The following is a 57,671-nucleotide window of genomic DNA, read 5'->3' as shown; positions in this document are numbered from 1 at the left end:
TCAAACTGGCTTTCAATATTTTTAAGATTTTCTTTAATTCCATGAACGAGTTCCGCGTTTGTAAGAAATGCCTTCATCGATTCATACATTTCGTCAATCTCATAGCTGATAAGAACGCCTGTCTCTTTGTCTCTGATCATCATTCCTATGTCTCCTACATTCGTTGCTATAATAGGTTTCTGAAGAACCAATGCTTCAGCAATAACCAGCGGCCATGCTTCAGACTCAGATGGCAGAATAAAATAATCTGCGTTTTTGATGTAAGGATAAGGATTCATCTGATTTCCGACTAAAATAAAAGTTTTCTCTACATTATTTTTAATTGCCTGGTTGGTTAGGTTATTCATTTCCCCTCCATCGCCTACGATAATAATGGTGTGATGAAATCCTTCATCGATGAGTCTTTTATGTGCCTCAATGAGTTTATGGTATCCTTTTCTGGTATGAAGGCGGCCAATGGAAACAAAAACTTTTCCTTCCGGGAAGTTTTCCAGCTTTTCTGCAGCTTTTTTCTTGATTTCCTCAATGGGAATAGGATTGATAATCACACTTTCAGGTGGATATTTCAGGTCCGGATAGTATTGGTGCATCATATCCTTTATTTTGTGTGAACAGTACACCATATGGTCGAATTGTGGAAAGCTTTTTAAAATTCCCGGAACCAGAGGCTGAAATTCGGGAACATTCACTTCTGAGTGATACCAGCCTATTTTTTTTGAATTCTTGTTCGTTGAATGCAAAATGGCATCATAATCTCTATAATCCATCCCGATTTCTACATCAAAAGTATCATCGATCATACGATCTGCAATAGCCGGATTATTTTTTAATTTTTTCAGACGTATCCTTCGTGCGACGAGTTGCAGTTTTTGTAGGAAAGGATTGGTGGAAAAATCTTCTTTTCCATCGGTAAGGTATAGGGTTCTAACGTGTTGAGGGATTTCGTTGCGCAGTTTACCTTGATTGAGTGTTAAACACACCGTCATTTCAAATTTATTAGGATCGAGATTGTTAAGAAGTCCCAGAAGAACTTTTTCTACGCCTCCCATTTCCATAGAACGGTGTCGGAACAAAATTTTTATTTTTTTTTCTAACATTATCCGAAGATTGATTGTAAAGTAATTTTTATTTTTTTCTTGATCCTGAAGGGTATTTCATTTTGGTAATTCAATAAACTAAATATCTCCTGAGAATCTGTATAATTTTCAGGGATCTTTTTGCCGTTTATCATATTCAGGCCTCTTCGTTTCATTGTGTTAAAGATCACCTGAGCAAAATACTCATGGGATCTTTTTTTATTTTCGTTTTGGGAGATTCCTCCCTGATGTGTTCTGTAAAGGTAATTGGTTTCATTAATGAACTGTACTTTCCCTTTTTCATACATTTTTAAATATAAATCCTGATCTTCCCCTATTCGCAGAGTAGAGTTCATCTTTTCAGTTTGCTCATAAATATCCTTTCTAAAGGCAACAAAATGGGCAATCTGAATAGGATAATTAAAAAAATAAGGGTCATTATTGGGAACCTGTCTTGCTGAGGCAAATGGTGAAATAGACTTAAGGTGTTGGTCACAGGTCATGAATCTTGAATAAGTAAGAACAACCTCGCTTTTTGAGTGAAAAATATCCATGCACTTTTGAACGGCGGTAGGAGTAATAGCATCATCAGGATCTAAAAAGCCGCATACTTCTCCTGTTGCCAGTTCAATGAGCTTACTTTTAGTTACTCCCACACCGGAATTTTTTTCATTCTCAAAAAATTTGAATCTTTTATCGGTTGAAATGATTTCTTGTATGATCTTTTTTTCGTCTGTTGACGATGCATCATCTAAAATGATAGCTTCCCAGTCTGTGTATGTTTGCTTCAGTATGCTTTCAAAACAGTCCTTGAAAAAAAGCGCATTATTATAATGGGCAATAAGGATGGAAAACTTCATTTATTGTTCTTTAAAAATTAATTCTTGTTTGTTGACTACTCTGGTATTTGCGGGAACATCTTTATAAATACAGCATCCTGCCCCTATGATGCAGTTATCACCTATAGTTACGCCTTTTAAAACGGTAACATTACTTCCGAGCCAGCAGTTCTTTCCAATCTTTATGGGAGCAGTTGTAAAATCAGAGGGAAATAATTTGTATTCCGGCGATGTTTGGTAGGTGTGGTTATGATCATATAATTTTACATTCTCCCCAAATAACGTATTATCGCCTATTGAAATATGGTCAAGGCAATTGATAGAACAGAAATTATTCATGAAAAAATTATTTCCCAGCTCCAAACTGGCATTCTTTTGCACAAGAATATGTACAAAATTCCGGAAGCTGACAGAATCACCAATACTTATTTTTTTTAAATGGTCGTGTAAGATGAAATAGTTGTTATTGCCCAATTTTATTTCCTTGAAGAAAACATTAGGATGTTGCTTGAGAAGGGAAATTTGGCTCTTTCTCTGGAGTTTTGCAAAAATTTCATAAAACATATTTACTTTTTTTCACATTTGTAGTTCGCAAAGATAATTTGTTTTACAGAATTATAATAATTAAATCTTACTTTTGTGCCTTAAAATTAACACTTTAAACAAAATATGACTGTCGTGAAATCATACCGGAGTTGCTTGAAAAACTCAGAAAAGATAAATGTTGTAAATTTTGCGCGGGTATTTTTAATAAAGTAAAGAACTATTTCTGGGAAGATAAGCCACATCACATTTAAAACCGCTGAGGAATCTTTTAGGAAAAGATGAGATTTCCAAAAAAAGTAATTTCAGGAAGAAACTTTAAAAAAGATCTTTCCTGAAATTGATATTATATAGTCCTGAACGTATACTTCGGTAATCTGTAAACAGATATTTTGTGATCATTCCCCATTTCCGTAAAAGAGGAGCATTAGCGATCTCAAAACTTCGGTATACTCTTTTTATATGGACCTTAATTTCTTTAGGAAGTGTGGCTTCGTGCTCTGCCCAATGGTTTACTTCTTTCCAAAGTACGACTCTTGTCGTAGCGGGTTTTACTTCTCCGGAATCTACTTTGGTGATTCTGTTGTTCTCGTGTACACCTCTGATAGCAACTGCTTTATCCAGAACTCCGGGATATAAGTTGAGGTAATAAGATAACCGGAATAAAAATTCGGTATCCTGATGAAGTTTCAGATGAGTTTTAAAGAAAAATTCCATCTTTTTTAAAGCGCTTTTTCTTATGGTTAGGGCATCAATACTGAAAAGGCCAAAAGTTCCTCTCATATTAAGCTGTCCCGGGAAAACATCTTTAGGTTCATGCTTTTTATAAACGGTAGTTAGGCGGTCTCCAAATACTCTGTAATACTGTTCCTTTGCTTTTTCGGAATAGTAATGAACTCCTATGGCGCCGTAAACTCCTTCAACCGCTTCATTTTTAAAAAGTTCTTTTTCTGCATCGAACCGATTGGGAAGATAATAGTCATCAGCATCCAGAAATGCAATGAAATCTCCTGTTGCATTTTGTATCCCTAAATTTCTGCTGGCTCCGGCTCCATGGTTGGCTTTGTCGGGATGTTGATAGAGCTTTACCCTGCTGTGTTTTTCTGCGAGTTCCTGGCAAACCAGCAATGCATTGTCCGGAGATTTATCCTCGACTAGAATCACCTCATAGACTTCTTCAAATTGGAGAGCTGATTCTACCGCCTGAGAGACAAATTTTTCAGCGTTGTAAACGGGAACTATTATGGAAATTTTCATTGGTGTCAAGCTGTGCTTTTAATTGTCAATAATTGGCTATTTTTTCTCTTAATTTCTGTAGAATGTTAAGCCTTATGTTCTGATGAGCCTATTTCTTAAATATTTTTTTTGCAATAAGGTTCAATACAAAAGGAATTCTGCCAATATTATGCTGAAGTGTTTTGAAACTGTCTATTGTAAACCTTGTTTCTTCAGTCATTCCATATTCTGAAAAGTCTACTGTAGATATTGCTTTATGTTTAAACGATTTATTCATTAAATTAAATTGATGAACAATCTGAATATACATCTCTTTGCTGTCTTCTACAGAGAAATTCTCATAATCACGGTAGCTGTTGTGGGCTCTTTCTTTGAGCATGGTTTTAAACCTATCAGTGCTTTCTGCCAAGCTCACAAATGGATTGGCGACAGCATTATAAGCCTTTACCAAAGCTTTGTGTTCCGGTAAAATGGTAAGCTGATATCCTCTTCTTAAATCGATGACAAGATCATGGATAGGTTTAAAGTGCTCCTGTACCGTCTTTACATAATCCTTATGGAGCATATCATCGTTATCAAGTTCAGCGGTAATGACGAATTTTGTATCCGGAGTAAAGAACTGTGGAATCACTTCTACAGCCTTAACTTTCATATCGTCGAAATCCTGTACAAAAACAGGTTTGAATGTCGGATATTCTTCCGCTATCTCGGTTATAATTTTTCTGAATTTATCAGAAGTATTGATATCAAAAAAAGGAAGCCAGATAAAGTTCTGATTAGTCTGGTTTTTATAAGAAGGAAGAACATACGTTCTGAATAGTTTGAACCGGTCGTCCAGCCATTCTTCCGTGAGAGGTTTGAATCCTGAACGGGTCTCGTCCCAACCTTTTGTTGGAACATTGAATCTTGTCATTATGATATGTACGAACTGACTCATCTAAACAAATTTATTAAAAAGTTATATATTCTGTATGGTTTGCTGCTGTATATCCTCTCCAGTTTTTGTTCATAGAAATTCTTTCTATTTAAGAGCGCAATATAGCTTGGGAAAAATTCATGAAAGAGCTTCTTGTGTTTTTCATAAACCGCGTGGTAAATGATCTCTTTTTTGTCGTTATTTCCAACGATCTCTTTGATCATAGATGTTTCGGGATGTGATCTGTAGTTGAAAACAGTATAATCTATTTTGGTAATAGGTTTTTCTCTGTTAGCATCTATCAGCTGGATCCAGAATTCCCAGTCTTCAAAGCCATGTCTTAATTTTTCATCAAAGATGATTCCTGCATCAAAATATTTTTTGGGAAACATAGACGTACAGTATAATTTATTCCCTAAAAGAAGTTCTTTAAGGGTGAATTTTTCCTGTAAATTAGACTTTTTGTTGGTGCTTCCGAAAGTTACTGTATCCGAGAAAACGATTAATGTTTCCGGAGTCTGATTAAAAACCGCGATCATTTTTTCTAAGGCAAGCGGATTCAGTGTATCATCAGCATCCAAAGGCAGAATATAATCTCCTGAAGCATTTCTGATCCCTGTATTTCTTGCTCCGGGCAAGCCTTTGTTTTCTTGATATATATATCGTACTTTTTCGTTTTCGAGCTTGCGGGATACCGTTTCAGTATCGTCCGTAGAACCATCATTCACGATGATGCATTCCCAGTTGGTATACGATTGGTTATTAATGGATTGAATGCATTCTTCCAGATATTTTGCATGATTAAAGCACGGAACAATGATGGATACTTTATTTGCCATTACCTATTTTTTTTATTCTAAAAAAGATCATTACAATAGTTTTAAAAACGTTGATATCCGTATGTAGTAGCTGCGAAAGCAGTATGTTTTTGATGGAAAGAAAAAATCTCCATCCGTTTTTTGTAATCATTTTCAGGAAGGGGAATCCTGATTAAGGTGGTTTCGAACATTTGTATAATTTTTATTGAGGGATATAAAAAGTGAATGTACATAAGCTGTTATTCTGATGCAGAATTCACGGTCGTAAAGTTACAATTTTTCTTGTAGTAAACAGGGAACACTGATTTTCAAGAAAAGACCTGTTTGATTTATTTTTTATTATAAATAAGCTGAATATAATTTTTTTAAATAGTTTTCTGATGATATTCCGGTAAAGAATTCTTTTGTCAGCGGGCTGAATTCAATCGTATAAAAAGAACCTTCATCGGTATTTTCGTACACTGCATTTTTGTCAAGGTGTTTTTCCAGTTGAGACAGAATTTCTGAAAGCGAATACTGGTAAGGGAAGGCCAGATTCACAATTTCATTGGTAAGGCTGTTAAGATAACGATCTGCAAATAAGGCAATATCATGTATGCCGATCAGGATTCTTCCTGCATTGCTGTGAAGGGTGAATGGCGTTTCCGATACAATTGCGTTTTTGAGAAAGTTGATTAATGTATTAGGGTTTCCTCCTTTTCCTACAGCATTTCCCACCCTGAAAATCACAAAATCGGTACAGTTTTTAACGATGAAATTTTCAATATTTAATTTATGGATAACGTAGGGACTGTTTGTTTTTGTGGGATCATAAATACTGCATGTTGAAAAATAGACCAGCTTTTTATCAGGATATTTTTCAACGTTAGTTTTTAAAAGAGTAAGCTCTCTTTCAAATTCAGAAGGATTTTCTTCCAGGGAATTTGATACTCCGGAAGCAAAACAAAGAATGTTATCTCTGTCGTAATTCCTTAAAGCATTTGCTAATAAACCATTTCCAATAATCATCAATAAATTTTTTTCTAATTAAGCCATTTTATCATGACTTATATTTGTCTGTTTAAGTTTTTGAGCATCATTTTCTGAACAACATTATAAAGCCTCATAAGCTTGATATGTAATCATTCATGGGAATATTTGATTTTCAAAAGGGGATTATAAGTATTTAAAAATTTTAAATAATCCAAGTCTGTTTCCTAGTTTTGCCCATCTTGAATTTTTTACACGGCCTAATGTATTGGTGACGTGCTCATACTTTCTTTTGGAAACATAATTCTGAACAAAAAGATCTTCTATATTAACATTTCTTCTTTCAGCCATTTTAATCAGGGCTACCCAATGCCAATACAAAGCCTTCTCGGTATTTTTATTGGTGGAAATTCCGTTATTGTGAATTCTGTACAAATACAGATCTTCATCGATATACTTAACAGGCGCGACTTCACACATTTTCATGTACCAGTCTTTATCTTCAGCAATCTTTAAAAACGTATCAATACCGGATGTCTGATTGTATGTCTTCTTTTTAAAAGAGGCAAAATGTGAAATCTCACCATTAAAATTATAGTAAGATTGATCCAGTTCTGTGATTTGTTTTCCTTTATGTACTGATTTTGGGTTTAAATGTTCATCACAAAATATCAAATTCGAGTATACCAGGCCTGCTTCTTTATTTTCTTCATGGGTTTTCAGAACGATTTCCAATGCATGAGAAACCAATGCATCGTCAGGATCCAAAAAACCGCATATTTCAGCTTCTGACAGTTCTATTAATCTTCTTTTGGTATATCCGATTCCCTTATTTCCTTCGTTTTGGTATATTTTACACCGGGAATCATTTTGAGTAATCTGTTTGATGATGCCAAGCGAGTTATCAGTCGATCCATCATCTAAAATAACAGCCTCCCAATCTGTTTCAGTCTGGGAAAGTAAACTCTGATAGCATTTTTCAAAAAAATGACCATTATTATAATTGGCAATAAGTAGGCTGAATTTACTCATTTATATCGTGTTTATGTAACGTTTTTTTCAGGGTTTCCAAATAGGCAAAACCATTTTTTCGGTCAGGCTCCAGGATATTTCCTTCTGCCCACTCATTCCAGGATTTGATGATTAAAAAAGGTTCCGGATATTTTTTATCTTCCAGGTATTCTACGGCTTTTTCTATTTGTTTTTCAAACAGTGCCGGCGAATTATTATCCAGTATAATTCCTCTGTAACCGCTTCTGGGGGTATTATCCCAGTTGGGCAGTATGCAAGGGAATGTAGGAATATTCTGTTCTTCAAATTTCAGATCATTGACGACTAATTCTGCATTCTGCATTCTGACCTGCTGCTGTTTTTTTCGCTTAATTCCAATCAGTCCTTTGATCCTGTTTTTATAATACTTATAGTGTGATATATATTCTTTGGCTTCAATGTAAGGGCCCCATGCTTTTTGAAATGCATTGGAAATCTTGCCGTTATATCCCAGCGATTTATAATCAAGGAGATCATCACGAAGTTTATTGGAAGCCATAATGTACAGGTCATCAAAGCCATTTTTCTTGGCAAGTTCTCTGAATTTCGAAATATAGTAAGGATCACCTTCATGTAAGTGATTGGGATCATAGATAATAAAAACCGGTTTATTATCCACTTTTATATACCTGTCGTCTTTAAAGAAAGGTAAAAGATATTCAAAATGAGCAATCAGGTCCTTTTCATCAGGATACACCTGTTCTGCTAATATTTTTTCCGACAGGCCATGCCATATTCCCGACCATGTTTCATTGGCCCAGCAGAAGCAGAAAGGGAAGTCGGGTTTTCCCGTCTCCAATACGTCTTTTGCGATACGCTCTAATAATTGCTTGCTGTTTCCGAACCAATAGTGATAATAGATAAACCCATGTACCCCATAGTCTTTTGCCATTTGAGCCTGCTGTTCTCTGACTTCCGGGAGACGAAGGTCATAGTATCCCAGATCTGCAGGGTATATCGGCTGATCATGTCCTTCAAACAAAGGTTTTGCTTTTGCGACGTTGGTCCATTCGGTAAAGCCTTTGCCCCACCATTCATCATTTTCCGGAACAGGGTGGTACTGAGGGAGATAAAATGCTAATGGTTTTATTTTTTTCATCATTGATTCAAAAATAGTTTTTTAACGACTTCCAGATATTTTCTTCCAAACTTTTGGTCAGGTTCCAGGTGATTACCTTCTGCCCATTCATTCCAGGCATTGATAAAAATGAAATTCTCTTCCTCAGAATACGGTGTGAAATCAGACTTGATTTTTGAAAGCCAATCCTCAAAATACTGCGGTGTGGAATTTTCAAGGACTAACGTTGGATTTTTACCTCTTCTGGAAGTATTGTCCCATCCGGGTACAACAGATGGAAAGATTTTACAATGAAAATCCTTCTGAGGAGTTAAGTTTCCTCCCATCCATTGATAAGGAACGGAATTGTATGTATTCTCTGTTATTTTTTTACCAAGACGCCCTTTAATTTTATCTATAATCCCTTTTTCAGGTTTCCTGCTTCTTTCCTGAATTTCTTTGAAAACACTTTTTCTGCGTATTCCGAAAGGTTCAAAGTCAATGACAGCATCAAAACCATCTACTAACTGATCCCAGTCTTTCTGATAGGAAAAGCCCATATGGCAGATATACAATTCCAATCCAGTTGCTTTTGCTTTTTCACGCCAGCACTTAATGGTTTCTTGTACATTGGGAAGAATATTAGGCTTGTAAATGACAATAATTGGCTTATTATTTACCTTGATATATCTTGGGTCCTTCATAATAGGAAGCAGAAAATCAATGTGGTCTTCGTCATCCTTAACCGAGTATTTTTGTTCAATGAGAACTTCATGATCGTTGCCATCCCAGCGTCTGGTCCAGTTTTCGTTTGCCCAGCATAGCATGAAAGGTAAATCTTCTTTTGGATTTTTTAATTTTCTGTCAACAGGCTCATTCATTAATCTTTTCCCATTAAACCAGTAGTGATAATAACAAAAACCATAAATTCCATATTCTTTGGCCAGAAGTTCCTGCGCCATTCTTGCCTCCTCCAGTCTTAAGTCGTAAAAGCCTAAGTCGGCGGGAAGATGTGGCTGATAATGGTTGTCAAATAATGGTTTTGCTTTGGTTACGTTCGTCCATTCTGTAAAACCTTTACCCCACCATTCGTCATTTTCCGGGAAAGGGTGGTATTGAGGCAGATGAAGGGCAATAGGCCTTATTTTTTTCATAATCAGTTTTCTAATGTTTTTATTATTTTGGCGGGAATTCCTGCAATGATAGAGTTTTTTGGAAAACTTTTGTTTACTACAGAGTTCGCTCCAATAATAGAATTTTCGCCGATGGTAACCCCCGGAAGAATGCATACTCCTTCGCCAATCCATACATTATCTTCAATAATAACGGGACCTTTGGAATGTAAAGGCCTCATAGCAGGGATGTTTTTAAGATCATCACCGGTTATATTTCCGTGGGTATGGTCCGATATATATATTCTGCTCGCCATAAGTACGTTATTTCCTATGACGATTTTATCTATAGCACCAATATGAACATCAGAATTAAAGATTACATTATCACCAATTACTATTTCAGGCGTGTATTTTTCTCCTCTGAAATTATCCCACGCTTCTAATCTTAAGTTATATAAAGACATTAAATTTTTACCTATCGATATGTATTCAGGACTTTTTATATAAAAGACATCCGGAAGGTTGGAGTTGGCGCCAAATTTTTTAAAATTGTTTCTGGCCCAAGCATTATTTCTTGCCTGCTGCTGGGCTTTATATGTGCTTGAATTCAGCACTTTGCTTAGAAATTTTACAATATATTTTTTTAAAAAATTCATAATTTATTTGTTATATGGTAATACAGCAATTTTATAAACTGAATTTTACTTTCTTTGAACGTTTTTTTATAGTAACGTAATCTGTAATCAGGAAATATTTTAAACTTTTCGCTACTGGATAAAAATTTATTTAAAGTATTATCAAACAACGGATTATAGAAGTTTTCAGATTCTAACATTAAATCATTGAATGTTTTATAAGAATCGTATACTTCCTCTCTCTTTTCAAGAAATTGCATTGGATTTTCATCCATGAAAATCTTTTCTAATCCTGTAGCGAATTCTTCTTCGCTAATCATTAAATCGGTATAAGATACTTCCCTGTCTCCCTTTTTGTGTTCCCTAGAGAATTCATCTACTAATGTATTTAAATTATTAATGTTTTTGAAGGTATCCGATTTATAGAGCAGATCTTTTAAATCATTAAAAAGGCTTTCCGGAGATACGTAGGCAAAGACAGGTATATTGGCTGCTACAGCTGTTTGTGTCATTAATGCTCCCGTAAATGGGAATGTAGAGATATAATAATCTACCCTCTGCATAATTTCATATAAATCATACCGGTCACCAATTAAAAATATTCGGTCGTTTAATTTATTATCATTAATAAATTTAGTGATTGCGGCACCATTGCCACTGCCGGCAAGGACGAAAATCAAATTTTCATCAAGTTGTAATAACTTATGGATTGTTTCGAAAAATTCTAAGCGGTTTCCTAAAACTTTATAATAAGTACTTCCTGAAAATATGATTTTTTTTCCTTCTTTTTCAAAATTGAAACCTTGGAATTCAGACTTCGATAGAATAGGATAGTACGGAAGTATTTTATTTTTACTACTTGGGATATTCCTTAGTTGCTCAGACAGATTTAATCCATAGGAACGGAATTCGATATTCACATCGGTGATGTCCACACCAAGCCAAAAGGTATGGTCTGTTAAATTTATTTGATACCGCTTAACTCCTTTTATTTTATAGAAAACCATATAGGCTATAGTATCCCAAGGAATTAAATGCATTAATATATGTTCTGGTTTTTCAGTTAATAGAATGCTGAATAAGCTTTCGCATAGTTCTATTCTGTTATTACCCTCCAGATAATAAACGGCTTTATTATCATAATTTTCGATTTCAGCTAGAATAGCTTCATTTTTATAATGTCTGTTTTTATTCTCAAATACAAGGACGATTCGTTTATTTAGCCTTTGTAATGCTCTTAAATATTGTTGTGTAAGACCTCTATTGTCAAATCCAAAATAATCATAGAATAAAACGACATCTTGCTTAGGTTGTATGATTTCTGTTTTGAAAATAGAATCAGCAATCTCTTTCAAAGAATCTTCCAATTCTTTGTCGTATAAAGTATCGTGGAAACAATAATTATATTGAAGATTTGAAGATAGTTCCACAAGTCTTAATGCCAAGTCGAAATTCTTTTGACTTAGAGATTGTTTTAAATTCTTTTTCAGAATTTTATCTACTTGAATAAGTTTCTTATTTGAAATCATTTAAGGCTGAGATTATTTGACTTATTTCTGGTTCGCTCATTACGGGAGAGATGGGTAGACTTAATATTTCCTGATGGATTTTCTCACTGATTGGATATGATAATTCATTCCATTCTTTGTAAGCCTCTTGCTTATGTGGTGGAATAGGATAATGGATTAAAGTCTGCACACCGTTTTCTGTAAGATAATTCTGCAGACGATCTCTGTCATGTGTTCTTACTACGAAAACATGCCAGACATGCTCATTTTGGTCAGTTGGGTTTTCAGGAAGGATTATCTTTGGATTTGATATCTCCGAAATATATCTTTTAGCAATGTTTCTTCTTATAGTATTTTCTTCGTCTATGTATTTTAGTTTAATATCCAAAACTGCAGCCTGAATTTCATCTAATCTTGAATTCAGTCCCTGATAAATGTTAACGTATTTTTGATTGGAACCATAATTGGCTAAAGCTCTGATCGTTTTCGCCAATTCATCATCATTGGTTGTAATGGCTCCTGCATCTCCCAAAGCGCCTAAATTTTTCCCAGGATAAAAACTGAAACCGGCAGCATCACCTAAATTTCCTGTCTTTTTATCATTCCATTCTGCACCGATCGCCTGAGCATTATCTTCGATGATTTTTAATTGGTGTTTTTCAGCAAGAGCCTTCAATTCTTCGGAGAAAACAGTTCTTCCATACAGATGCACAATTAAAATGCCTTTCGTTTTTGAAGTTATTTTGTCTTCAATTTTCTTTATATCAATGTTATAATTATCAATATCAGGTTCCGCAAGAACAGGAACCAAATGATTGTCAGAAATAGCAAGAATAGAGGCGATATACGTATTTGAAGGAACTACAATCTCATCACCTGGATTCATGACTCCCATTTCGATATAGGCTCTAAGAATAAGGCGCAGTGCGTCTAATCCGTTGGCAACACCAATGGCATGGGTTGTACCTATATATTCAGAAAGATTTTTTTCAAAAGCGGCAAGGTCATTACCCATTAGATACCAACCGGAACGGAATGTCTGTAATAATCTGTTTTCTATTTCTTCCTGATGTCTTAAATTGATTTTTTGAAGATCTAAGAATTTTATCATTTGCTGTTATTAAGTACTGTAATGTTAAACGTTATATTTAGTATTAGAATTTTTTTTAAAAAAAATTACAACAATTATAAAAGTAAGAATAAATATTAAACCATATATAATTGAATTGGCTGTTGATAGCCACGGACCCTGGAATTGAAAATAGTTTTGTGCGGGAAATTCAAAAAAATGCTTTTGTATTAGGGCTTTATCTAAAAAGCCTTCAGGTGTATTAATCGTGTACCAGAACCTGGACCACAATAATTGAAATGTAAAAATACCGGTTAATTGATAAATAGTAAAACGCACTTTTTTAATCGCATCTAAAAGTATAAAAACGATAAAAGGGAGAAATTGTAAGAATTGTCTTGTTTCAGTTCCTAAGATGAAAAATGCAGAAAATAAAACTATTATAATTTTCAGAAAAGGATCTGAATGTTCTGCGGCATAAGAAAATAGTTGTTTGCGAAAATATAAGATAAAAATAACAAACAATCCATAGTATATAAAATGAGTAATCAGGAATTTCAGTGGAAATGAAAAAGCCTGAAATATTAAGTTAAATAAAAAGTTTTCTGAAGAAAGAGGAGCTCCATCTCTGAAATTAATACTCAGAAATTTACTTATTAATACAAATAGTATAATAATAGCTGTTGAAATAATGAACAAAGGAGATAGAATTCCCTTTATGTTTAATACAATATTGTTGAATAGCCTTATCATATGTTTGATTGCGAAAAAAATAAAACAATTCAATAATATAAATGTCAGTGGAATTAAGAATAGGCAAGATTGTACGGGATAATCTCCCTTTGCAGTACTTACGAAAAGCTTATAGTGCGAATACAGATAAAAAAGCTCAAATATAATACATAACGAAAAAATTGAATATAGATATCTGTTAAAATGCTTTTCTAGATTCAAACCTTTCTCATTAAAAATAATGATATTGGATGCCACAGCTGCTATTGCAATTAAGAAAGTGGTCGGAAAGATAAACATGGAGATGAGTAATATTGTAAAAAACATTATTCTGTTTTTTACAATATGATAATAGTATAAAATCATTCCCGTGGTAAAGCCAAACAAATCCATTAAAATAGGATAGTAGTTTGAAAATTTAAGCACAAAAAAATTAACAAAAAGAAAACAAAAGCCAATTATACTCACAGCTGGGTTGTAGTTTTTCGTTTTCACAATTTTGTAGTAATAATATAAAGCGATGATAATGGTTAGCCAATTAAGGATTGTGAAAACCATTTGGATATTGTCCAAACTATATTCAATACCAAACAATTGATGGATAAAATGGGCTATCCCAGGAATGAATAATCTGGAAATATAATAGGGATTGAAGCTTTGTTCTGAAAGGTTTTTCGAGAAATTTTTTATTATTTCAATGTAATTTCTTTCATCAAAAATACTTACATACTTAGCTGGAAGTCTGTCATTTGATAAAAAAGAGGATATTAGACACAATAAAAAAACACTTATTATGTAATATATGGGCTGTATTTTCTTAAATATATTCAGCATAATAAATGAGCTTATTTTTCAGAACTGTTTTTTTCTTTAATAATGTATCCAGGGCGGTCTTTAACTTCTTCAAAAATTCTCCAGATATATTCTGCGATAATTCCCAATGAAAAAAGGATAAGTCCCCCGAAAAATGATATGAACAGTATTATACTGGTCCACCCTTTAGGTTGTATATCATTGAAAAATGGACTGCCAAAAATCTTAATATAGATGTAAAATACAATAAGAAGAAACGAAATTAAAGAGACCCAAAGTCCCAGATTGAATATAAATTTTATGGGAAATGAAGATGATGAAAAGAAAGTATCTTTTGCCAGTCTTAATTTCTTTTTTACAGTCCAGCGAGATTTCTCATTAACTCCTAATGGCCGCTGATAGCCATAATAGTAAGGATTAAATCCTAATCTCAAAATCTCTGCAACCGTTGATGTATTTCTCGGATGTATCCTTTTGTTGAGGATATTAATTATTTCCCGGTCAATGAAAAATAAATCAGCACCACCTTTAGGGAATGTTACTTCCGTAAGAGCGTTCATAATTGTATAGTAGGCTTCTGAAAAAAGACTGCTTTTCCAGCTATCATCACGCGTGATTCTATGTGGAATAATAATTTTTTCTCCTTTAAGCCAAATATTGTACATATCTACGATAGTATCATAGGGTTGCTGTTCATCATCAACAAGAGGTAGTGCACAGTCTCCTTCTGCTAATGACAGCCCTGCAAAAATAGAGTAGTGACTTGTATAATTTCTACTAAGCTGATATGCTCTGACGTTTGAATTATTTTTTTCCAGTTCCAACGCTATTTTGTAGGAATCATCAGCTGATCCATCATCTACGATAATGAATTCAAAAGGAATATTGTTTTTTTCTAATAATTCTTTGACGTTTTCATACACCTTTACGATGCGTTTTTCGCTATAATAAGAAAGAAGAATTAAGGATAGTTTTTTAGATTCCATACAATGAAGTTTTGAACAGGCTATGTTTTTTTTATTAACTGTGAATTTTCAAAAACATATTCAGTTCCGGATTCATCTTTCATATTCAAACTTACCATTAAACCTTCAGCAGTAATATAACCTGTATGTTTAGCTGGATTGCCATACCAAACTGTATTTGCAGGAATATCTTTTGTAACAACACTTCCTGCACCAATCAATGCATTTTCTCCAATTGTATTTCCTGCAATTATGGTAGAATTCGCTCCGATAGAACCTCCTCTCTTAACCAAAGTTTTACTGAATTCTATTGGATATTGTTTTGAACGGGGGATTAAATCGTTGGTGAACGTTACATTAGGACCAATAAATACATTGTCCTCCAATGTTACTCCATCCCAAACTTGTACTCCTGGTTTTATGGTGACATTATCTCCTATAACGACATCATTTTCAATAAATACATTACAGTTTATATTACAATTGTTACCAATTTTTGCATTTTTCAACACAACGCAAAACTGCCAAATCATAGTGTCTTCACCTATGTTTTCTGTCTGTACATCTGCTAAATGGTGAATTTTATTTTTCATTTTGTGTTTTTAAAAATGTCTCGTAATCTCTTACATAATCAGTTTCATTATATGCATGAGAGGCAAGAACCAAACAAATTGCTCCTGAAGAAAAATTGATTTCTGAAGCCCATATTCCTGGAGGAATATGTAATCCTATATCGGGTCGATTAAGGAAAACCTGTCTTTTGAATTTTCCGTCATCTAATGAAACTTCAAAGCTTCCACTTGCGGCAATAAGAAATTGATGACATTCTTTATGTGAATGTGCTCCTCTACTTTCTCCACCGGCAATATCGTACAGATAAAAAACTCTTTTTACATCGAAAGGAAATGACGAATTATTCTCCACTACAGTGAGATTACCTTCTTCAAAATTGATTTTTCCTAAATCAATTACACTACAATCAAATACAGATAGATTATTTTTCATTGATTAAGGTTTTAAATTCTTCAAAATTTCTTATATAATCGTTCTCATTATAAGGTTTATCGGAAACAATAAGCGCAAGAGAATTGGTGGAAAAATTTTCTAATCTGCGCCAATACATTTTAGGAATGTACAATCCGTAGTATGATCTGTTTAAAGAAAATCTTTGTTCTTCCTCACCATTATGAATCACGACATCAAAACTTCCTGAAAGAGCAATGATAAACTCTTGTTGATTTTTGAAAGCATGGCTTCCCCGCACTTCTCCACCAGGAACATCATAGATCCAATAGGTTCTTGCAATCTCAAACGGTAGCTGATTGGGGTGCTCAAAAAAGGATAGATTTCCTCTTTTATCATATATTTTAGGCAGCTTTATTAATTTTGGGGTCATGGTGTTTGTATTTTGTAATCAAAATGAGGTCTGGTAACTCCAGGGTAAACATGTAATTTATTGCCTACTTTCACATTTTCGACTTCAAATCCAACAAAATTGTCCTTTATAAACAAGGGTTCTGTTTGATTTTTTCCGAAAATCAGTTTAAAATAATAATTCCCGGCATTCAATAATCCCGAAGGAATATCAAATTCTACAGTATATTCTCCAACTTTAGAATCATTATCTTTTGTAACTAGTTTTCCCACATGGAAAATTACAAGTTCTTCATAGTTCTTTAACTCAAAAGTGGTGTCTAAATTTATATTAGGCAAATAATTCTCAAATGTCAGTTTTACGTGAACCCCTGTGTCAATATCAATTAGGCCTCCCTTTATGGGTGTTACTGAGAATTCCTTTACTTTAATTTTTTCATTTCCAAGGGCATCATTAATGTTCCCGTTATAATGATAAGAACTTGCTGTTGCACTGCTTTTTTGATATTCGATAATGGTATCAAGCATGCTGCCTTGGTAGCCCATAGTTCCCTGATTTAAAAGGATTCCTTTATTACAAAGTTCCTTTACTGCTGTCATATTATGACTTACAAATAAAATAGTTCTTCCTTCTCCTTTGGTAACATCCCCCATTTTTCCCAAGCATTTCTTTTGAAATTCAGCATCTCCTACCGCCAGCACTTCATCTACAATAAGAATTTCAGATTCTAAGTGGGCTGCTACAGCAAATGCCAAACGGACATACATTCCTGAAGAATATCTTTTTACAGGAGTATCAATATATCGTTCTACCCCTGAGAAATCAACTATTTCATCAAATTTACGCTTAATTTCTTTGCGGGTCATTCCTAAAATAGCGCCGTTTAAAAATACATTTTCACGCCCTGTCATTTCAGGATGAAATCCCGTTCCTACTTCTAATAGTGATGCCACTCTTCCGTTTGTATAAATCTTTCCTGTAGTCGGTTTTGTTACTTTACTTAGCAGTTTAAGAAGAGTTGATTTTCCGGCACCGTTTCTTCCAATAATCCCAACGGCATCTCCTTGTTCAATTTCGAAGTCGATATCTCGCAGAGACCATACATATTCAGAAGTACCTTTTGTTGTCCTGTCATTTGCTTCACCGATTTTTAAATACGGATCTTCTTTACCTCTTACTTTATACCAGAATCTGTTGAGGTCATGGGAAAGAGTACCTGTACCCACTTGTCCGAGGCGGTATTGTTTTGATATATTTTCTGCTTTTAAGGCCAGCATATTTTTAAATTAAAATTAGGGAATTATATAAATTTTTTTTTAGACTGTGTCCATAAATGTTTTTTCAATCTTATTGAAAATAACAGTTCCTATCGCCAAAAGTATCAGGATGATAAATGTGCTGATTGCCAGCATTAATGGGGAAAAATCACCAACACCTAACCACGCATACTTAAAGCACTCAAAAATACCTGTTAGGGGATTGTAGAATGCCAGCTGTTTGAAAACTCCGCGAAGGGCAGATGTAGGATAAATAACAGGTGTGGCATACATATATAAGCTTATACCAAATCCTAATAACATACTAAGGTCTTTATATTTTGTCGTCAGTGCAGAGAAGATCATTCCTACACCTAAAGCAAATAATGCCATGAGAATAATTAGAAAAGGAGTGGCTAATACCCATATATTAGGGTGAACCTGTCCTTTTGCCAAGTAATAGCCCCAGGCAATAAGGAACAGCATAAACTGTACTCCAAAACGCATTAAATTGGATAATACAATAGAAAGAGGAGTTACAAGTCTTGGGAAATATACCTTTCCAAATATACTTGCATTGCCTACAAAAGTAGAAGACGTTCCTAGTAATGAAGTTGAAAAATAATTCCAGAGAGTAACACCAGCCAGATAAAATAGTATAGGAGGTGCATCATCTGTAGGTAATTTGGCAATTCTTCCAAAAACAATAAGATAAGTGATGGTCGTGAAGATAGGGTTGATGAAAAACCAGATAGGCCCCAGAATAGTTTGTTTAAAACTAGATATAAAATCTCTTTTTACAAACATATAGATCAAATCCTTATATCTCCAGACCTCTTTGAGTTTCAAATCAAATAAAGAATGCTTATCTTCAATTGTTTCTGTCCACTTTTGTTGTGGTTCATCCATTTGTGTAAATTTTTTACAAATTTATAATAATTAATTCTTACGCAGTTTTTTGTTTTATGAATTATTATTTACATAAAACCATAAAGCAACAACTAATATATTAATATTTGTTGTTATTAGCAAAAACTATTGACCATAAAGCCAATAGTTTGTGAAATTTATAAAATTGTATTGTTATTTTTTTACGAGCTGTTTCAGGTATTCACCATAGCCGCTTTTTCCATATTTAACTGCTGTTTCCAACAATTTCTCTTCATTGATGAATTTATTTCTGAAAGCAATTTCTTCTATACATCCAATTTTGAAACCTTGCCTTTTTTCAATAACGCTGACAAACTCGGAAGCATCATGAAGAGAATCGAAAGTTCCTGTATCCAGCCAGGCAGTTCCTCTGTCCAGAACACCAACTTCAAGTTTACCTTTGTTCAGATACACATTGTTGATATCAGTGATTTCCAGTTCTCCTCTTGGAGAAGGCTGTATGTTTTTGGCAATTTCTACCACTTCATTGTCATAAAAATATAAACCGGGAACAGCGTAGTTGGATTTTGGGTTAGTTGGTTTTTCTTCAATAGATACCGCTTTAAAGTCGTTGTCGAATTCTACAACACCATATCTTTCAGGATCTGAAACATGGTATGCGAAAACAACACCTCCGCTTGGATTGGTCTTATTTTTCAATAATGTTCCCATTTCGGATCCATAAAATATATTATCTCCTAAAACCAATGCGGCTGAATCATTGCCTATAAACTGGTCACCTAGAATAAAAGCCTGTGCTAAACCGTCCGGGCTTGGCTGTACGATGTATTCTATATTGCATCCTATTTGTGAACCGTCTCCCAGTAATTTAATAAAACCGGCCTGATCGTGTGGGGTAGTAATAATTAAAATATCTTTAATTCCTGCCAATAATAATGTTGATAACGGATAATAAATCATCGGTTTGTCATAAACCGGCATCAGCTGCTTGCTTACTGCAATGGTGAGAGGGTAAAGTCTGGTTCCAGACCCGCCTGCTAAAATGATACCTTTCATCTTCTTTGTGTTTTAGTTATACTGGTTATTGTAATATTTTTGGTAGTCGCCGCTGGTTACGTTTTCTAGCCATTCCTTATTTTCAAGATACCAGTCGATTGTTTTTGAAAGACCTTCTTCAAAAGTTACCGAAGGTTTCCAACCTAAATCCTTATTTAATTTTGCCGCATCAATAGCATAACGCTTGTCATGCCCTGGTCTGTCTTTTACAAAAGTGATCAGCTTCTCAGAATGACCTTCCGGCTTTCCTAATTTAGCATCCATTTGTTTGATAAGTTCTTTTACCAGATCAATATTCTGCCATTCGTTGAAACCTCCGATATTGTAAGTTTCTCCAGTTTTAGCTTCGTTAAAAATTTGGTGGATGGCTTTGGCATGATCAATTACGAATAACCAGTCTCTTGTATATTTTCCATCACCGTAGATGGGCAATGGCTTTTCGTTGATGATATTCGAGATACAAAGAGGAATTAATTTTTCAGGGAAATGATTCGGTCCATAGTTATTAGAACAGTTGGATACGATAAAAGGCATTCCGTAGGTATTCCCGTAGGCTCTTACCAAATGGTCAGATGCTGCTTTGGATGCTGAATATGGAGACTGTGGGTCATATGAAGTAGTTTCCAGGAAAAAACCGGTTTCTCCTAAACTTCCATACACCTCGTCAGTAGAAACGTGATAAAATAAGTTTGTTCTTTTTTCATCCGGGAATCTTCCGTGGGTATGGTCTGGATTCATTGTCCAGAATTCTTTGCAAAGATTCAGTAGATTGGCTGTTCCATTTACATTCGTCTCGATGAAAGCCATAGGGTCTGTAATGCTTCGGTCTACATGACTTTCAGCCGCTAAATGCACAACAGCATCCGGATGGTATTTTTCAAATACTCTTCTTAATTCTTCAGGTTTTGTAATGTCTGCCTTTTCAAATACATAATTGGGCTCATTTTCAATATCCTTTAAATTTTCCAAATTTCCGGCATATGTAAGAGCATCAAGATTGATGATGGTAGAATTCGGATTGTTTTTTACAAACTCCCTTACAACATGAGATCCGATGAATCCTGCACCGCCTGTGATAATTATATTTTTCATCTATTTATTTTGAAATTGTCTTTCTTCCTATACTTTTGTAATAGAACCCGTTTTGTTCTGGAATTTCCAGTGGGTACATGTTTCTTCCGTCAAAAATAACTTTATTTTTCATTTTTTTGGCAATAAGGTCAAAGTTCGGGTTTTTAAACTCCGGCCATTCTGTAGCAATGAATAAAGCATCTACATCTTCCAGCGCATCATACATTCCCTTGGCGTATTGTATTTGATCGCCGAGAAGTTTTTTCACATTATTTTCTGCGACGGTGTCATATGCAACAATTTTCGCGCCTTTTTTTAATAATAGCGCAATATTGTCTAATGAAGATGCCTCCCGGATGTCGTCTGTATTAGCTTTAAAAGCCAATCCCCACATGGCGATTTTTTTTCCTTCGATGCTGCCTCCGAAATATTTTTCAATCTCAGAAACTAAAATTACTTTTTGAGTGGTATTTACATTTTCCGTGGCTTCAAGAATCTGAAAATTGAAATCTTCCTGCTTGCCGGATTTTATCAATGCTTTTACATCCTTAGGAAAACAGCTTCCTCCGTACCCGATTCCTGGAAACAAAAATCGGTGTCCGATTCTGTCATCACTTCCCATTCCTAATCTTACTTTATCAACATCTGCACCTACTTTTTCACAATAGTTGGCAATTTCATTCATAAAAGTAATCTTTACAGCTAAAAATGAATTGGCAGCATATTTTGTGAGTTCGGATGATTTTTCATCCATAAATATAATAGGAATTCCAATATTGGTAAATGGCTGGTAAATTTTAGCCATAATGTCCTTTGCTTTTTCGGAGCTGGCTCCTACAACTACCCTTGACGGGTTCATGGAATCTTCAACGGCAAAACCTTCCCGCAAGAATTCCGGATTGGAAACTACATCAAAAGGAATGTTTGTTTTTGAAGAAACAGCTTCTCTTACTTTATCCGCTGTTCCTACGGGAACTGTACTTTTATTAACGATGACCTTATATCCGGTCATTTGTTCTCCGATATTATTGGCTACCTGTAATACATAAGAAAGGTCTGCCGAACCATCCTCTCCGGGAGGGGTAGGCAAGGCTAAATAAATAACCTCGCTTTTGTCTAGTGCTTCTTTAAGATTGGTGGTGAAGAATAGTCTTTCGGACTGGATGTTTCTGTGGAACATTTCTTCAAGGTTCGGCTCATAGATGGGAACTACGCCGTTTTTTAAACCTTCTACTTTTTTTTCATCAATATCAACACAGTATACTGAATTGCCAAGCTCTGCCAGGGTAGTTCCAGTGACTAATCCTACATAACCTGTTCCTACAATCGTTATATTCAAAATGTCTGTTTTTTAAATTCAAGGACAAAAATAATAAAAATACCTTCACGGTGTCTTTTAATTTACTATAAAAGAATTCCAACTTATTTGCTTGATTATAAGATGATTTTGCTTTTTTAGAAAAAATGCGTATATTTGCAATGGATTTACAGAAAATAATGAAAAGGCTTCGGGAGAAAGCCTTTTTTCGTACAGGTAAATCAACGTAAAATTTTATGGAGTTTAGAAAGAATATAGAAACATTATTAAATGAATTCCTTGAAACCAGAAAAGATTTATTTCTTATTGATTTAAAATTTTCGGCAGGGGATGATATTACGGTGATTTTAGATGGTGATAACGGAGTTACTTTGCAGGACTGCCTTGATGCAAGCCGTGCAGTAGAATTCAATATGGATCGTGAAGAGCATGACTTTAGCCTTCAGGTGATGTCTGCAGGACTAAGCGAGCCATTGTCAACTCCAAGACAGTTCAATAAAAATATAGGAAGAGAAATTGAGGTAATGCTCGAGGATTCTTCTACAATCGAAGGGGAGCTGTCCAAAGTGGATGAAGAGAAAATCACACTTATTCTGCGTTACCGTAAACCGAAAGACATCGGTAAAGGAAAAGTAGATGTGGAAGAGGAAAAGGAAATTCCTTACTCTGAGATTAAAAAAGCATTAGTAGTAATTAAATTTTAAAAAGAAAAAAGAATAGATGGATAATATAGCGTTGATTGAATCCTTTGGTGATTTTAAAGACGAAAAGGGGATCAGTAAGATTGATCTTATGGCAATTATTGAAGATTCACTGAAGACACTTTTGAGAAAAAGATTTGATTCAGATGATCATTTTGATGTGATTGTGAATCCTGATAAAGGAGATTTTCAGATATTTTTGAATAAAACTATTGTAGAGGATGAGATGTCTGAAGATGATGATTTGGAAATTGAAATCTCCGAAGCAAAGAAAATTGATCCTACTTTTGAAGTAGGTGAGGATTTTACAATGGAAATTCCTGTTGCCCAATTGGGAAGAAGGAATATTCTTACGTTGAAGCAGATTTTAGCAACAAAACTTCAGGAGCATAACAATGCCATGTTGTATGAGCAGTTTAGAGATAAAATCGGAGAAATTGTTATCGGAGAAATCCACCATATCCGTCACAAACATGTGATCTTGCTGGATGATGAAGACAATGAATTTATTTTACCAAAAGAAAATCAGATTCCGTCCGACTTCTTTAAAAAGGGAGAGAACATCAGAGCTATTGTAGAAACAGTAGACTTTAAAGGTTCTAAACCACAGATTATTATTTCCAGAACTGCACCTAAATTCTTAGAAAAGTTATTGGAGCTGGAAATTCCTGAAATTCAGGATGGAACGATTATACTTAAAAAAGTAGTGAGAATTCCTGGCGAGAAGGCGAAGATTGCAGTAGATGCTTATGACGATAGAATAGATCCGGTTGGTGCTTGTGTGGGTGTTAAAGGATCCAGAATTCACGGTGTTGTAAGGGAGTTGAGAAATGAAAACATCGATGTTATTCAGTGGTCTAAAAACCCTGAGATTTTGGTAAAAAGAGCTTTAGGGAATGTTACCATCAACAAAATTGATATCAACGAGAATGGAAACTATGCATTAGTGTACACGCCTGTTGAAGAAATTTCTAAAGTAATCGGTAAGCAAGGACAGAATATCAGACTTGCTTCTTGGTTAACAGGATATGAAATTGATGTATATAGAGAATCTAGTGAAGATGATGATGTTGATTTGAGAGAATTTAACGATGACATCGAACAATGGGTTCTGGATGAATTTAAAAAAGTAGGTCTTACTACTGCAAAATCAGTGTTGGATAAAGAGACTGAGAGCCTCTTGAATATGGTTGACTTGGAAGAAGAGACTATTGAAGATGTAAAGCGTGTTCTAAGAGAAGAATTTGAAGATTAAGATTTTTAATAAATTTTAATAAGCAGTAAAAGAAAATACTTTAATTTTAAGAATTAAAAAAAATAGTAAATAATATAGATGCCAAAAATAAGATTAAATAAAGCGGTTAAGGAATTCAACATATCGATGTCCAGACTAGTGGAGTTTTTACAGTCTAAGGGGATCGTGGTTGAAGGCAATCCTAACGCTCAATTAGAAGAAGCGGCATATTCTGCATTGGAAGCTGAGTTTGCCAAGGATGGCGAGCAAAGAAAAGCATCCCATGAGGTGGTGATCACTAAAGTTCCTGAAGAAAAACTGGAAATTGAAGAAAAGAAAACCCCTGAAGTAATAAGAGCTAAAGCTAATAAACCAGAAACTAGGATTTTAGGTAAAATAGACTTGGAGCCTAAAAAGCCTGAAGTTGAAGAAGTTCCTGTAGCTCCTGCAGCACCAGTTGCACCTATTGTTCCTGTTGTGGAAGAAAAAAAGGAGGAAGTAGTTGTATCAGTACCTGAGCCTGAAGTTAAAGCAGCTCCTGAAAAACAGGAATTCAAAGTTCTGGATAAAATTGATTTGTCCCAAATAGAAAGTAGAAATAGACCGGCTAAAAAAGATAAGCCAAAAGTGGAAGATAAAAAAACGGAGGAAAGGCCAGCAGAGCCTGTGAAAGAAGCTCCAAAACCAGTGGCTGAGCCTACGGCTAAGCCTGTTGAGGTGAAAACAGAACCTGCAAAGAACGAATCTGAATCTCAGGAATCTCAAAAAATTGAGACTGTTTATCAAAAGCTTGACGGTCCTAAGATCGTTGGTGAAAAGATCGATTTGTCTCAGTTTGCGCCAAAACCTAAAAAGAAAAGAAAAAGAATTGAGAAGCCAGGTGGGAACAATACTCCTCAAAATGGAGGTAACAACCAACAAGGCGGAAACAACACCCAACAAGGTGGTGGAAACAGACCTAATACAGGTCCTCAAGGGAACCGTCCTCCGGGACAAGGTGCAGCAGGTGGAAACCGTCCTCCAGGACAAGGTGGCCCAGGTGGAAACCGTTTTGGAAACAATCAAGGGAATCGTCCTCCAGGTCAAGGTGGCGGGTTCAAAAAACCAGGTCAGAATAATAATAACAGACCAGGACAAAGAACGATGCCTGTTGAGCTTACTGACGAGCAGGTTAAAAACCAAATCAAGGAAACTCTTGAAAAACTTACTAACAAAGGGGGTAAGTCTAAATCTGCAAAACACAGAAAAGACAAGAGAACATACCGTAGAGAACAGGACGAACGTCAGCAGGAAATTGATGCTCAGGACAGAACATTAAAAGTTACCGAATTCATTACAGTAGGTGAACTAGCCAGCTTAATGAATGTTTCTCCTACAGAAGTAATCTCTGCTTGTTTCTCTCTTGGAGTAATGGTGACGATGAACCAAAGACTGGAAGCTGATACCTTATTATTAGTAGCAGACGAATTTGGTTATAAAATTGAATTCTCAGATGCTGACTTGGAAGAAGTAGAATCTGAAGAAGATATGGATACCGAAGAAGATTTATCTTCTAGAGCTCCAATTGTAACAGTAATGGGTCACGTTGACCACGGTAAAACATCATTACTTGACTACATCAGAAAAACAAACGTTATTGCCGGTGAGTCAGGAGGGATTACCCAGCACATTGGAGCATATAACGTAAAATTAGAAAACGGACAAAGAATCACATTCTTAGATACACCTGGTCACGAAGCGTTTACCGCAATGAGAGCCAGAGGTGCTCAAATCACCGACATCGCAATTATTGTAATTGCAGCGGATGATGATGTGATGCCTCAAACGAGAGAAGCAATTTCTCACGCACAGGCTGCAGGTGTACCAATGATTATTGCTTTGAACAAAGTTGATAGACCATCTGCAAACCCGGATAATATTCGTCAGCAACTTTCTGGAATGAATATTCTGGTAGAAGAATGGGGAGGAAATGTTCAGGCACAGGAAATTTCAGCGAAATTTGGTAATAACATGGACGTTCTATTAGAGAAAGTATTACTTCAGGCAGAAATGCTGGATTTAAAAGCTAATCCGGATAGAGCAGCTCAAGGTGTTGTTATTGAAGCTTCATTAGATAAAGGTAGAGGATATGTTGCTACAATGTTAGTACAAACTGGTACCCTAAAAGTTGGAGATTATGTGGTGGCAGGTAAAAACCACGGTAAAGTAAAAGCAATGCTTGATGAAAGAGGTAGAAATCTTAAAGAAGCCGGCCCGTCAATTCCTGTTACTATTTTAGGATTAGATGGCGCCCCAACAGCAGGTGATAAATTTAAGGTATACTCTGATGAAAGTGAAGCTAAAGCAATTGCTAACAAGAGAGAACAACTTCAAAGAGAACTTTCGATAAGAACTAAAAAGCATACTACGCTTGAAGAACTTGGAAGAAGAATTGCATTAGGAGAATTTAAAGAATTGAATATTATCCTGAAAGGGGATGTGGACGGTTCTGTAGAAGCACTTTCTGATCAGTTACAGAGATTATCTACTGCAGAGATCAATGTAAACATCTTACATAAAGGAGTTGGACAGATTACTGAATCTGATGTTAATTTGGCAACGGCTTCCGATGCGATTATTATCGGATTTAACGTAAGAGCTGGTGCAAATGCTAAAGACTTGGCTGATAAAGAAGAAATCGAGATCAGAACATATTCAGTAATTTATGCTGCTATTGATGAGGTGAAAGAAGCCATGGAAGGTATGCTTTCTCCTGAGATCAAAGAACAGGTAATTGGGAATGTTGAAATTAGAGAAGTATTCAAAATCTCTAAAGTTGGAACGATTGCAGGATGTATGGTTCTTTCAGGAAAAGTTACCAGAAGTTCTAAAGTAAGAGTTCTTAGAGACGGTATCGTTAAGTTTGAGGGCGAATTGGAAAGCTTGAAGCGTTTCAAAGATGATGTAAGAGAAGTAACGAAAGGTTACGAATGTGGTCTGAACTTAAAAGGCTATAATGATATTGAAGTAGGTGATATCCTTGAAGTATACGAGGAAGTAGCTGTTAAAAAGAAGTTGAAATAATAATCTTCTGAATATATAAAAAAACCACTTTGTAAAAAGTGGTTTTTTTGTTTTCTATATGATTCTTTATAGTGTTTTATGAAGCTTCATCTATTAATTGGTGTATATGCTGTCAAAATTCAATTGCTACCATTTTATATTGGCTAAAACTGATTTCTTTAGTTACTGAATAAGTTTAAAATGAATGTTGATTTACTCATTAAGTCCAAAGCCTTTTTTGTAACGTATCTCTAAAATAATTCCTTTTTCTGAGAAGTGTTTACCCTTAAAAACAAATTTAGCTTCAAATTTTGGAACCGCAAATCCTTCTGTGAAAGTAAATGTTAAAGGATTTTAAATTGTGATTTCTCTATAATGTGAAAAAAATATATTTTCAATACTATGATTATATTTTTTTTAAAACTGAAAACAGATCTATTAGTGGGAGATTTTGAAGAGCTAATTCGGCATTGAAATTTGATCATAGTCTATTTTTAGTAAAATTTCGATTTTTGTGTATTTTTTTTAAATCAAGAAGTTTTAAAGATGATTAAAACAGTGACAAAGACATTGCTATAAGCGATCTGGATAAGAAAACCTGTGAAAAATAAGTTGAAATAATTTTCTTCTAAATATGTGAAAACCACTTTTTTATAAAGTGGTTTTTCTATTATTTTCGATCTTTTTAATTTGTATTAATTCTAAATAACATTTTTTATATTGATGATAATGTGTTAAAAATTTTACTAGGTGTTAAAATTTTGCATTTTATGGAATAAAAACTGAGTATTGTTATTAAATATTATTTGTTTAGTGTAATATTTAAAGTAATGTGTGAAAAAAAGTGTAAGATGTATAGGAAAAAAACTTGCAAATGTTAATATTTATTAACATATTTGCCCATTAAAATATATTAAAATTTGTTAATATGAATGTTAAACTACGTGTATTAAGTGCTGGGGCCCTGTTTTTCTTAGGACAGGTGGCTTATGCGCAAAAAGCAAAGAGGGATACGGCTAAAGCTACTGAAATTGATGAGGTAGTAATGGTAGGATTCGGGCAGAAAAAATCTGTTAAAGAAGTTACAGGTTCTGTGAGCACCGTAAAAGGTGACAAACTTAATGATTTGCCAGTTGCATCTCCTGATAAAGCCCTAATGGGTAGAGTTACCGGAGTACAGACTGGAGCCGCTTCAGGGCAGCCGGGTGGTATTGTAAATATCCGTGTTAGAGGTAATACTTCTGTTAACGGAAATAATAGTCCTATTTTTATTGTTGATGGAGTAAGAATTGCTTCTGGAGACTTAACAAGCTTAAATACGACATCAAATATTTTAGCGAATTTAAGTACAGATGATATTGAATCAATGACTGTGCTTAAAGATGCAGTTTCAACATCATTATATGGTGCAGATGCTGGTGCTGGGGTAATTATTATTACTACAAAATCGGGTAAGTCTGGGAAGCCAAGATTTAATTTCTCAACAAACTTCGGGGTAAACAAAACAGCATTTAAGCTTCCTAATCCACTATCAAAAGATGAGTGGCATGGATTAGCCGCTCAAACGATGCTAAACTCACCGGGTACATTTGGATTTACCACTTATCAACAAGCATATGATGCTCTTTTATCTCCGGATCCAGATGTAAATCCATTTGGATATCAAGATTACCGTGATGTTAATACAAATTGGCAGAAAGAACTGACTAGAAATGCTGGTCAAAACGAAACTAACTTTTCTGTTAGCGGAGGAAGTGATAAATTCAAATATTACTCTTCTATCGGAATGTTTAACCAGGAGAGTGTTTACAAAGGGAGTGATTTCAAAAGAGTTAATGCTTCTACTAAAATTGAATATAAAGCAACTGATAGGTTAACCATTAACACTGACTTCCAATTTTCAAACAGTAAAATGAGTACTTTGAATGATGGTGGTGATTTTGCGAATCCACTACTTGCTCAGTATTTTAACCTTCCAATTGACCCTGTTAGAAATCCTGACGGAAGCTGGTATTATGGTATCAACAACTCTTTACCTTCTGGTAATTTCAACGTAGCAGCACTACAAGATCTGAATTCTAGAAAAGCAAATACGACAAGAGTATTTGCTAATTTAGGTGTTAACTATAAAATTTTAGATGGTCTAATATACAGAATGAACTTTGCTCCTGAATACATCAATGTGGAAGAAGATGTATATTTATCTCCTCTTCATGGTGATGGTTGGGCTGCTAAAGGTGATTTAACATCTAATGCTAGAAGATTCTTCAACTTTAACGTACAGAATGTCTTAGAATATTCTTTCAGACTAGGAGATAAACATAAATTTGTTGCAAGAGCAATTCAGGAAGCTTATAAATCTGATTTAAGAAGTATTAATGCTGAAGGACAGGTTGTTGCTCTTTCTACACTTCATACGTTGGACAGTTTTGTTAAGCCTGTTGCAGCAGGAGGAGCAAAAACAATTACTTCCAGATCTGGGTATGCAGGACAGTTAAACTATAACTTTGATAATATTGTTAACCTTGATGTAGCGTACAGAAGAGATGCAATGTCTAACTTCTTCCCAGGTCAGAAAGGAGGTAACTTTTATTCTGCAGGAGCAAGTGTTGACTTAGCGGAGATATTCCTTCCTAACAATGATTATGTTACCATGTTGAAACTTAGATCATCTTATGGTAAATTAGGGAATCAAATTTCAGCATCTCCTTATGCAACTTACAGTTATGGAGTGAACTATAACAATAACGCAGGTGCTAGTTATGCAGGTTTTTATAATCCAGGACTTAAATGGGAAACTGTTAAACCTTTCAATGTAGGAGTTGATTTAGGATTCTTAAAAGATCGTATTACTTTAACGGCTGAATACTATAACAAAAAAACTGAAGATCTAATCTTTACAGTTCCACTATCACTAGCTCAAGGTAATTCAGGGTACACAGATAATATAGGGGAATTAGTAAATAAAGGATTTGAATTCAGTATAAATGCTGATATCCTAAGACCTACAGATCCAAAAGGATTCTCTCTTAGCATGGATGCTAACTTATCAACACTTGATAATGAGCTGACAAAAATCTATGGTGGAAAAGATATTATCTCAGGAGGTACTATTTTAAGAGAAGGAGAATCAATCAACAGCTGGTACATGAGAAAATGGGCTGGTGTTGATCCTAGCAACGGGGATCCATTATGGTATGTAAATGGAGTTGACGGAGCTACAACTAATAACTACAACAATGCTCAGAGAGCGGTACAGGGTAACCGTCTGGCTAAGTATTTCGGAGGTGTTGGTATCAGAATGTCCTACCAAAACTTTACGGTATCTGCACAAGGAACTTACAGCTTTGGAGGGAAAGTATATGATGACTGGGCTAACTATACAATGAGTGATGGACAGTACAGCTTATTCTATCCAGGATATCAGGATCAGTTAAACTATTGGACGCCGGATAATCCTAATGCATTGAATCCTAAACCGATCTATGGAGGGAATAAACTTGCTAACAGAATATCTTCAAGATACTTATACAAAGCAGATTACTTAAGATTGGCTAATTTAAAGATAGCGTATACGTTTGATTCTAGCTTCTTAAAAGGTTCAAACCTGAATAAAGTAACGGTTTACGTTATGGGTAACAACCTTTGGACTCATGCTTATGACAAAAATTTAAGATATGATCCGGATATTGCTCTTGCTGGTACAACTGGCTTGAACTTACCTCCTTTGAAATCTTATCTTGTTGGATTTAATGTTGAATTTTAAAAATTGAAAAAAATGAAAAAATACTTAATAGCGTTCTCAGTTATTGCTCTTAGTGCTACAGCGGTGACCTCATGTAGCGAGGATTTTGTTGAGACACAGTTTAATCAGAGTAAGCCTCAGGAAGATATAAAAACAGTTGAAGAACTTCAGTCTTTTGTATTCGGTGCTTATGGAACTATGAGAAATGCATCTTATTACGGATGTGATTTCGTAACAATACCTGATGTAAGAAGTGATGCCATGTATTCTAATAACCGTTCAGGATATTATAGTACAGTATCTAACTATACAATGCTTTCTAATGATGCATATTCATCTGGCCCATATACAGCAATGTATACAGTAATTGCTAAAGCTAATATTATTCTTGGTACTTCGAATAACTTAACTTGGGGGAAAACTGTTGACCCAACAGAAATATCTAATCAAATTAAAAATCTTAAAGGACAGGCTTATGCTGTAAGAGCTCAAGCTATATTTGATGCTTTAAGACTATATGGACAGCAATATTCAGGGGGTACTACAGGAGTTGTTGTTCCTCTTCAATACAATCCTTCAGCGAATATGGCTCGTGCAACAGTAGCACAGACTCAGGCTCAGATTGAAGCTGATTTTAATAGTGCATTAGCTAATCTTACTGGTAATACTAATCAGAATTTTAGTGATAAAACTGTTTTAAATGAGCTTTCTGTTAAATCTTTAATGTCAAGATATTATCTATACAAAGGAGATTATGCTAAAGTACGTTCATTAGTGAGTGATGTAGTAGGATCAGGAAAATATAGCGTAATTCCTCGTGACTCTTATTTAACAAGCTGGACGCTTAATAATGCTGCATCTAACTCTGTGTTTGAATTAGCAGTAGGTCCTATTGCAGCATTAAGCTCTACAAGTATTAATGCAAAAATTAATCCTAACAGTGGGTATATGAATATGCCGGTTAAAGGTAGCTTTGTTGCTACTATACCTGCTGAGGATATTAGAAGTGAAATATTTGCAACAAGTGATGCTGGTGTTCCGGGAATATTTATTGCGGCAAAATATCCTAATGCTAATGGTGAAGATAATATTAGAATTTCAAGATATGAAGAAGTTCTTCTTAATGGTATTGAAGCTGAGCTAAATGGGGGTGATCCTGATAAAGCTTTAACTTACTATAAAATGATTCTTTCTAACAGATTTGCACCTGCTGATTATGTTGAGCCAACATCAGTAGATATTAATAAATTGAAAACAGAAAGAAAAAAAGAGCTTTTAGGAGAAGGATTCAGAATGTGGGATTTACTAAGATGGGGCGGACCTATTCCAAAAAATAATACTAGCGGAGGTGTAACAGCTAATATTGCTATTGGAGACAATAAATTAGCATTCCCAATTCCTCAGGCAGAAACTAACGTAGCTGGAACTTTAGTGAAATCTAACCCAGGTTACGATAACTAATTATCAAACTTTTATTGATATATAAACCCACAATTTTATTGTGGGTTTTTTATTTCCTTTTATTTCTTATTTTTGCTGTATAAAATCAGAAGTCAAATATTTCCAGTGTGCTCTGATTTTATTTAATATAATGAATACATGAAATACCTATTTCTCCTAATATCTTTCATTGGTTTTTTCGCTAAAGCTCAGAAAGTAAATAAAGTCGATTCTGTCAAGATTGTAAAAACAACAGAAGATACCCTTGTCATAGACTCCGGGAAAAAAGACTCTTTAAAAATTTTCAAACCTACGATTAACGATTATCAGTATCAGACTCAGTTTTCTGAAAAGAAAGTCTTTGATACGGTAATGACTTTTGATAAAACCTACATCTTCTCCCAATATAACAATAGAGACAATTTTGGAAGAGCACAGGCTGCCAATATCGGAGCAGGATTCAATCCGCTTTCCTATGAAGTCAATGCTGAACAAAACTTATCATTGTTGCCTACAAATAAATCCTATATGATTATGGGAGCGGATGAAGTAAGATATTATGATGTAAAAACACCTACCGCAACATTTGTGTACCATACTGCAATGAAAAATGGGGCAGCCTTAAAATCAACCTATACGCAGAACATTGGAAAGAGATTCAATTTTGCAGTAGAATATATGGGACTTCGTTCCCAGGGATTTTATAGAAATTCATTGGCAGCAAATAACAATACGTTGTTTTCAGGACATTATATTTCTAAAAGTGGAAACTATGAACTATTTGCTCACTACCTTCATCAGAACGTCAATAATCAGGAAAGTGGAGGGATCGTTGAAGACGATCTGTTTCAAAGTGGAGACAGCAACTACAGCAACCGACAGAACGCACAGGTGAATCTGGCTTCGTCCCTTTCTCAGTTTTCATACAGGAGATATTATTTGAGCCATCAGTTTACACCTTTTAACGCAGAAAAATTTCCTTTCAGAATAAGACATACCCTTTCCCATCAGGGAAACAAATACTATTATAATCAGGGTGCGTTAGAACCTTACTGGTATGATAGTGCAGCTGATGTGGTCGCTGGATTTCCACTTACTACCAAAAAATATTCGGAAAATTTGAGCAATACACTTAGTTTGGTTTTTGATAATGAAAAATTCAAGCTTGATGCCGGAGTGCGCTACCAGATGCTTAAATTTGGAATAAAAGATATTATTGCCGTTAATGACGTTGCCTATCCCGGTGAACTTAAAGAAAACAGAATTGGAGCAGTTGGAAATCTTCAGGTAAAATTATTGGACAAGATCCAGTTAAAGTCGTTTGTGGAATTCTCTAAGGGAAGCCAATTCGGAAGCTATCTTAAGACTACCAATAACCTGAGCTATGAACCGATCAAAGATTACCTTATCAACGCCAAAGTTAATTTCCAAAGTGCATATCCTTCATTTAATTATCTCTTAAATACTTCTGTGTATAGTAAGTATAATTATTATCTGGAGAATGCAAAAAATCAGACGGTGACTGAGATTGGAGGAGATATCCACTTAAAATGGTTCAAGACACAGATTTTCGCCAACTATTTCAGAATAGATAACTATACCTATTTCGATAGTAATGCAGCGCCAAAACAAAGTCAAAGTTCATTAAACATTTCCCAGATCGGAGGGGATGCAACATTCAGCTACGGAAGATGGCATCTTAATACAAGACTTCAGTTCCAGAATGCACTGACGAATAAAGAGCTGTATCCAATGCCCGGCTTTATCGGAAGAGCCAATTTCTTCTTTCAGACACAGGCATTCGAAAAAGCAGCTGAAATTCAGGCCGGAATCAAGGTGTATTATTTCTCAAAATTTGCATCCAGAGATTTCTTTCCGATCTTAAACGAGTACATTCTGCCTAATGCCAATTCATTTTCAATCGGCGGGCAGCCCATTGCAGATATTTACTTTAATATGAAGGTTAAAAAGATGTTCTTCTTTGTTGAAGGACAGCAGATAGGGACCGTTCTTTCTAATAATAAAGCATATGCATTTCCACATTATCCGGTTTATGATTTCAGATTGAATATCGGAATTGTGTGGTATATGTTCAACTAAAAGCAAAACAAGTTGAAAACAATAAATAAAATATCGTTTAACGATATAGAAAATATTCCTCAATTGGTAAAGGATTTTTTAAATCAAAACATTGAGGGCTTTGAGGATTATACTTTTTCTCTGGATCATTTTATAAAACAAATCCATCTCAAGAAAGACTCTTTTACCTCAAACCAGAGAGAAGTACTGTCTGAAACCATTGAAAAACAGCTTTCAGGTCTTACCCTTTCTACAAAACAGAAAGAGAATATAGACTATCTGAATCAACCGAATACATTTACCATTACAACAGGTCATCAGCTTAATCTATTTTCGGGACCTGTTTTCTTTGTGTATAAAATTTTGCAGACCATAAAAACCTGCAGCTATTTAAAAGAAAACTTTCCTGATTTTAATTTTATCCCGGTCTATTGGATGGCTTCGGAAGATCATGATTTTGCCGAAATCAATCACTTTAAAACCGAAAATAATTATTACGAGACTAATGAAAAGTCTGGCGGACCCGTTGGACGAATCAACATTAGTGATACTTTCTTTATTTCTGAATTTGAAAAAGAATTTAAAGATTCTGTTTTTGGAACAGAGCTGATCTTAATGCTGAAAGAAGCATATAAAGTTGGAAATACCCTTACTGATGCTATCAAAATATTAGTTAATAGACTTTTCTCTGAATTTGGATTGTTGATCCTCGATGGGGATTCAAAAGAACTTAAAATGCAGATCAGAGACATCTTCAAAGATGAACTTCTTAATAGTAGCCTGCAAAAATCCTCAAAAGAAAAAGTAAATTTTCTGACTGAAAAATACGGGAAGGTTCAGGTAAATCCGCGCGATATCAATCTCTTTTATCTGTCCGATACAAGAGATAGAATTGAATTTGATGGTTCGAAATATTTTGTAGTTGATAAAAATATTCAATTTACGAAGGAGGAAATACTGGATGAACTGGAAAACTTTCCTGAAAGATTCAGCCCAAATGCCTTGATGCGACCAGTATATCAGGAGAAAATATTGCCTAACCTGGCTTACATCGGAGGAAATGCGGAAATTATGTATTGGCTGGAGCTGAAAGATTATTTCTCTATCATTAATATTCCGTTTCCTATTTTGATTCCCCGAAACTCCATGCTTTTTCTGAAAGAAAAAACGATCGGTAAAATTGGGAAACTGGATTTGAAACTGGAAGATTTTTTCCAAAACTTTACTGTAATTACCAACCGTAGAATTTTAAAAGATAATACAACACTTCAATTACTGGAAGAAAAAGAAAATCTTTTAATCACGAATTTCTCTGAACTTAAAGCAGCAGCTGAAACGACAGAAAAATCATTTGGAAATATGGTCAAAGCAGAAGAAGTAAGACAGCTGAAATCCTTCAAAAGAATGAAAAAACGCCTTCTTCATGCTGAAAAAATAAAACAGAATGAACTGCTCGAAAGATTAGAGAATCTGTTTTTAGACGTGCATCCTTCTAAAATCTGGCAGGAAAGAGTATATAATTTTAGTGTATTCTTTTCAGATTACGGATATGCATGGCTTGAAAATTGTTTGGAGGAAATGGAGGTTCAAGAATCCAAATTAATAATTGTTGCCATTTAATTTTAAAGGAGTATTTTTGTAAATTATAATTCCCAAATATGATAAAGAGGTTTTTTATTCTATCCAGTTTATGTATGATTTTAGGCGTTTCTGCCCAGAAATCACACACGGTTGTAAAAGGAGATACTCCTTACAACATTGCAAAAAAGTATGGAATAACACTAGATGAGCTGCAAAAGCTAAATCCGAATTTTAAAGACGGAAAGCTGGCAATTGGAGATGTATTAACTGTAAAATCAGATAAACAGGGAACTACTGCAACGAAAGCGGCTGTTGTAGAAAAAGCAAAATCAGTTTCAGGCAATCAGCTTGGAAAAATTGTGTTGCAGCCTAAGCAAACAGTGTACGGAATTACAAAACAATATCATATTTCTGAAGCAGATTTAAGAAAACTCAATCCTGAATTAGATTCCCATTTGAAAATCGGGGATGAAATCGCACTTCCTCTTGAAAGTATAAAAAAATATGGCGGCGATCAGACACAAACACCTGTTGTTACAGTACCAAAAACAATAGAGACTCAGGTTGAGACACCCGCAACTTCAACGGCAGAAGGAGATACCTATGTGATCCAGCCTAAAGATAACTACTACAGAGTTTCAAAACAGTTTGGAATCAGTCAGCAGGATCTTTTTGCTTTAAATCCCGGATTGGAAGAAAAAGGACTGAAGCCTGGTGAAACCATCAAAATAAAAAAATCAAATACCGAGACCGTTTCTGAACCGGTAAATTCAAAAACGAAAATCGACTCCGGAACCGAAAAAACTAGTACACCAGTCACGGGTACAGCGGATGATTATGTAACCTACACGGTTCAGCAGGGAGATACAGTATTCTCAATCGTGAATAAATTTGGGGTAACAATTGACGAATTAATTGCACTGAATCCGGATCTTTCTCACGGTCTGAAAACAGGAATGGTTTTAAAAATCAAAAAACAGGATCCTGCTTATATTAAGAAAAATGGCGATGCATTGAGCGTTGTCCTAATGCTTCCTTTCGGGTATAGTACAAACGAAACCCAATACAGAGCAATGGCTTTGGATTTCCTGACAGGAGCAAAATTGGCAATTGAAAGAAATGCCAGAAACGGGCAAAAACTAGATATTAAAATTGTAGACTCTGGAAATGAAGCTTCATTCAGAAATTCATTAACACAGATCAACCCGGAGAATACAGACCTGATTATCGGACCATTCTTCAAATCAAACGTTATTGATGTCCTTGATTTTACAAAAAATCAGAAAATTCCCGTAGTAGCGCCATTTGCTAACTCTCCGGAGCTTTATGGCTACAGCAATTTAATTATTGTTGAAACTAATGATCAGACGTACGCTGATAAAATCGTTGAAGAAGTAAAGGCGGTTTATTCAGATCAGAAGATATACATAGTGACAGATGCCAAAAAAGAAAATGCCAATTATATCAAGGCTGGTCTTGAAAAATTGGTTAAAAATCCTAACGTCATCATTGTTAATTCTCCTGCTGAAATTCAGCTGGATCAGAATATGATGACAGGACAGTCTGCACCGGTTATTGCTATTATGGCCAATGACAATGATGCAGCAGGTGAAGCTTTTGCCAACAAAGTAATTGCTCTATCTAAAGAGGTTCAGGGAGTGAAAGCTTTCAGTATGTACTATTCACCGGTTTTCGAAAAGAAAGTAGATGAATTGAGCCAGGCGAGTATGGTCTACCTTATGGACAGAAAGATCAATACAGATGGAAACTTTGAAAAAGAAATCCTGGCAGCCTATAAGACCAAATATTGTAAAACACCTCCGAAATATGCTGTGGTAGGATTTGATGTGGTAAATGACATGCTTACCAGAGAAAATAAAAAAGGAGAGATCTTTAAGCAAATGAATAAAGTTCAAACGCAGCTGGCTACAAAATTTGAATTCGTAAAATCTAAAGCAAATGGAGCGTATGTAAATACAGGGTATCGAGTGATTCGTTTGATGCCTTAATGATTTATATCTGTTTCTAGAATATTATTAACATTATATTTATATTTGCATAATATTTAATTTAGTACATGAAAGCACTTGTATTTCCTGGGCAGGGTTCTCAGTTCATAGGAATGGGAAAAGAATTGTATGATTCTAGAAAAGACATAAAGGACTTGATGGAATCTGCCAATGAAATTTTAGGTTTCGACATTCTCTCTATTATGTTTAATGGAGCAGATGAAGATCTAAAGAAAACAGAGGTTACCCAGCCTTCAATATTCATACACTCAGTTGCTGCCCTGAAAGCAGTAAACGGTCTTGGAGCAGAAATGGTTGCAGGACATTCTTTAGGAGAGTTTTCTGCATTAGTTGCCAATGGAGTTTTATCTTTTGATGACGGTCTGAAATTAGTATCCGAAAGAGCAAAAGCAATGCAGGCAGCTTGTGATGCTAATCCAAGTTCAATGGCTGCGATTTTAGGGTTAGAAGATGCTAAAGTTGAAGAAATCTGTGCACAGATAAGCGGTATCGTTGTGCCTGCCAATTACAACTGTCCCGGACAGCTTGTTATTTCAGGAGAAACAGCAGCCGTTGAAGAAGCTTGCGCAAAATTAAAAGAAGCAGGAGCAAAAAGAGCTTTATTATTGCCTGTAAACGGCGCGTTCCACTCTCCATTGATGCAGCCTGCACAAGAGAGACTGGCAGCAGCAATCGAACAGACAAAATTCAGAAAAGCGACAATTCCTGTTTATCAGAACATCACAACCACAGCGGTGACAAACCCTGACGAAATCAAACAAAATCTGATTGCACAATTAACAGGTCCCGTAAAATGGACGCAATCTGTTCAAAATATGATTAAAGACGGTGCCAATAACTTCGTAGAAGTAGGACCAGGAAAAACACTTCAGGGATTGATCAAGAAAATTGACAGTTCTGTAGATGTTGCTTCCGCAATTTAATCTAATAAAATAAATCATGGGCGAGATATTTTCACCGGGAAAGCTAATGCTTACTTCAGAATATTTCGCAATGGATGGAGCTCTTGTCCTGGCGGTACCTACCAAGCTTGGACAAGAGTTTTTTTTTGAGGAAAAACAGAATGAGAGTTCTCTGATATATTGGGAAGCCCATCATCAGAATGTACCATGGCTAAAAACAGTCATTGATTATAAAAATTGGCAGATTTTGGAAGCCAATATTCCAGCAGCTGCTGAATTTATCCTCAAAACCTTAAAAAATGTTCAGTCTCTATCTGAAACAAAATTCAAAAGCACAGATTCCTACCATATAAAAACTAATCTTCAGTTTCCTGCCGATTACGGACTGGGAAGCAGCTCTACGTTGATGAATAATCTTGCAGAGTGGTCCGATGTAGATCCTTTCTATCTTAATACCATCAGTCTCGGAGGTAGCGGATATGATATTGCCGTTGCAAAAGAAAAAGCAGCAGTGCTTTACCAAAGTAAACCCGAAATTAAATATGAAAAGGTAGATTTTAATCCTCCTTTCAAAAATGAGCTTATTTTTATCCACTTAAATCAAAAGCAGGATAGCCGTGAAGGAATCAATTTTTATAAGTCTAAAAATAAGTCTCCAAAATTGGTTGAAGAGTTTTCGAATCTTACAAGAAATATTTTGTTATGTAATGAATTGGAAAATTTTTCTCAATTAATGGTGATTCATGAACAAAAAATCGCCAATTTCCTTGAAATCTCTACTGTTAAGGAGAAGTTTTTCCAGGATTGCCCCTCTTTTGTCAAAAGTCTGGGAGCTTGGGGTGGAGATTTTGTGATGAGTGCTAAATTTGACGGCTATAAGGACTATTTTTGGGGAAAAGGTTTTACGACTATTTTTGAATGGGTAGACATAATTAATTTATAATCAATATTTTACAATCCTATTTTTTTATTTGTCATTCTGACTTATATCATTATATTTAAACCACCTTTAACAATTAATTAATATTAATTTTGTTGAATCTAAAAAAGAAATAGAAAATATAAGTAAAATGAAACACGCTAAAATCATCCAAGATTTAGAAAAATTAGGAATTAAAGGAGACTATGAATTAATATATAATCCTTCTTATGAAGAATTATATCAGGCTGAAGTCTCTCCTGAGAATCAAGGCTTTGAAGAAGCTGAGCTTACAGAATCTGGGGCGGTATCCGTAAAAACAGGGATTTTTACAGGCCGTTCTCCTAAAGACAGATATATCGTTCAGGATGATGTTACAAAAGATACTATTTTCTGGGACGGTAAAGTAAATTTACCGACTACTTCAGACATTTTCGAATCTTGTAAAGGATTAGTGCTGAATCAGCTTTCAGCTTCTAAGAAAATTTATGTTGTAGATGCTTTCTGTGGAACGAATGCAGATACCAGACTTAAAGTAAGATTCATCGTAGAAGTAGCATGGCAGGCGCATTTCGTTACTAATATGTTTATCCGCCCTTCACATTATGAACTTGAAAACTTCGGGGAACCGGATTTCACAGTAATCAATGGATCCAAGACAACGAATCCAAACTGGGAAGCTCAAGGTCTGAATTCTGAAAACTTTATCATGTTCAACCTTACTGAAAAACTACAAATCATCGGTGGTACATGGTATGGTGGCGAAATGAAGAAAGGAATGTTCGCCATGATGAATTACTACCTTCCATTGAAAGGGATGGCTTCTATGCACTGTTCTGCCAATGTAGGCGAAGAAGGAGATGTTGCTCTGTTCTTCGGTCTTTCAGGAACAGGAAAAACAACACTATCTGCAGATCCTAAAAGATACCTGATCGGTGATGATGAGCATGGTTGGGACAACAATGGTGTATTTAACTATGAGGGTGGTTGTTATGCTAAAGTTATCGACCTTTCTGAAGAAAAAGAACCGGATATTTTCAGAGCAATTAAAAGAGATGCACTTCTTGAAAACGTTGTGGTAAACAATGGAATTGCTGATTACAAAGACGGATCAATCACTGAAAATACAAGAGTTTCTTATCCTATTTACCATATCAATAAGATTGTTCTTCCTTCAAAAGCAGGACATGCGAAAAAAATCGTTTATCTTTCTGCGGATGCATTCGGAGTATTGCCTCCGGTTTCTATTTTAGATGAAAACCAGGCACAATACCACTTCCTTTGTGGATATACTTCAAAATTAGCAGGAACAGAAAGAGGAATTACAGAACCTGAACCATCTTTCTCACCTGCATTTGGTGAGGCATTCCTTACCTTACACCCAACGATGTATTCTAAAACATTGATTGGTAAAATGAAAGAGCACGGGGCAAAAGCCTATTTAGTAAACACAGGTTGGAACGGAACCGGAAAGAGAATTTCTTTAAAAGATACCAGAGCAATTATTGATGCAATTATTGACGGATCTATTGAGAATGCTCCTAAAACCAACGTTCCGATTATGAATCTGGAAATTCCTACAGAGCTTCCAAATGTTTCTGAAGGTATTTTAGATCCTAGACACACCTACAGTGATGTAGCAGAATGGGAAGAAAAAGCAAAAGATCTTGCTTCAAGATATATTAAAAACTTTGAACAGTACTGCGGTACAGAAGAAGGAAAGAAATTAATATCTTCAGGACCTCAATTACAGCAACAAACTACTAATTAAAATAGAAAGCCTCATCAGTGATGAGGCTTTTTTATTACACTTATATCTTTATCTGCTAGAATTTATGGTTGTTATATTATTTAAGATTTCAAACTCAAAATCGCCAATCGGTATCCATTCATTCCAAATCCGGACAATACGGCATCGCTATTGGCTGCTGTCACAGATTTCTGGCGAAATTCCTCTCTTTTGTAAATATTACTGATGTGAACTTCCACTTTTTGCTTCCGGATATTTTTTAAACAATCGGCTATTGCATAAGAATAATGGGTAAATGCGCCCGGATTAATGACTACCGCATCAAAATCATCCTTCTGAAGCCTGTTAATGATTTCCCCTTCAATATTAGATTGATAATAATCCAAATGATAAGATGAAAATTCAGACTGTAATGTTTCCAAATAATCTTCCATGGAAATATTTCCGTAGATCTCAGGTTCTCTTGTGCCCAAAAGATTCAGATTGGGACCATTAATAATTAGGATTTTCATTTAAAAAATTTATTCAAAGATAGAAAATTTTCATACGACTGGCTGCATGTGATATATGGGAAATAGCAAATTGAAATTGCTGCTGAATTATTCCGGAAAAAAATACTCTAAAAATGATTTTGGTAAATAAGGAAAAAAGAGTTTTGGTTTTTAGTATTAATATATTCTTTGTTATTAAAAAAGTCACTCTTCCTTATTAAAGATCAATTTCATTTTTATGAAGGAAAAATACTATTGATATCTGCTTTCAATAGATCTACAAAAATTATAAATCTGAAAATTAATTTGTGGTCTTACTGAAAATTTTAGTAGTCGATTTTTCAGATGAAATTTAAATGGATGGAATTAGCCAGTTAATTGTAGAATTTGACTATTGTAATAATTTGATTTTCATTTATATATAAAATTTAAGTCATTTTCCTGAATTTGACTTATTAACCTTTTTTTTGATTTATCTATAGAGATACTTTTGTAAATGAATTAGAGTAGAGATAATGTTTCAGATAAATTTTCAACTTTTACTAAAAAAGATATTTTGTAGCGTATTGCTGGGGATATTTCTTTTTGCTCACTGTAAAACAGGAAATGATTCTATTAATAAAGGAAATATTGAGAACGATGCCAAAGCTAAGTTTTTTATAATAAAAGGAACAGTTATTTCCGGAATTAAAAACATAAAATCTGCTGAAGTCAATATTATAGAGAAGAAAGATAGCCGGATTTCCAAGATTATTTCTAAAAAACTTTCTCAAAAATTACCTCAAAATAAAGAGGTGGAAAAAGAGAAGTATTCCATAGAGTATGCAGCCAATACAATCAGTATATGCAGTAAAGATGCAGATGAGAAATACCGTTCTTTATTATCTGGGGAATTGAAAGTAATCCATGGGAATCCATATAAATATGATGGTATCCCCGTTGGTCAACAAAACTTTTTTATTTTTTTTCCATATGAAGCAGGGGTAATAAATACCAGTAAGGATTTAATTATTGCCCTGGGAATAATTAAATATTGCTGTATCAGGCCTCCGCCTATATCCTGACCTTCTATAAATACAAATGATCTAAAAACACAAATGATGATTTTTGATAAAAGTGTTTCCAAACACTTTTATCAATTTTTAACTTAAAAACAATTCAAAAATGAAAAAAACAATATTATTGCTTGCAACTGCTGCCTCAGTATTTATGTATTCCCAAGTAGGGATTAATACAACAAATCCACGGGGTATTTTCCATGTAGATGGATTAAAAGATAATCCTACAACAGGTGCTCCAACTGCTGCACAAGGTGCTAATGATTTTACGGTAACCTCAAGTGGAAGCGTAGGGATTGGTACTACAACACCTAATACATCAGCAATTCTTGATGTAAATGTGGATGGTTTAGCTACTGGAAGTAAAAAAGGGTTCTTAGGCCCTAAAGCTGCCCTGACTTCTCAAATAGATCAGTCTACAATACCTTCACCGGTAGCAGGTTTACTTGTTTATAATTTAGGAACAGGTGGACTAAGCTATGTGGGATATGTATTTTGGAATGGTACAGAATGGAGAACATTCAATAACGGCTCTCTTGCAGCCGGGACGGTGGGGGCCATTACCTGTAATGGGGTAACATTATCTCCTGGAACTTATACTGCCGGAACACCCTATACCGGAACAATGACAGTTCCCTATACCGGAGGAAACGGAGGAACCTATCCGGCACAAATTGTTGGTCCTGTTAATGGGCTTACTGCAACGCTGGCTTCAGGGAATTTTAATTCAGGATCAGGAATTCTTAGTTATACTGTATCAGGAACACCTACCGTGTCCAGCCCTACACTGACTACTTTCCCGTTAAGTATTGGAAGGCAGTCTTGTAGTGCAACTGTAGGAGGTGGAAGTGTAATTGCACCTGGCGAGCTGGTTTATTATCACTCTTCAATTCCGCGTCAAACGACTTCATTCCTTTTAAGTCAGTTTCTTACTGATCTTCCGGTAATCAATAATACATTCAGAGTGGATGGTTTTATCACTGCTCCTGGTGCATTTGATAATACTGGCGGCAGTACTAATTTTGATCCCCGTGTTTACAATATAACCGCTGCAAATGCAAAGTTATGGGCTTCTGAAGTTTCTACATTTACTGGTGATGGAGGTACTGGAAACAGATTACTGGGACCTGGAAATTATGCTCAGTTTGACGATGGCGTATTTCTTAGCCAAGGATATAATGAAACTGTAACCTTGGATATTACTACAGCAGATAACAAATGGTACAGAGTGTATTATGTATTGCGTATAGACAATAAATCTACTGCAGGCACACCTGTTAATGGTAGAGATCAGGCTCCTACTACTGACGCTAGTAATTTAGATAATACACTGGAAGTGTATATTTCTATCCAGAGATTATACTAACCGTTTTTATAAATTTTTGGAAAGAGGAACTGTAAAGTTCTTCTTTCCTGTTTTCAATAATTTCTGCAAAGTTTTTTTGAATGCTGTTGTTTGTTTTACAAGAAATTTCCGGATTGCATGGAAATCTTAAAAAATAAGTTAGAAGAAAGCTAAAGACATAAAGATAAGACGAATGAATTTTAATTTTAAAAATATCCATATTGGGAAATGTGTAGAAAAGCGGGTTGAAGAAATGACAATTTCAATGGATCGTATCTGCAATTTTCATAAAATGACAGAAGATGAAATACGGATTATGTATACCCAGAAAAGTCTTGATTCAGAAGTTCTTATGAAATGGTGTAAACTTCTTGACTATGATTTTTTCAGGATTTATACTCAGCATCTTATTCTGTTTGCTCCTGAAAACAACTCGCATATCAATACTCCTCTTAAAGGTGAAACAGCTCTTCCTAGTTTTAGAAAAAATGTATATACCAGGCAGGTGGTGGATTTTATTTTAGAATTAATTAATACAGGACAGAAAACGAAATACCAGGTGATTGAAGAATATAGAATTCCTAAAACAACACTGTATAAATGGATCAGTAAATACAATGATGAGAAGGAGTGAAAAAGGGAATCAATATGAGTACTTATTAAATCTGAGAAAGGAAAAAGTGATAGAATTACTCGGGCAGGAATTTAACTTTTATCCGTCTGAGACCTGGACTTACGTTTTGGATATCAAAAGTTTTTACAGAAAAACGGTCATGTTTATATTTTTTGAAAATGAAACAGTCTCTACAATAGAAATAAAGAAGATATATGGAAAAGTTAGCACCAAATTATAAAAAAATATTCACGGATATTCTTATTGAAAAGCATCCTGAAAAGTATGAACGCTGTCATCCTATTTTACAAAAGGAAGTTTTATTTATGTTAGATGTTATTAAATTGAATCAGATGATCTTTGCTGCTGAAGATAAGGGGACGGCGGAGTTCAGCCGTAAACAGAGATCTTACGATGAATCTTCTATTCTTGAAATTTTAGCATATCAAAAGAGAAACGGGTATAATAATACACAGGTTGCCAGCAAATTTAAGTTGAGCAGAAATTCTGTAGCAAAGTGGAGGAAAATATTTAATCAATAAAATTCGGAGTTTAAGAATTATAATTGAACTTTAATAGAAAGTAAAATGACGTCATTGACGTCATTTTTTTTGTGCTATGTTTTATAGTGAGGTAATTGAATTATTGATAATGATATATCTCATATTTGTAAAATTGATAATTACTATAAGTGCCTATTTTAGTGGTTTTTAAAATAAAATTAAGTTAATTTTTGAAAAATTATAATTAAAAATTAAGTAGTCTACTTGTTTTATAGACTAATTGTTTTTAGATTTGCAAACATATTTCGATCGGCTTATAAAGAAAGATGGAGGGAACTGACCCTGTGAAGTCTTAACAACCTGCATTATGCAAGGTGTTACATTCAGCCTTTAAAGGAAAAATAAGCAATTGGTTAATCGTATTTATCGATGCCCTTTGCTGACTTTTCCGCAAAGGGCTAATTTTTTAATATTGATAAATATAATTGATTATGATTAGTGAAAAATTAATTAATTCTAGAATTTGGATTCCACCTGTTGCTGTATTTTTCTTAGGGATTATCGGTGTAAGCGGGCAGACAACAAAGGCTAAAAAAGATACAGTCCAGGCAAAGGAGATTGATGAAGTAGTAGTGGTGGCCTATGGAAAGGCTAAAAGAACAAGTTATACGGGATCAGTAGCAACTATTTCAAGTGATAAGATTAATAACAGACCTGTAAACAATATCACGAAAGCTTTGGAAGGGCAGGTTGCAGGACTTCAGGCAGTAAGTTCTTCAGGTCAGCCCGGTTCAGTGGCTTCTGTCAGGATTCGTGGAATTGGGTCTGTGAGTGCTTCAAGTGATCCGTTGTATGTGATTGATGGAATTCCTTTCGACGGAAATATCAATACCATAAGCCCGAATGATATAGAATCGATCAGTGTGTTGAAAGATGCTTCTGCAAGTGCTTTGTACGGATCAAGAGGAGCGAACGGAGTAATTCTGGTAACAACAAAATCAGGTAAAAAAGGAGAGTCAAGAATTAATTTTAACATGAGTCAGGGATTCTCTTCAAGGGCCGTAAAAGATTACAAGCAGGTGAGTACAGATCAGTATTTCCAGTTGTATTGGGAAGCCTTGAGAAATGGCTATCAATCCAATCTGATTTCAGCTCAGCAGGCAGGGCAGATGGCTACCGATAATCTGATTAATGCTTTGGGAATTAATCCTTATGGAGTCGATTATTCAAAACCTGTGGGTACAGACGGGAAACTTCTGGCAGGTGCAAAACCATTATGGAATGACAACTGGGCCGATGTTCTTCAAAGAGTAGCTTCCAGGAATCAGGTTGATTTGGATTTCAGTGGTGGAAGTGAGAAAAGCAATTATTATTTTTCACTGGGATATTTGGATGACAAAGGAATTGCGATTGAATCAGGTTTTAAAAAATACAGTACCAGACTGAAATTAAATTCTGAAGTGAAAAAATGGTTAAATGTCGGAGCGAATTTAAGTTACACGAATAGTATCCAGTTTGCTCCTTCTTCATCAGATTCCAGTTCTGATAATATTATCAACGTAGGACGTATTATTCCTTCATTTTACCCTTATTATGAAAGAAATGCTGATGGAAGCCAGAAACTGGATCTTAATGGAAATCCTATTTTTGATTTTGGATCATACAGACCTACCAGTGCTTTCCAGAACCAGAATTTAGCGGCGACTTTACCTTTGGATAAAAATGAAAACAGGGAAGATAACTTTTCCGGAAAAGGATTTTTAGATTTTAGCTTTTTACCTGAACTGAAGTTTAAATCCAGTTTCTCTGTTGATTTGGTGAACTATAACGGACATTATTATACAAATCCGCTGTTGGGACAGGGTGCAGAAATTGGGGGTTCTGTGACGAAAACAAACTCCAGAACATTCTCTTATACGACCAGTAATATTTTAACGTACGATAAAAAATTTGGGCAGCATCATTTTAATGCGCTAGCAGGGCAGGAGTTCTACCACTATGAATATCAGACGATATCAGGCAGCAGAAGTCAGTTTTCACTTCCTTATTATTATGAGCCTGCTGCAGCATCACTGTTAGGAGGTTTTACCGGGAGCAGTGACAAATTAGGGCTATTAAGTTTCCTTGGGAAAATAGAATATGATTATCAGAACAAATACTTTATTTCCGGATCGGTACGATCTGACGGTTCTTCCAGATTCTCACCGGATAACAGATGGGGAACTTTCTGGTCAGTGGGTGGTTCATGGAAAGCATCCAGCGAAAATTTTATTAAAGATTTAAATGTCTTTAATCAGTTGACCCTTCGTGCAAGTTATGGAGGTCAGGGAAATGATAAACTGAAAACATATTACGCATATCAGAGTTTATATACTTTCTACAATAATCTCGGAGAGCCGGGAACAGTAGCGAATAAACTTCCTACTCCTGATTTGAAATGGGAAACAAATATTAATTTAAATGTTGGATTGGAGTTCGCTATTTTGAATAACAGAATTAAAGGGAATGTAGAATATTTTAAACGGGAGAGCCAAAATCTATTATTTGAAATGCCTTTGGCTCCTTCATTAGGTTTTACAGGCTTTCAGGCGAATATCGGGAAACTGCAGAACTCAGGTTTTGAATTTTCATTGTTTACGACTCCGTTTAGGACGAAAGATTTCGAATGGAATGTTGATGTCAATCTGAGTACTTTAAGTAATACAATCACCAAGCTTCCTAAGGGTTCAATCATTAGCGGAACTAAGCTGTTAAGAGAAGAGGGTTCGGTCTATGATTTCTATCTTCCGACCTGGGCTGGGGTAGATCCAAGTAATGGAAAGCCACTTTGGAAAACGATTACGACGGATGCCAACGGACAGACTGTAGAAGGGACAACTTCTGAAATTGGGAAAGCTACAAGAGAAATTCAGGGTTCATCACTTCCAAAACTGGTGGGAGGGATTACAACAAGTCTTGCGTACAAAAACTTTGACTTATCGGCATTGCTGACTTTCAGAATCGGGGGTAAAGTGCTGGATACGGATTATACATCAATTTTATCGGGCGGAAATTTGCCGGGAAGAGCATGGAGTGAAGAAATGCTTAACCGCTGGACTCCGGAAAACCGATATACTGATGTTCCTGCTTTGAATACAACCACGAACAACTGGACGTCTGCTTCGTCAAGATTTTTATATTCCGCAACCTATGCAAGATTGAAAAATGTAAGTATCGGATATACGCTTCCGTCAGATTATTTTGAGAGACTGGGACTGAAGAAATTCAGAATTTATGTACAGGGAGAGAATCTTTTAACCTTCTACAAGCATAAAGGAATGGATCCTGAACAGACCTTAGACGGAACAACGTACTACAGGTATCCTGCTATGAGAACAGTAACTTTTGGAATTCAGGCAACTCTTTAATATCTTAAAATTGAAACAATGAAAAAAATACTATATATATCTTTTGCTCTAGCGGCTGCATTATCTTTTGTAAGTTGTGAAAGTGACCTGGAAACAGCGCCAACCAATCAGGCAAGTGAAGAAGAGATCTTTAAAACGGCGGAAAGTGCTGAGACGGTTATTAACGGAGCGTGGGCAACCTTTAATGATGAGGGAACAACCTATGCGAATATTGGGTATTCAACCGTGTTGAGAACGAGTGATGCAATGGGAAGTGATGTGGCTGTTTTAACGAATAAGTATGGTTTTCCTTCTGCGTATGCATTTACAGATTTGGTGAATAATACCGGCAGTAGACCACTTTTTATCTGGAGCATGCTGTATTCTACGATCAATAATATGAATAATGTGATTGCAAGAATTGACGCAACAGAAGGAAGCCAGGATAAGAAAGACCAAGTGAAGGGGCAGGCAAAAGCATTACGTGCTTTCTGTTATCTGAATCTGGCGAGCTTTTATCAGTTCAGTTATTTGAAAGATAAAACGGCTTTAGCAGTTCCCGTTTATACAGTACCTACCACAACGGGTTCTGTAGGAGGAAAAAGAGCAAGTCTTGAAGAGATCTATACTTTGATTAAAACGGATCTGTCCGAAGCGAGTAATCTGCTTCAGAACTATACCCGAAACAATAAAGATAAAATAGACCGTTCAGTAGTTAACGGATTGCTGGCAAGAACTTATCTGAACACCGGGGAATGGTCTAAAGCGATCGCTGCTGCACAAATAGCAAAAGCAGGATATCCGTTAATGACTCCCGAAAAATATAAAGAAGGATTTAACGACATCAGTAACGGAGAATGGATTTGGGGCCACGGTCAGACTGCGGAACAGTCAGGAGAGAGCTATGCATTCCATTATCTGGATGTTTCATCTTCAGGAAGTTATTATTACAGCTTTATGGCTGATCCTTATTTTAAAGATTTGTTTGATACCAATGATATCCGGTATTCTTTGTTCTCATGGGACGGACTTCCGGGAAGGGAAGGGCTGTTGAGGTATGCTAAGTTTAAATTTAAAGCGAATCTTATTGCTGATATTGTCTTCATGAGAGCAGCAGAAATGTATCTGATCGAGGCTGAAGCTGAAGCAAGGAACGGAAATGTTACGAATGCGGTTGCTGTTTTGAACCAGTTGAAATCTGCCAGAAATGCCAATCTTTATACAGGATCTTTAGCGCAGAATGACGTCATTAAAGAAGTGTTGATTGAAAGAAGAAAAGAATTGTTTGGAGAAGGGTTCTCGTTATCTGATATTATCCGAACGCAGGGAACAGTGGTAAGAAAACCTTACACGAATGCTGCCGGACAGCCGATTCAGGTGCAGATAACTACTCCTAATGGAACGGTAAAAACTGTCAATGGAAGAGGGCACAGTATCTTTGCGTTCCCTGACCAGACCGCTTTTGCACCGAACAGCAGATATTATCTGTTCAGTATTCCTCAAAAGGAAATTGAAAATAATCCGAATTTGTAGTATAGTTGATTTCTCATATAAGGGGGTAAGGGCTTCAGATGATTCTGGGGCTCTTGCTTTTTCAGGGTTTAAATAAAAAGGAAGCTACTTTGTAGCTTCCTTTGTTTATGGATTAGTGTTTTTTACTTTTGAAGAGACTTTTAATGAGTTTATACTAATTTGTTGTTATTATTATCAGTGAAGATTTTAAGCGTTTTAGTTATCTTGCTATAGTTTAGTTTCTCTATATTGTTTTATAACAAAATTATCTGCAGCATTAAAATTTACAATCTTTTTTAATAATTCCTTATCTGTACTTAGTAAATCTATATTCAAATGCCCTGATATTTTTATAACAAACGGTATTTTATAGTTTGAAATATCTATATCATGATATAAGATCTCCTTTTGATTAAATACAGCATGAGGATACGAAATTAAATCTCTTGTAAATCTCAACAGATCATCCTTTGAAAAAATTAAAGCACCTATAAACGTATTGGGGATACTGTTTGTTTTGAATAAGTCTCTTAATGAGGTTAAAGTATTATCTTCATTAGGAAACCAATTTTCATCTATATAATCATGATTTACAATCCATGAGTAACCATTATCAAGTTGTTCAATCAAATTTCTAAAAAGAGATTCATAATTATTAATAAACTCTAATGAAGTTATTTCTTTTGTATCACTAGGTAATTGAAATGATACTCCATACCATTTTTTTAATAATAGATATTGTTTTCTATCGTAAGGAAGAATTTCTTTAACTTCTGTTTTGAATTCAATCATAATATGTTTTATAATTAATAAATTTCTATGTTTTTATAACCTGATTGTTGATTCATTTGCGTTTGTAATTATTGAGGTCATCAAAAAAGGTATAACTTTGCTTATTGCCCTATCTAAAAATTTAGTTCGCCAGACATGATTCTGGCTCCAATTCTAACTTTCATAATAGGGTCAATCTTTGTTGCGAAGATAGATATTGGTTTTAGTCTTATTTTAATATTACCATTTTTTACGAATAATAGTATCATTTTTGTGGATACTAAATATTAATTCTCCTTTTTTCTTTACAATAGTATCACCAATATCAATTTCATCAGCAAACATATTCCACCATCTATTGTGTGTTTTACAAATCTCCTTTTTCTTGGTAACCGGATTATATCCCTCAGCCTTAAACCATACTGAATTACTTGGTGGAACTTCTATGACTAAGTTGCATTCTTCATCTGCAAGAATCTGAGCATATTTTTGATCATCATTCTTCGAGCAGGAAGACAACACCATTAAAAGCAGCAGTGTGCAATTTTTTTTCATGCTTTTTAAATTAAACTGCGGATTATAGTGAATATTTCCTGAACCCACTTACTTATATTAATCGTATTTGAAGTTGTTTTGCCTCCACCATATCCTGCTCTTTTTTCCTAGATTAACTTAAATTATTAGTAACTTATTTATAGGGTTTTCCTCTACAATACCAATCATGCCGGATAATAGTATCTTTTTTATGAACAACAAGTTCCAGATTTCCCTCTCTCTTAATTATTGTATCTCCCATTTCAACTTCATTATAATCGTCAATCCAATTATTATGCACCATAATATTTGATTTTTCATTAGTTATGAGAACGGAGCCTCTGATTTTTATCCATGAGTTATCTATACTTGCTTCTTCAACAATCAAATAATATTCGTCAGGATAATATGCTTTTTTCACAATATTACAATCAGGCTCTCCACAAGAGCATAACAAAATTAAAAAACTTAAAAAAACAAATACTTTCATAATTTAATCTAATTGAGGCTTAGCGTAAGGCGTAGGATATGTTTTAAAAAATGTAGTAATAGTCTTCCGTACACCATTTCCCATCACTTTTTCTATAGGCATATAAGTAAATGCAAACAGGTTTCAGTCTGCTTTTACTATCTATAACGAAAAAGAAATAAGCTTCGTTGTTATTATTTTTGAAATAAATAGGACTGCAATACATTACTTCAGTTCTGTCAAATATAATTCTCTTAAATTTAATATTTTGAGGGGTCTGCTTTACTATCATTGAAGATAATTTGTCAGAATCAAATATTTTTTTTGCAGATAAATTTCGAATTTTTTTCCCTATAGAATCATTCTCCATTATAAATGTTTCTTGATATTTCTCAGGGATTCCCAACCGGAATTGATAGCTTTTGTATTCCAAATTGGCCAGTTCCAGCCCATAAATCTCATACGCTTCCTGAGATATTTCTTGAGCATAGAAACTTTTAAAACTCAATAACAGAAAAAGAAAAAATGTTCTCATCATTAGGGTTGCCAGTTTTAAAAACTATATTTTAATTAAATTTTCAGAAATCTTCTTATGGAAGATGATTAAGAAAACTGAAATAATGATGCCCGTCAATTTTTCTACCGTATTGAAATCAATATTCATTTTTGAAAAAAGGTCAATTATTGCTGAAAAAAGTTGAATTAAAATGATATAATAAGAACAAATTATCATTGAAATTTCTACGATTGATTGGGTTGAAGTATTGATGTAATTTCCTTTTGCAGAAAATATTTTGTCTACAAAATAATTTCCCACTTTAATAAGTATGGCAACGATAAAAAAGTTCAGGAAAATAAATGATATGACATTGATTAACCATTCTCCAGTTGAAAAAGCGATATATAATTTTTCTGGAATTCTTGATATACTGTCTACAAACAATTTTATTGCGATGAAGTAAATACTGATTTTTAGCAGGTCTTTGTAATTCATTTTATTGAAGAGAGTATTGTTTTTTTTAATAATGAGGAGTATTTAGTTGCTGAATTTAATTTTGATAATACAGCCAATCTGTAACAAAATCATTACATCCACTGAAAGCATAAGTGTCAAAAGATAATTTAAATCTATACTTTTTCTTTTCTTTAAATGCTCTTGATATTCTTCCAGGAATTATTTCAACTTCATATTCCCTGGATTGGTTTTTCTTAAGATAAGTCATTTTTCCAAAGCAACCATCAGTATTAAAACAGTCAATATCATCAGATACATAGTTGGTAGATTCATACTCCTTTTTTTCATCATTGTATACCTGTATAGTTATTGGTCTGGCCCATATACTAGGATACTGCTTAGGAACTTTTATTCTCTCATCTTTTATATTCTTGATCTTAAATACTATTTTCCCCTTTTCTGAAAGTGGACTATTAGAATAAGATAGTTTATAGCTCTGCTGAGCAGATAAAAAACTCATTAAAAATACTAAAAGAAATTTATGCATAATTTTTACTTAATAATAAATGCAGTAAGTCAATAACAATACTTAGCATCAAATATATAGAATGTATAGAATTATTAATGATAGTATTTTTATTAATTTTAGGCTTCTGTATTTCAATATCTTCATAGTTTTTATACTTCACCTCATCAATCCAAATAGAAATTTTGCTGCCTAATGGAATTCTCTAGCGACAGCAAATTACCTTTAGAAAAAAATCTCTACCTTTGTCCATATGAACCTATTGAGACTGGTCTTAGCATTTTATTTCATGGCATTGACACTGATGCCTTGTGAAGATGTGCACCGTCCTGCAGGTTCGGATGTTACAAAATTATCATTAAATATCCAGGAATCCCATTCCAAAGATAAAGGAGATATCTGTTCGCCACTTTGTGTTTGCAGCTGTTGCCAGATTACGGTTTCGGCTTTCAAAATGGCTTCAATAATAGACATTCCGGTGCAGATGAATATGCACTTTTCTAAGAAGATTCTTTTTCAGAAAAATAACTTTGCCTATCAGGTGTACGATCATATCTGGCAACCCCCTAAAATTTAATTTTTATTGTTTTTTAGAAACATTTATTTTATAAATGATGCTTGAAACTTTGCAATTCCATTGCAGAGAACTTCATGATATTTTTGCCTGCTGTTATATGAAATATAGCAGTAAGTATTTCGATAAAATTAAATTGATTATCTGCTGGTATCCTAAAAGCTTTTCTGGTTAAGACACCTTGGTGGCAATATGTTGGATTAAACTATCATGTTGATATTGAGGTTCAAAAAGTCTTGAAATCAGTAGGTAATCACAAATTAAAACCCAATTTGTGTTAGATAAAATCATTAAATTCAGTATCAATAATAAGATTGTCATTGGAAGTATGACCCTATTATTGATTATCTGGGGAGTTTGGAGTGCGACCAGATTACCTATAGATGCCGTACCTGATATTACCAACAATCAGGTGCAGATTATTACAGTATGTCCCACCCTTGCAGGGCAGGAAGTGGAGCAGCTGGTGACATTTCCCATTGAACAAAGTATTGCGAATGTTCCGGATATTGAAGAAACCAGAAGTATTTCAAGATTCGGACTTTCTGTGATTACGGTAGTTTTCAAAGAAGATGTTGATGTCTATTTCGCCCGTCAGTTGATCGGTGAAAAATTAAAAGAAGCAGCAGAAGAAATTCCCAAAGGGGTAGGAACGCCTGAAATGGCTCCTGTAAGTACGGGGCTTGGAGAAGTCTATCAGTATATCCTGCATCCAAAAAAAGGAAGTAAAAATAAATACAATGCCAAGGAACTCCGCAGTATGCAGGACTGGATTGTGCGGAGACAACTGAACGGAACACCCGGAGTTGCTGAAGTCAACAGTTTTGGGGGTGAATTAAAGCAGTACGAAGTTGCCATTGATCCCGATCGTTTAAAAGCCATGGGAGTGAGCATTACAGATATTTTTACTTCTTTGGAAAAAAATAACCAGAATACAGGTGGGGCTTACATTGATAAAAAGCCTAATGCTTATTTTATCCGTGGGATAGGGATGGTATCATCACTGGAAGATATTAAAAATATTGCCGTAAAAAATGAAACGGGAAGTGTGCCGATCTTTATAAAAAATGTTGCGGATGTGCGTTTTGGAAGTGCTGTCCGTTATGGGGCCATGACCTACAACGGAAAAGTAGATGCAGTTGGTGGTGTTGTGATGATGCTTAAAGGTGCCAATAGCAGTGAAGTAATACAGAATATCAAAGATAAAATTCCCAATATTCAGAAATCCCTTCCGGATGATGTTGTGATAGAGCCTTTTCTTGACAGAACCGATTTGGTGGATCGGGCTATCAGTACCGTTGAAAAGAACCTGGTTGAAGGCGCCCTGATTGTTATTTTCGTGCTTGTTGTTTTCCTTGGAAATTTAAGGGCGGGGCTTATTGTTGCCTCAGCCATTCCTCTTTCGCTGTTATTTGCATTGGGAATGATGAATGTGTTCGGAGTAAGTGCTAATTTAATGAGCTTGGGAGCTATAGATTTCGGGCTTATTGTAGATGGAGCGGTTATTATTGTAGAATCCACGCTGCATTTGCTTCAGCATAAAAACCATAGAAATAAACTTACGCAGGTCCAAATGGATCAGGAAGTCGGAACAGCAGCGTCCAAAATGATGAACAGTGCCATATTCGGGCAGATTATTATTCTGATCGTATATATTCCGATCCTTACGCTGGCAGGCGTAGAAGGTAAAATGTTTACACCCATGGCTAAAACCGTAGGATTTGCTATTATCGGGGCGACTATTTTATCCGTTACTTATATTCCAATGGCAAGTGCACTGTTTCTTTCAAAGAATATCAAAAATAAAAAAACAATCAGCGACAAAATGATGGATGCTTTGCAGGGAATATACCAGCCTTTGTTGAAAAAAGCCATTCAGTTAAAATACATAATCGTATCAGCCACTTTTTTCATTTTTGTGATTACAGTTTTCATCTTTAAAAACATGGGTGGAGAATTCATTCCCCAGCTGCAGGAAGGAGACTATGCGTTCCATTGCATCCTGCCCCAGGGAAGTTCATTAAGCCAGAGTATTGAAACCTCCATGCAGGCTTCCAGACTCATCAAGCAGTTTGATGAGGTTAAAATGGTGGTGGGAAAAACCGGTTCTGCCGAAGTTCCTACCGATCCGATGCCTCCGGAAGCGACCGATATGATTGTAGTATTGAAGCCTCAAAAAGAATGGAAATCTAAAAAATCCTACGATGAGCTGGCCGATGAAATCAGTGAAAAACTGGAAAATATTCCCGGAGTATTTTTTGAAAAAAATCAGCCGATACAAATGCGTTTCAATGAATTGATGACCGGAGTACGACAAGATGTTGCTGTCAAAATTTTTGGAGAAAATCTGGACTCATTAGCACTCTATGCCGATAAAGTAGGAAGAGCGATTCAAACCGTAAAAGGGGCAACTTCCCCTCAGATTGAGCGTGTAAGCGGTCTGCCGCAGATTAATGTTGAATATGACAGAACCAGAATGGCTAACTATGGGTTGAATATTGAAGAAGTCAACAATGCAGTAAGTACGGCATTTGCAGGAAAAAGTGCAGGCCAGGTATTTGAAAACGAAAGACGTTTTGATCTCGTCGTCCGCCTGGATAGTCTTCACAGAACTGATATTAAAGATGTGAATAATCTGATGATCACCACCAATTCAGGAGCGCAGATTCCACTTTCTCAGGTTGCTAAAATCAGCTATAAGCTGGGACCGGCACAGATCAGCCGCGAACAGGGAAAACGAAGAATTGTAGTAGGATTTAATGTAAAAGACCGCGATGTAGAAAGTGTAGTAAAAGATATTCAGACAAAACTGGATAAGGAAATACAATTACCATCCGGATATTATTTTACCTACGGCGGACAGTTTGAAAACTTACAGGAAGCCAGTAAACGATTGATGATTGCGGTTCCGGTTTCTCTGTTTCTCATCTTTATGCTGTTATATTTTACCTTCCGCTCCTTGAAGCAGGCAGGTTTAATTTTCACGGCTATTCCGATGAGTGCTATCGGTGGGATTTTCGCTCTTCTTATCAGAGATATGCCTTTCAGTATCAGCGCCGGGATTGGCTTTATTGCCCTCTTTGGAGTTGCCGTACTTAATGGGATTGTTTTGATTGGAACATTCAATCAGATGGAGAAAGATGGAGAAACAGATGTCTTAAAAAGAGTATATGAAGGAACAAAAAGCAGATTAAGACCCGTAT

49 protein-coding genes and 1 riboswitch (2 of these 50 cut by a window edge) are annotated in these 57,671 nt (G+C 35.1%); of the genes, 19 read left to right on the top strand and 30 right to left on the bottom strand.

Features of this window, described 5'->3' with window-relative positions; genetic code table 11:
* The 23 genes from IW15_RS00535 to IW15_RS00425 form a co-directional block, all read right to left on the bottom strand.
* Positions 1 to 1,097: the 5' portion of a glycosyltransferase gene (locus tag IW15_RS00535; protein ID WP_034708398.1), read on the bottom strand. Its footprint begins 58 nt before the window's first position; only the first 1,097 of its 1,155 coding nucleotides appear in the window; the start codon lies at positions 1,095 to 1,097; its stop codon lies beyond the left edge, outside the window.
* A complete protein-coding gene (locus IW15_RS00530; protein WP_034708396.1) occupies positions 1,097 to 1,936 on the bottom strand; it encodes a glycosyltransferase family 2 protein in 840 nt (279 codons plus the stop codon). The genes IW15_RS00535 and IW15_RS00530 overlap by 1 nt, the downstream gene beginning before the upstream one ends.
* Positions 1,937 to 2,479, bottom strand: a complete 543-nt coding sequence (locus tag IW15_RS00525) for an acyltransferase (protein ID WP_034708394.1) — start codon at positions 2,477 to 2,479, stop codon at positions 1,937 to 1,939. It abuts the gene before it with no gap.
* A gap of 297 nt (positions 2,480 to 2,776) precedes the next feature.
* Positions 2,777 to 3,715, bottom strand: a complete 939-nt coding sequence (locus tag IW15_RS00520) for a glycosyltransferase family 2 protein (RefSeq protein WP_034708392.1) — start codon at positions 3,713 to 3,715, stop codon at positions 2,777 to 2,779.
* A gap of 88 nt (positions 3,716 to 3,803) precedes the next feature.
* Positions 3,804 to 4,631: a glycosyltransferase gene (locus IW15_RS00515; RefSeq protein WP_084681340.1), complete on the bottom strand. Its 828-nt coding sequence runs from the start codon at positions 4,629 to 4,631 to the stop codon at positions 3,804 to 3,806.
* Positions 4,628 to 5,449 carry a glycosyltransferase family 2 protein gene (locus tag IW15_RS00510; protein WP_034708388.1) on the bottom strand — a complete coding sequence of 274 codons (822 nt, stop codon included), beginning with the start codon at positions 5,447 to 5,449 and terminating at the stop codon, positions 4,628 to 4,630. The genes IW15_RS00515 and IW15_RS00510 overlap by 4 nt, the downstream gene beginning before the upstream one ends.
* A gap of 318 nt (positions 5,450 to 5,767) precedes the next feature.
* Positions 5,768 to 6,436 (bottom strand): NAD-dependent epimerase/dehydratase family protein, encoded by a 669-nt coding sequence (locus IW15_RS00505; protein WP_034708386.1) that lies wholly within the window; start codon positions 6,434 to 6,436, stop codon positions 5,768 to 5,770.
* 147 nt (positions 6,437 to 6,583) lie between these two features.
* Positions 6,584 to 7,429 (bottom strand): glycosyltransferase family 2 protein, encoded by an 846-nt coding sequence (locus IW15_RS00500; RefSeq protein WP_051881664.1) that lies wholly within the window; start codon positions 7,427 to 7,429, stop codon positions 6,584 to 6,586.
* Complete coding sequence (locus IW15_RS00495; RefSeq protein WP_051881662.1) at positions 7,422 to 8,549, bottom strand: glycosyltransferase WbsX family protein; 1,128 nt, start codon at positions 8,547 to 8,549, stop codon at positions 7,422 to 7,424. The genes IW15_RS00500 and IW15_RS00495 overlap by 8 nt, the downstream gene beginning before the upstream one ends.
* Positions 8,546 to 9,658: a glycosyltransferase WbsX family protein gene (locus IW15_RS00490; RefSeq protein WP_034708385.1), complete on the bottom strand. Its 1,113-nt coding sequence runs from the start codon at positions 9,656 to 9,658 to the stop codon at positions 8,546 to 8,548. Before IW15_RS00490 ends, IW15_RS00495 begins: the two co-directional genes overlap by 4 nt.
* A gap of 2 nt (positions 9,659 to 9,660) precedes the next feature.
* Entirely contained in the window at positions 9,661 to 10,275 is a 615-nt protein-coding gene (locus IW15_RS00485; protein WP_084681339.1) for a DapH/DapD/GlmU-related protein, read from the bottom strand.
* Positions 10,272 to 11,783, bottom strand: a complete 1,512-nt coding sequence (locus tag IW15_RS00480) for a glycosyltransferase (protein ID WP_034708384.1) — start codon at positions 11,781 to 11,783, stop codon at positions 10,272 to 10,274. Before IW15_RS00480 ends, IW15_RS00485 begins: the two co-directional genes overlap by 4 nt.
* The gene (locus IW15_RS00475; RefSeq protein ID WP_034708382.1) at positions 11,770 to 12,873 is read right to left on the bottom strand and encodes a DegT/DnrJ/EryC1/StrS family aminotransferase; all 1,104 of its coding nucleotides are present in this window, start codon (positions 12,871 to 12,873) and stop codon (positions 11,770 to 11,772) included. The genes IW15_RS00480 and IW15_RS00475 overlap by 14 nt, the downstream gene beginning before the upstream one ends.
* 24 nt (positions 12,874 to 12,897) lie before the next feature.
* The gene (locus IW15_RS00470; RefSeq protein WP_034708380.1) at positions 12,898 to 14,397 is read right to left on the bottom strand and encodes a hypothetical protein; all 1,500 of its coding nucleotides are present in this window, start codon (positions 14,395 to 14,397) and stop codon (positions 12,898 to 12,900) included.
* 11 nt (positions 14,398 to 14,408) lie between these two features.
* The gene (locus tag IW15_RS00465) at positions 14,409 to 15,362 is read right to left on the bottom strand and encodes a glycosyltransferase (protein WP_034708379.1); all 954 of its coding nucleotides are present in this window, start codon (positions 15,360 to 15,362) and stop codon (positions 14,409 to 14,411) included.
* 20 nt (positions 15,363 to 15,382) lie between these two features.
* Positions 15,383 to 15,934, bottom strand: coding sequence for an acyltransferase (locus tag IW15_RS00460; protein WP_034708377.1), 552 nt, complete (start codon positions 15,932 to 15,934; stop codon positions 15,383 to 15,385).
* A complete protein-coding gene (locus IW15_RS00455) occupies positions 15,924 to 16,346 on the bottom strand; it encodes a sugar 3,4-ketoisomerase (RefSeq protein WP_034708376.1) in 423 nt (140 codons plus the stop codon). Before IW15_RS00455 ends, IW15_RS00460 begins: the two co-directional genes overlap by 11 nt.
* Positions 16,336 to 16,737, bottom strand: coding sequence for a sugar 3,4-ketoisomerase (locus tag IW15_RS00450; RefSeq protein WP_034708375.1), 402 nt, complete (start codon positions 16,735 to 16,737; stop codon positions 16,336 to 16,338). Before IW15_RS00450 ends, IW15_RS00455 begins: the two co-directional genes overlap by 11 nt.
* Entirely contained in the window at positions 16,734 to 17,993 is a 1,260-nt protein-coding gene (locus tag IW15_RS00445) for an ABC transporter ATP-binding protein (protein ID WP_034708373.1), read from the bottom strand. Before IW15_RS00445 ends, IW15_RS00450 begins: the two co-directional genes overlap by 4 nt.
* A gap of 39 nt (positions 17,994 to 18,032) precedes the next feature.
* Positions 18,033 to 18,881 (bottom strand): ABC transporter permease, encoded by an 849-nt coding sequence (locus tag IW15_RS00440; RefSeq protein ID WP_034708372.1) that lies wholly within the window; start codon positions 18,879 to 18,881, stop codon positions 18,033 to 18,035.
* Between the two features lie 174 nt (positions 18,882 to 19,055).
* Positions 19,056 to 19,919, bottom strand: a complete 864-nt coding sequence (gene rfbA, locus IW15_RS00435; protein WP_034708371.1) for a glucose-1-phosphate thymidylyltransferase RfbA — start codon at positions 19,917 to 19,919, stop codon at positions 19,056 to 19,058.
* 12 nt (positions 19,920 to 19,931) lie between these two features.
* A complete protein-coding gene (rfbB, locus tag IW15_RS00430; RefSeq protein ID WP_034708369.1) occupies positions 19,932 to 21,011 on the bottom strand; it encodes a dTDP-glucose 4,6-dehydratase in 1,080 nt (359 codons plus the stop codon).
* Between the two features lie 4 nt (positions 21,012 to 21,015).
* Complete coding sequence (locus IW15_RS00425) at positions 21,016 to 22,329, bottom strand: UDP-glucose dehydrogenase family protein (RefSeq protein ID WP_034708368.1); 1,314 nt, start codon at positions 22,327 to 22,329, stop codon at positions 21,016 to 21,018.
* A 215-nt stretch (positions 22,330 to 22,544) separates the two neighbouring features.
* Here IW15_RS00425 and rimP point away from each other — a divergent pair, with 215 nt between their 5' ends.
* The 11 genes from rimP (at position 22,545) to pckA (ending at position 41,752) form a co-directional block, all read left to right on the top strand.
* On the top strand, positions 22,545 to 23,012 hold the full coding sequence (gene rimP, locus IW15_RS00420) for a ribosome assembly cofactor RimP (RefSeq protein ID WP_034708367.1): 468 nt from the start codon (positions 22,545 to 22,547) through the stop codon (positions 23,010 to 23,012).
* A gap of 16 nt (positions 23,013 to 23,028) precedes the next feature.
* On the top strand, positions 23,029 to 24,264 hold the full coding sequence (gene nusA / locus IW15_RS00415) for a transcription termination factor NusA (protein ID WP_034708366.1): 1,236 nt from the start codon (positions 23,029 to 23,031) through the stop codon (positions 24,262 to 24,264).
* Positions 24,265 to 24,342: 78 nt separating this feature from the next.
* Complete coding sequence (infB, locus tag IW15_RS00410) at positions 24,343 to 27,306, top strand: translation initiation factor IF-2 (RefSeq protein ID WP_034708364.1); 2,964 nt, start codon at positions 24,343 to 24,345, stop codon at positions 27,304 to 27,306.
* A gap of 907 nt (positions 27,307 to 28,213) precedes the next feature.
* Entirely contained in the window at positions 28,214 to 31,051 is a 2,838-nt protein-coding gene (locus IW15_RS00405; protein WP_034708363.1) for a SusC/RagA family TonB-linked outer membrane protein, read from the top strand.
* Between the two features lie 12 nt (positions 31,052 to 31,063).
* Complete coding sequence (locus IW15_RS00400; RefSeq protein ID WP_034708360.1) at positions 31,064 to 32,491, top strand: RagB/SusD family nutrient uptake outer membrane protein; 1,428 nt, start codon at positions 31,064 to 31,066, stop codon at positions 32,489 to 32,491.
* A gap of 138 nt (positions 32,492 to 32,629) precedes the next feature.
* Positions 32,630 to 34,570, top strand: a complete 1,941-nt coding sequence (locus IW15_RS00395) for a putative porin (RefSeq protein ID WP_034708359.1) — start codon at positions 32,630 to 32,632, stop codon at positions 34,568 to 34,570.
* 12 nt (positions 34,571 to 34,582) lie between these two features.
* Entirely contained in the window at positions 34,583 to 36,169 is a 1,587-nt protein-coding gene (gene bshC, locus IW15_RS00390) for a bacillithiol biosynthesis cysteine-adding enzyme BshC (protein WP_034708357.1), read from the top strand.
* Positions 36,170 to 36,207: 38 nt separating this feature from the next.
* Positions 36,208 to 38,139: a LysM peptidoglycan-binding domain-containing protein gene (locus IW15_RS00385; RefSeq protein ID WP_051881660.1), complete on the top strand. Its 1,932-nt coding sequence runs from the start codon at positions 36,208 to 36,210 to the stop codon at positions 38,137 to 38,139.
* A 68-nt stretch (positions 38,140 to 38,207) separates the two neighbouring features.
* Positions 38,208 to 39,083: an ACP S-malonyltransferase gene (gene fabD / locus IW15_RS00380; protein ID WP_034708353.1), complete on the top strand. Its 876-nt coding sequence runs from the start codon at positions 38,208 to 38,210 to the stop codon at positions 39,081 to 39,083.
* 16 nt (positions 39,084 to 39,099) lie between these two features.
* Complete coding sequence (locus IW15_RS00375) at positions 39,100 to 40,005, top strand: GYDIA family GHMP kinase (protein WP_034708352.1); 906 nt, start codon at positions 39,100 to 39,102, stop codon at positions 40,003 to 40,005.
* Positions 40,006 to 40,132: 127 nt separating this feature from the next.
* Positions 40,133 to 41,752: a phosphoenolpyruvate carboxykinase (ATP) gene (gene pckA, locus IW15_RS00370; protein WP_034708350.1), complete on the top strand. Its 1,620-nt coding sequence runs from the start codon at positions 40,133 to 40,135 to the stop codon at positions 41,750 to 41,752.
* Between the two features lie 80 nt (positions 41,753 to 41,832).
* Here pckA and IW15_RS00365 read toward each other — a convergent pair whose 3' ends face one another.
* A complete protein-coding gene (locus IW15_RS00365) occupies positions 41,833 to 42,243 on the bottom strand; it encodes a type II 3-dehydroquinate dehydratase (RefSeq protein WP_034708349.1) in 411 nt (136 codons plus the stop codon).
* 545 nt (positions 42,244 to 42,788) lie between these two features.
* Here IW15_RS00365 and IW15_RS00360 point away from each other — a divergent pair.
* From IW15_RS00360 to IW15_RS22925, 6 genes are all read left to right on the top strand, one after another.
* Positions 42,789 to 43,286 carry a hypothetical protein gene (locus tag IW15_RS00360; protein WP_131368441.1) on the top strand — a complete coding sequence of 166 codons (498 nt, stop codon included), beginning with the start codon at positions 42,789 to 42,791 and terminating at the stop codon, positions 43,284 to 43,286.
* A 100-nt stretch (positions 43,287 to 43,386) separates the two neighbouring features.
* A complete protein-coding gene (locus tag IW15_RS21820) occupies positions 43,387 to 44,646 on the top strand; it encodes a hypothetical protein (RefSeq protein WP_051881658.1) in 1,260 nt (419 codons plus the stop codon).
* A gap of 172 nt (positions 44,647 to 44,818) precedes the next feature.
* A complete protein-coding gene (locus tag IW15_RS00350; protein ID WP_034708346.1) occupies positions 44,819 to 45,259 on the top strand; it encodes a hypothetical protein in 441 nt (146 codons plus the stop codon).
* A gap of 194 nt (positions 45,260 to 45,453) precedes the next feature.
* Positions 45,454 to 45,780: a helix-turn-helix domain-containing protein gene (locus tag IW15_RS00340; RefSeq protein ID WP_034708344.1), complete on the top strand. Its 327-nt coding sequence runs from the start codon at positions 45,454 to 45,456 to the stop codon at positions 45,778 to 45,780.
* A gap of 272 nt (positions 45,781 to 46,052) precedes the next feature.
* A riboswitch (SAM riboswitch) is annotated at positions 46,053 to 46,149 on the top strand.
* A gap of 83 nt (positions 46,150 to 46,232) precedes the next feature.
* Complete coding sequence (locus IW15_RS00335) at positions 46,233 to 49,148, top strand: SusC/RagA family TonB-linked outer membrane protein (RefSeq protein ID WP_034708342.1); 2,916 nt, start codon at positions 46,233 to 46,235, stop codon at positions 49,146 to 49,148.
* A gap of 18 nt (positions 49,149 to 49,166) precedes the next feature.
* Positions 49,167 to 50,660 (top strand): RagB/SusD family nutrient uptake outer membrane protein, encoded by a 1,494-nt coding sequence (locus IW15_RS22925; RefSeq protein ID WP_034708340.1) that lies wholly within the window; start codon positions 49,167 to 49,169, stop codon positions 50,658 to 50,660.
* A gap of 207 nt (positions 50,661 to 50,867) precedes the next feature.
* Here the strand turns inward: IW15_RS22925 and IW15_RS00325 are convergent, their stop codons facing one another.
* The 6 genes from IW15_RS00325 to IW15_RS00300 all read right to left on the bottom strand — a co-directional run bounded on the left by IW15_RS00325 (position 50,868) and on the right by IW15_RS00300 (position 53,915).
* The gene (locus IW15_RS00325) at positions 50,868 to 51,431 is read right to left on the bottom strand and encodes a hypothetical protein (protein WP_034708339.1); all 564 of its coding nucleotides are present in this window, start codon (positions 51,429 to 51,431) and stop codon (positions 50,868 to 50,870) included.
* A gap of 219 nt (positions 51,432 to 51,650) precedes the next feature.
* Complete coding sequence (locus IW15_RS00320; protein ID WP_034708336.1) at positions 51,651 to 51,965, bottom strand: hypothetical protein; 315 nt, start codon at positions 51,963 to 51,965, stop codon at positions 51,651 to 51,653.
* 133 nt (positions 51,966 to 52,098) lie between these two features.
* Positions 52,099 to 52,434 (bottom strand): hypothetical protein, encoded by a 336-nt coding sequence (locus IW15_RS00315; protein ID WP_034708334.1) that lies wholly within the window; start codon positions 52,432 to 52,434, stop codon positions 52,099 to 52,101.
* Positions 52,435 to 52,477: 43 nt separating this feature from the next.
* A complete protein-coding gene (locus tag IW15_RS00310; RefSeq protein WP_131368439.1) occupies positions 52,478 to 52,951 on the bottom strand; it encodes a hypothetical protein in 474 nt (157 codons plus the stop codon).
* 21 nt (positions 52,952 to 52,972) lie between these two features.
* A complete protein-coding gene (locus IW15_RS00305) occupies positions 52,973 to 53,407 on the bottom strand; it encodes a hypothetical protein (protein ID WP_034708331.1) in 435 nt (144 codons plus the stop codon).
* Between the two features lie 55 nt (positions 53,408 to 53,462).
* On the bottom strand, positions 53,463 to 53,915 hold the full coding sequence (locus IW15_RS00300) for a hypothetical protein (RefSeq protein WP_131368437.1): 453 nt from the start codon (positions 53,913 to 53,915) through the stop codon (positions 53,463 to 53,465).
* A 232-nt stretch (positions 53,916 to 54,147) separates the two neighbouring features.
* On the opposite strand from IW15_RS00300, the gene IW15_RS00295 reads away from it, so the two are divergent.
* Together IW15_RS00295 and IW15_RS00290 are read left to right on the top strand one after the other, a co-directional pair.
* Entirely contained in the window at positions 54,148 to 54,471 is a 324-nt protein-coding gene (locus IW15_RS00295; RefSeq protein WP_034708329.1) for a DUF6660 family protein, read from the top strand.
* A 271-nt stretch (positions 54,472 to 54,742) separates the two neighbouring features.
* Positions 54,743 to 57,671, top strand: the 5' portion of a protein-coding gene (locus tag IW15_RS00290; protein WP_084681338.1) for a CusA/CzcA family heavy metal efflux RND transporter. The gene runs 1,433 nt beyond the window's last position; only the first 2,929 of its 4,362 coding nucleotides appear in the window; its start codon is at positions 54,743 to 54,745; the stop codon falls past the right edge of the window.

Origin of the sequence: Chryseobacterium soli (assembly GCF_000737705.1) — a bacterium.
Taxonomy (GTDB): Bacteria; Bacteroidota; Bacteroidia; order Flavobacteriales; family Weeksellaceae; genus Chryseobacterium; species Chryseobacterium soli.
Note: the sequence above shows the minus strand (reverse complement) of the source record. Positions and strands in the feature narration are given on the sequence as shown.

Excerpts from the sequence above, each read along its gene's own strand:
- IW15_RS00515 (WP_084681340.1), bottom strand. The coding sequence starts at position 4,631 with ATGAGTCAGTTCGTACATATCATAATGACAAGATTCAATGTTCCAACA.
- IW15_RS00300 (WP_131368437.1), bottom strand. The coding sequence starts at position 53,915 with ATGCATAAATTTCTTTTAGTATTTTTAATGAGTTTTTTATCTGCTCAG.
- IW15_RS00440 (WP_034708372.1), bottom strand. The coding sequence starts at position 18,881 with ATGGATGAACCACAACAAAAGTGGACAGAAACAATTGAAGATAAGCAT.
- rfbB (WP_034708369.1), bottom strand. The coding sequence starts at position 21,011 with ATGAAAAATATAATTATCACAGGCGGTGCAGGATTCATCGGATCTCAT.
- IW15_RS00305 (WP_034708331.1), bottom strand. The coding sequence starts at position 53,407 with ATGAATTACAAAGACCTGCTAAAAATCAGTATTTACTTCATCGCAATA.
- IW15_RS00295 (WP_034708329.1), top strand. The coding sequence starts at position 54,148 with ATGAACCTATTGAGACTGGTCTTAGCATTTTATTTCATGGCATTGACA.
- IW15_RS00470 (WP_034708380.1), bottom strand. The coding sequence starts at position 14,397 with ATGCTGAATATATTTAAGAAAATACAGCCCATATATTACATAATAAGT.
- IW15_RS00445 (WP_034708373.1), bottom strand. The coding sequence starts at position 17,993 with ATGCTGGCCTTAAAAGCAGAAAATATATCAAAACAATACCGCCTCGGA.
- IW15_RS00525 (WP_034708394.1), bottom strand. The coding sequence starts at position 2,479 with ATGTTTTATGAAATTTTTGCAAAACTCCAGAGAAAGAGCCAAATTTCC.
- IW15_RS00395 (WP_034708359.1), top strand. The coding sequence starts at position 32,630 with ATGAAATACCTATTTCTCCTAATATCTTTCATTGGTTTTTTCGCTAAA.
- IW15_RS00490 (WP_034708385.1), bottom strand. The coding sequence starts at position 9,658 with ATGAAAAAAATAAGGCCTATTGCCCTTCATCTGCCTCAATACCACCCT.
- pckA (WP_034708350.1), top strand. The coding sequence starts at position 40,133 with ATGAAACACGCTAAAATCATCCAAGATTTAGAAAAATTAGGAATTAAA.
- IW15_RS00335 (WP_034708342.1), top strand. The coding sequence starts at position 46,233 with ATGATTAGTGAAAAATTAATTAATTCTAGAATTTGGATTCCACCTGTT.
- IW15_RS00450 (WP_034708375.1), bottom strand. The coding sequence starts at position 16,737 with ATGACCCCAAAATTAATAAAGCTGCCTAAAATATATGATAAAAGAGGA.
- IW15_RS00365 (WP_034708349.1), bottom strand. The coding sequence starts at position 42,243 with ATGAAAATCCTAATTATTAATGGTCCCAATCTGAATCTTTTGGGCACA.
- IW15_RS00505 (WP_034708386.1), bottom strand. The coding sequence starts at position 6,436 with ATGATTATTGGAAATGGTTTATTAGCAAATGCTTTAAGGAATTACGAC.
- IW15_RS00495 (WP_051881662.1), bottom strand. The coding sequence starts at position 8,549 with ATGATGAAAAAAATAAAACCATTAGCATTTTATCTCCCTCAGTACCAC.
- IW15_RS22925 (WP_034708340.1), top strand. The coding sequence starts at position 49,167 with ATGAAAAAAATACTATATATATCTTTTGCTCTAGCGGCTGCATTATCT.
- IW15_RS00325 (WP_034708339.1), bottom strand. The coding sequence starts at position 51,431 with ATGATTGAATTCAAAACAGAAGTTAAAGAAATTCTTCCTTACGATAGA.
- IW15_RS00500 (WP_051881664.1), bottom strand. The coding sequence starts at position 7,429 with ATGAGTAAATTCAGCCTACTTATTGCCAATTATAATAATGGTCATTTT.
- IW15_RS00350 (WP_034708346.1), top strand. The coding sequence starts at position 44,819 with ATGAATTTTAATTTTAAAAATATCCATATTGGGAAATGTGTAGAAAAG.
- IW15_RS00315 (WP_034708334.1), bottom strand. The coding sequence starts at position 52,434 with ATGAAAGTATTTGTTTTTTTAAGTTTTTTAATTTTGTTATGCTCTTGT.
- IW15_RS00405 (WP_034708363.1), top strand. The coding sequence starts at position 28,214 with ATGAATGTTAAACTACGTGTATTAAGTGCTGGGGCCCTGTTTTTCTTA.
- IW15_RS00375 (WP_034708352.1), top strand. The coding sequence starts at position 39,100 with ATGGGCGAGATATTTTCACCGGGAAAGCTAATGCTTACTTCAGAATAT.
- IW15_RS00400 (WP_034708360.1), top strand. The coding sequence starts at position 31,064 with ATGAAAAAATACTTAATAGCGTTCTCAGTTATTGCTCTTAGTGCTACA.
- IW15_RS00480 (WP_034708384.1), bottom strand. The coding sequence starts at position 11,783 with ATGATTTCAAATAAGAAACTTATTCAAGTAGATAAAATTCTGAAAAAG.
- nusA (WP_034708366.1), top strand. The coding sequence starts at position 23,029 with ATGGATAATATAGCGTTGATTGAATCCTTTGGTGATTTTAAAGACGAA.
- IW15_RS00465 (WP_034708379.1), bottom strand. The coding sequence starts at position 15,362 with ATGGAATCTAAAAAACTATCCTTAATTCTTCTTTCTTATTATAGCGAA.
- IW15_RS00485 (WP_084681339.1), bottom strand. The coding sequence starts at position 10,275 with ATGAATTTTTTAAAAAAATATATTGTAAAATTTCTAAGCAAAGTGCTG.
- IW15_RS00530 (WP_034708396.1), bottom strand. The coding sequence starts at position 1,936 with ATGAAGTTTTCCATCCTTATTGCCCATTATAATAATGCGCTTTTTTTC.
- IW15_RS00320 (WP_034708336.1), bottom strand. The coding sequence starts at position 51,965 with ATGAAAAAAAATTGCACACTGCTGCTTTTAATGGTGTTGTCTTCCTGC.
- IW15_RS00310 (WP_131368439.1), bottom strand. The coding sequence starts at position 52,951 with ATGATGAGAACATTTTTTCTTTTTCTGTTATTGAGTTTTAAAAGTTTC.
- IW15_RS00340 (WP_034708344.1), top strand. The coding sequence starts at position 45,454 with ATGGAAAAGTTAGCACCAAATTATAAAAAAATATTCACGGATATTCTT.
- IW15_RS00475 (WP_034708382.1), bottom strand. The coding sequence starts at position 12,873 with ATGATAAAATTCTTAGATCTTCAAAAAATCAATTTAAGACATCAGGAA.
- IW15_RS00510 (WP_034708388.1), bottom strand. The coding sequence starts at position 5,449 with ATGGCAAATAAAGTATCCATCATTGTTCCGTGCTTTAATCATGCAAAA.
- IW15_RS00385 (WP_051881660.1), top strand. The coding sequence starts at position 36,208 with ATGATAAAGAGGTTTTTTATTCTATCCAGTTTATGTATGATTTTAGGC.
- IW15_RS21820 (WP_051881658.1), top strand. The coding sequence starts at position 43,387 with ATGAAAAAAACAATATTATTGCTTGCAACTGCTGCCTCAGTATTTATG.
- IW15_RS00460 (WP_034708377.1), bottom strand. The coding sequence starts at position 15,934 with ATGAAAAATAAAATTCACCATTTAGCAGATGTACAGACAGAAAACATA.
- rimP (WP_034708367.1), top strand. The coding sequence starts at position 22,545 with ATGGAGTTTAGAAAGAATATAGAAACATTATTAAATGAATTCCTTGAA.
- fabD (WP_034708353.1), top strand. The coding sequence starts at position 38,208 with ATGAAAGCACTTGTATTTCCTGGGCAGGGTTCTCAGTTCATAGGAATG.
- infB (WP_034708364.1), top strand. The coding sequence starts at position 24,343 with ATGCCAAAAATAAGATTAAATAAAGCGGTTAAGGAATTCAACATATCG.
- IW15_RS00520 (WP_034708392.1), bottom strand. The coding sequence starts at position 3,715 with ATGAAAATTTCCATAATAGTTCCCGTTTACAACGCTGAAAAATTTGTC.
- rfbA (WP_034708371.1), bottom strand. The coding sequence starts at position 19,919 with ATGAAAGGTATCATTTTAGCAGGCGGGTCTGGAACCAGACTTTACCCT.
- IW15_RS00455 (WP_034708376.1), bottom strand. The coding sequence starts at position 16,346 with ATGAAAAATAATCTATCTGTATTTGATTGTAGTGTAATTGATTTAGGA.